This window comes from Saccharothrix ecbatanensis, assembly GCF_014205015.1.
Lineage (GTDB): Bacteria > Actinomycetota > Actinomycetes > Mycobacteriales > Pseudonocardiaceae > Actinosynnema > Actinosynnema ecbatanense.
On the sequence record NZ_JACHMO010000001.1, the window covers coordinates 1890648 to 1948318 of the forward strand.

Genomic DNA, 57671 nt, shown 5'->3' on the forward strand with positions numbered 1-57671 from the left:
GACACCTACAAGGTCGTCAACCAGCAGTCGGGCAAGTGTTTGGACGTGAACGGTGTGTCCACTGCGGACGGTGCCGCGGTCATCCAGTGGGCCTGCAACAGCGGTGTCAACCAACAGTTCACGCTGCGGAAGGTCACCTACGCCGGCAACGGCCCCGACGACTACCAGCTCGTTGCCCGGCACAGCGGCAAGTGCGTCGACGTCAGCACCATCTCCACCGCGCCGGGCGCCGTGATCCACCAGTGGACCTGCAACCCCACGGCCCAGGGAACCCCGCTCAACCAGACCTGGCGCCTGCCCGGTCGCTAGACCCGGACCGGTCGACCTGCGTGTCCGGCCCTGTCCGACCTGACCAGGCCCGCCGCCCGGCCTGGTCAGGTCGCTGAGCTCGAACCACTAGGGAGTCAACCGATGAGACGAGTGTTACGCGCCCTGCTCGCGTCAGTCCTGCCGCTCGCGCTCGGCGCAGCGTTCCTGACAACGGGCCAGGCCGCAGCCGCCGCGCTGACCAGGATCACGGACTTCGGCACGAACCCGACGAACCTGAACATGTACCTGTACGTGCCGGACAACGTGGCGCCGCAGCCCGCGTTGCTGGTGCTCGTGCACTACTGCGGAGGGTCCGCGGGGGCGATCTTCAACGGCAACGGGCGTGACTTCGCGACGGCGGCGGACCGGTACGGGTACGTGGTGGTCGTGCCGGAGGCCACCCGCGAAGGGCATTGCTTCGACGTGTCCACGCGGGCGGGGCTCACCCGTTACGGCGGCAGCGACTCCACCGGCATCATGTCGATGGTCTCCTGGACCAGGCAGCGGTACGGCGTCGACCCGTCCCGCATCGTGGTCAGCGGGTTCTCCTCCGGCGCGATGATGGCCAACGTGCTGGCGGCCGGGTACCCCGACGTCTTCTCCGCGGCGTCCGCGTTCTCAGGTGTCCCGGCCGGGTGCTTCGCGACCTCCGACGGTTCGCTGTGGAACGGCCAGTGCTCCAGCGGCAACCTCGTGAAGTCCCCGCAGGAGTGGGGCAACCTGGTCCGCTCGATGTACCCCGGCTACACCGGCGCGTACCCGCGGATGCAGGTGTGGCACGGCACCACGGACACCACCCTCGCCTACCCGAACTTCGGCGAGGAGCTCGACCAGTGGACCAACCTCCACGGACTGTCCCGGACGCCGTCGTCCACCGACTCCCCGCAATCGAGCTGGACGCGCACCCGTTACGGCAACACGAGCACGCGAGCCGCTGTCGAGGGCGTGAGCATCGCGGGCACCGGCCACACTCTGCCCCAGGCGGGGATGTTGGCGTACGCCATCTCTTTCCTCGGCCTCGACCCCGGCGGCGGGGCCAAGAGCGGCCCGCTGCGGGCGGTCGGCGCCGGGAAGTGCCTGGACGTGCCGGGCCAGTCGACCACGACCGGCACCCGGTTGCACATCTGGGACTGCTGGGGTGGTCAGAACCAGCAGTGGACGCACACGGCCACGGGCGAGCTGACGGTGTACTCGGGGAGTTCGCTGCGGTGCCTCGACGCCGAAGGCGGGGGCACGGGCGCGGGCACGGCGGCGATCATCTGGTCGTGCCACGGCGGGGCGAACCAGAAGTGGCGGCTCAACGCGGACGGCTCGATCACCGGGGTGCCGTCGGGGTTGTGCCTGGAGGTCGCCGGCAGCGCGACCACCAACGGAACCTCGGTGCGACTGTGGACCTGCAACGGGCAGAACAACCAGCGCTGGACCTTCGCGTGAGCCGCGCGTAGGTCCGAACCGGTTCGGCTCGATGCCCTGGTCGTCAGCGCGGTGAGGGTGGGGGAGCGCGACGGCCAGGGCCGACCCGTCAGGCCCGGTCGCTCGCCTTCTCCAGCACCCGCATGAACGCGCGGGACCACAGGGGGAGGTCGGGCCAGCCCCGGCAGGACACCATCGCGCCGTCCACGACGTCGGGCTCGTCCACGAACGTTGCGCCGGCCAGCTCGATGTCGAACTTCAGGGGCGGGTACGCGGCCGTGGTGCGGCCACGCAGGAGCCCCAGTGCGGCCGGGACTTGCGGGCCGTGGCAGATCGTGCCGACCGGGAGCCCGCCGGCGAAGAAGTGCCCGACGATGCGGGCCACGTCCGGGTCCGTTCGGATGTACTCCGGCGCTCGGCCGCCTGGGATCACCAGCGCGTCGTAGTCCTCTGGGTCGACCTCGCCGAACGCCAGGTCCACCGGCAGCAGGTGGCCCGGTTTCTCGGTGTAGGAGTCCCAGCCGGGCTCGAAGTCGTGGACCACGAGCTTCACCGGACGCGTCGTGGGTGCCGTCACGATCGCCTCGTGGCCGCCCTCGCGCAGTCGGAAGACCGGGTACATCGAGTCGAGTTCCTCTGCGGCGTCGGCGGTCAGGATCAGCACTCGCGCCATGGTCGCTCCTTGTCTTCTTTGCCGGTTCCGTTGCGGTCGACCAAGTCCGATCAGGGTGCCGAGCAGGTCGGCGAGAGGCCGGTGGCGCTGCCGGTGGCCTGGAAGCCGAACTCCACGGACTCGGGTGAGATGGGCAGAACCGTCCGCCGGTCCGGCTCCGCTGTGCCGCCGGCTGTGGGGCGGCGCGATCCGCGATTCCGGTGTCCTGGCAGTGTGGCACCACATTGTTCACGCTCACAAGGCCTGGCCCCTCAACAAATGGTCCGGTGAACTCTCTTCGACGTAGGTCGGCGGTCGATAGCTGCAGTCGGCGCTCAAATATTTAGCTTTGCCCGGTCCATTCGGGCATCGCTGCGTTCGAGTGGCGATCAGGTCGCTCCGCCGGGCCGCGACGCCGAACAGCGAAGGGACTTCCGGGGAGGTGGTCAGGTGGCCTGGAGCCGGAAGTGCAGCAGGTCGGTGACATCAGCAGCGGTGGGCTTGCCGTGCGGATCGGTCACTGCGGTCACGGCCAGGCCGGCGGTCGTCGCCAGCTTCCCGAACTGGTCCCGGGTGTACCAATGCATGGTCCACGGGCGCTCTACGACGGTGCTGTCCGAGCCGTGGTGCCGTTCGTAGCGTAGAAGCGTCGTCTGTGTCCGAGCGGTCTCGTCGCGTTGCTCGGCGACGACGGACACCCGAATCTCGGCGCCGTCGGGTGCGGTTGCCGTACGCACCCTACGGATCTGTTCGGCTGGAGTCGGTGTTGGGGTGAACAGGGGCACCAGGGCGGTGCCGTCCTCGGCCAAGTGAGCGCGGATGCCGCGCAGGGCGGCGAGCGCCGTGGCGTCGTCGGGGAGCAGGTTGAAGGTCGGCCCGGCGAGGAAGATCGCGCGGTAACGGCGGGGCAGGTTCAAAGCCTCCATGCGCTGGTGGAACACCGTGACACGGATGTCTTCTTCGTCCGCCCGGCGCCGGAGCCGATCCAGCATGTCCGCAGAGGAGTCGACGCCGTCGACGTCCAGGCCGCGTCGGCGCAATTCGAGCAGGGGATCGCCGTCTCCGCACCCCAGCTCCAGTGCCGGCACAGCGGCTTGCTGAACGAAGGCCGCGTAGGGCTCGGGGTCCTGGGAGAAGGACTTCAGCGGTCCGTAGAGCTCGGCGACGATGCCGGTGTAGAAGTCAGCTGGGTCCACCTTCGTCACCCTACGCAACCCTCCCGCATGTTCACTCGAAGACGGCGCACCATCCCGCCCGACCTTGGTGGAGCGGGACAGCGTCCGCCGTCGACCCGGTCAGGCCGGCACGCCGAGCCCTCGTTCACGCAGCCAGGCCAGCTGCACGGCCGGGTTGGAACCGTAGCCGCCACCGTGGTCGGCGAAGGGCCACACGGTCATGGTCCGGTCCTCGCCCGCGTAGTGGTTGAAGGCGGCGTAAACCGTGGAGGGCGGGCAGATCGGGTCCATCAAGCCGACGCTGAACAGCGCCGGCGCCGTCGCCCGCTGGGCGAAGTGGACACCGTCGAAATAGGACAACGTGGCGAAGGTCCGATCCACGTGCTGGCGGCTGTGCCAACGCAGGTACTTCGCGAGCTCCTGGTACGGCCCTTCGCCGCTGATCTCCGCCGCCCGGCGGAACTGGCACAGGAACGGCACGTCCGACAGGACCGCGGCCACGCTGTCCGGCGCCAGTCCCGCGACGGCGAGCGCGAGGCCGCCGCCCTGGCTCCCGCCGGCGACGATCACCCGCCGGGTGTCCAGACCGGGCAGGTCGGCGACGGCGTCCACCGCACGGACGCAGTCGGTCATGAGCCGCCGGTAGTAGTAGTGCTCGGGGGAATCGACGCCGCGGGTCATGAAGCCCTCGGCCCACTGCGTGCCGTGGCCCTCCGTCGAGTCGGGGGTGTCGTGGCCTTGGCCGCGGCTGTCGACGACGAGCTGCGCGTACCCGGCGGCGGACCAGAGCAGGTTGTCGGTGGGCAGTCCGCGGCCTCCGCTGTAGCCGATGTAGGTCACGACGACGGGCAGCGGGCCTTCGGCGTCGCGCGGGCGCAGCAGCCAGGCGGCCACCGGTTCGCCGTTCCAGCCGGGGAACCGGACGTCGTCGACTTCGACGGTGCGCAGCAGGTGTAGGTCGGTGACCCGCTCGACCTTGACGGCTCCGCCGCAGCCGCGTGCCGCCGCGAGCGAGCGCTCCCAGAAGGCGTCGAAATCCTGTGGTGGGTTCGAATCCGGGCGGTAGTCGGTCAGTTCGTCGTGAGGGGAGTCCGTCAGCGGCATGGGGGAGTCCTCCGGGTGGCGGTGGTGAAGCGCTTCGACGTTCGCGGGGTTCATCGTGACCGACGAACCGCCGGCGATCCAGTGGGGTCACGGGACCTTGGCGGCCGAGTTCAGTTGTCCAATGAGCTGAATGGGGCAGTGGCGGTGAATGCGCCCGTCCGATCGGTGCCCATTCAGGTGCCAGCGTGAACGCTAACAATTTTAGCTTTGTTGAGCGTTGACCACCGCCTGGTCGCCGGCTAGATTGACTTCGAAAGTGAAGGCCTCTCCGCCGAAAGTTTCGAGCCCCGCACCGGCGAGCTTCAGCCTGAACGGCACCCTGCACGCTCCACCACCGTGACGTTCCCGAGCGGGCAGTGGACGCGGGACATCGGCCACGGCGACTTGGTCCGCTCCGGTCACGACCAGCTGCGTCGGTCACCCACGCATTCGATGTCCGAACGGCAGAAAAGAGTCTCTGATGATCACGCGTAGGCTTTTCGGGCCCGCGTTGGCGGCGGTGCTCCTCACCGTGGCCGCGACCGGCATGGCGTTGAGCGGAGGGCTCGGCGAGGCCGCGCCGTCCTCGCAAGTCGGCGCGCTCGCGTCGACCGCCGGTTGCGGCAAGGCGCCGACGTTGCGCAGCGGCACGCACACGATCCAGAGCGGCGGCAAGAGCCGCAGCTTCATCCTGCGGGTGCCCGACGGTTACGACAACACCCGCGCCTATCGGTTGATCTTCGGGTTCCACTGGCGTGGCGGCACCATGAACGACGTGTCGTCGGGCGGCACCAGCGGGACGGCGTGGTCGTACTACGGGATGCAGGAGCAGTCGAACAACAGCGCGATCCTGGTGGCGCCGCAGGGCCTGGGCAACGGCTGGGCGAACTCCGGCGGCGAGGACGTCGTGTTCGTCGACGACATGCTGAAGCGGATCGAGGCCGATCTGTGCGTCGACACGGCGTTGCGGTTCGCGATGGGGTTCAGCTACGGCGGTGGCATGAGCTACGCGCTCGCATGTGCGAGGGCGACGGTGTTCCGCGCGGTGGTCGTGTACGCGGGCGCGCAGTTGAGCGGATGTGCGGGTGGCAGCCAGCCGATCGCGTACTTCGGCATGCACGGCATCACGGACAACGTGCTCAACATCTCGATGGGCCGGTCGTTGCGGGACAAGTTCGTGGCGAACAACGGGTGCTCGCCGCAGAGCCCGCGTGAGCCGTCGCAGGGCAGCATGTCCCACATCACGACGACGTACTCGTGCCGTGCGGGGTACCCCGTGCAGTGGGCCGCGTTCGACAACGGTCACATGCCCGGCCCGGTCGACGGCACCTACACCGAGAGCGGCATCCGAACCTGGACCAAGGGCGAGGCGTGGAAGTTCCTCTCCCAGTTCCAGGGCGGCCCCGGCACCACGACGACGACCACGACGAGCACCACCACCACGACCAGCACCACCACCACGACCACCACGACCAGCACCACCACCACCACCACGACCCCGAACGAGCCCGGTGACGGTTGCAAGGTGACCGACACCATCAACGCGTGGAACACCGGCCTGACGTCGGAGATCGTCATCACGAACACCGGCAGCACGCCGATCAGCGGCTGGTCGCTGGTGTTCACCCTGCCCGGCGGGCAGACGATCACCTCCGGGTGGAACGCCTCCTACTCGCCCACGTCGGGACAGGTCACCGCCAGGAACGCCTCCTACAACGGCAACATCGCCCCCGGCGGGTCGGTGAGCATCGGCTTCCAGGCCAACCACACGGGCAACACCGCCAAACCGGCCTCGTTCACGCTCAACGGCGCGGCCTGCGCCTGACCTGACGAACGAAGAAGACCACCGAAGGCCATTCGCGGCCTTCGGTGGTCTTCTTCGTCAACCCGGGTCGGTCAGGCGGTCGTGCCGGTGACCGCGGTGCCCGACTTGGTGACGTAGTACGTCACCTTCTCGCCGCTCCAGAAGTGGAACGTGAGCGTCACCCGCTCGTCGTCCTTGAGGTTGTTGAAGAACTCCGGCTTCAAGGTGGTCAGGCCGTCGGTGTAGTTCGGCGCGAACGCCCTGCCGAACTCCTTGAAGGACGTCCAGTCGTGCGGACCGGCGAAGGCGCCGTCGTCGTACTTGGCCTCCATGGTGGCGAGCTGGTCGCCGCGGAAGTCCGTCGGGATCTCGAACTTCTCCGTTGTCCCCGTGGTGTCGGACGGCACCGGCGTGTCATACGTGATGACGTGGAACCGCCACGGCACGCCCTGGGAGAAGCGGGCCGTCAGCACCGCGTTCGTGCCGTAGTCCCGCGAGCCGCTCAGCCTGGTCAGCGCCGAGGCGGTCAGGGTGAGCTGGTCGCCGTCGAGGGTGTAGTCGACGCCGCGGGTCAGGGCGGTGTTCCCGTTGTACAGCCCCGAGAACGACGTGCCGTTGAGGTTCAGCTTGATCGTCTTCGCGGTGACGGGGCTAGACTTCGCGCTGAACACCTGGTCGGTGTAGGCCGTGCCGGAGCGGACCTTCCAGCTCGACTTGATGTGCGCGAAGAGCTCGGGGTCGTTCCACTGGAACGAGGTGCGGTTGAAGTGCTGGCCGTTGTCCCAGAGCATCGTGGTGAGCTTCTTGGCACGCGCGTAATGGCCGAAGTACTCGAAGAACTTCAGCTTCTCGCCCTGCTCGATGGTGCCGGTGTGCTGGTCGAAGCCGAGCAGGCCGTACTCGCCGATGATCACCGGGATGCCCCGCGCGATGAAGCTGTCGTGCACGCGGTCGAAGTCGTCGGTGAGGTACTGCTGGACACTCGCGTCGAAGCGCGTGCCGCCCGCGACGTTCGCGCTGAACGGCCAGTAGCCGTAGTTGTGCACGGTCGCGATCAGGTTGGGGTCGTCGAAACCCTGGATCTGGTCCACCAGCGGGTCGAGGTACACCTGCTCGGACGAGGTGTGCAGGGTCGGCAGGACCAGGAGGCGCTTGGCGTTGTTGCCGCCCGATCGGCGCACGATGTCGTAGAACGACGCGTTCAGCTCGGCGTTCAGCTGAATCTCTTGCGGCTTGCCCGTGCTCCCGGTGAACTGCGGCTCGTTCAAGCCCTCGAACGTCAGCTTGGGCCCGAACTCGGTGAAGGCGCCCGCGAGCTGCGTCCAGATCCTGTTGAACTGGTTGAGCACCTGGTCGTGCTCGGTCGGCATCTTCAAGGTCCACTGCCACGAGTCGTGGTGGAGGTTGACCATCACGTACAGGTCGCGCGCCAACGCCCAGCGCACGACCTCCTTGACGCGGGCCAGGTACGCCGCGTCGATCGTGTGGTCCGGTCCCGGGCCCACGCGCGCGGTCCACGTGACGGGGAGGCGGACGCTCTTGAAGCCCTGCGCCTTCACGTTGTCCAGCAGGGCTTCCGTGATGCGCGGGTTGCCCCAGGACGTCTCGTCGTCGGGCATCCCGACCGAGTCCAGCGTGTTGCCGAGGTTCCACCCCGGCTGCATCGCCGCGGTGTGCTCCATGGCGGTGAGCTGCTTCCCGCCGTGGACGCAGGTGACGCCGTTGAGGGAGAACGACAACGGCGCCGTGTTGGCTTCCGCCCAGGTGCCGATGAAGCCGAACTTCACTGTCTTGCTCGTCGCGACCTTGGCGTTGTAGCCGGCGTCCGCGGCGGTGACCCGGCCGTCGGACTCGGTCACCTTCGCGTTCCAGGCGTTGCGGACCCGCTGACCGGACGGCCACTCCCAGCTCAGCTGCCAGCCGTCGACCGCGGCGCCGTTGTTGGTCACGGCGACGTCGGCGGTGAAGCCACCCGACCACTGGCCCGTGACCGAGTACGCCACGGTGCACCCGGCCTCGGCTGCGACGGCCTCGGTCGCCGTCACCGTGACCAGGCTCGCGGTCAGGGCCGCGACCCCGGCCGCCACGACACCGATTCGATGGCGAACCGGTTGTGTTCTTCTGCGCAATCCGAACATGGAACTCCTCACATTCTCAGATGTCACAAGCAGCGTTGGGGCCGCCGGGACCGGTCAGGACGCCGTGCCGGTCACCGAGGCGCCGGACGTGGTCACCTGGTAGGTCAGCTCGGCGCCGCTCCAGAAGTGGAACGTCAGCGTGACCGGTTCGCCCTCGCGGACGGCCTCGAAGAACGCCGGTGGCAGGACGATCGCCCCGCCGGGGTAGTCCGGGCGGACGGTCGTGTAGAACTCCTGGAACCGGGTCCAGTTCGCCGGACCGGCGGCCGAACCGTCCGCGTACTCGGCCTCCATCGTCGCGAGCTGGTCGCCCTGGAACCGCGTCGGCACGGTGAGCGAGTTCGCGGTGCCGGTCGCGTCGGACAGCACCGGCGCGTCGTTCGTGATCACGTTGATCCGCCAGGGGACGCCGCGCGAGAACCTGGCCTCGATCGTCGAGTTGACGCCGTACGCCCGGTCTCCGACGAGCTTGGTCAACGCGGTGGCGGTCAGCGTGAGCTGGTCGCCGGACACGGTGTAGTCGCGGCCTTCGCGCAGCCTGGTGTCGCCGTGCCACAGCCCCCGCAGGCTCGTGCCGTTCAGGTTGAGCGTGAGCGTCTTGGCGGTGATCGGGGTGGACTTGGGCACGAACACCAGGTCGGACGAGGCCGTGCCCGAGCGGGTGGTCCAGCTCGACTTGATCTGGGCGAGGACGTCCGGGTCGCGCCACTGGAGCGTGTGGCGTTCGAGGAACGAGCCGGCGTCCCACAGGGCCGTGACGACCTTGCTCTTGCGGGCCTCATTACCCACCGCCTCGAAGTACTTCAGCACCTCGCCGCGCTCGATGATGCCGGGACGGGTGTAGTCGTAGGCGAGCAGGGCGTACTCGCCCAGGTAGACCGGGACGCCTTTGGAGGTGAAGGTGTCGCGCATCCGGGCGAACGTGTCGGTCATGTCCTTCTGGACGGTCTCGTCGAAGCGGGTGAAGCCCGCGATGTTCACGCTGAACGGCCAGAAGCCGTAGAAGTGCACGGTGGCCATGAGGTTGGGGTCGCGCAACGATTCCATCGTGGTGGCCAGGTCGTCCATGAGCCCTTGGTCCGGCGTGCAGACCTGCGTGGGCAGCACGAGCAGGCGCGTCGCGTTCCGGCCGCCGGACTGCCGCACGACGCGGTGGAACGAGGTGTTCAGCTCGTTCAGCAGCCGCACCTTCTGCGCGTCGTCGGCGTTGGTGAACGTCGGTTCGTTGACGCTCTCGAACAGCAGCCTGCGCGAAGAGTGCCCGAACGTCGTGGCGATCTGGGTCCAGGTCGAGGTGAACCGCGCGAGCACGTTGTCGTGGTCGGCGGGCATGGTCGCGATCCACTGCCAGGAGTCGTGGTGCATGTTGAGCACGACGTAGAGGTTCTCGGCCAGCGCCCAGTCCACGACCTGCTTCACACGGCCCATGAACTTGGCGTCGATCGTGTAGGGAGCGGTGGTCGACTGGGCGTTCGACCACGTCACGGGAATGCGGACACTGCGGAAACCTTGCGCGCGAAGGGTTTCGAACAGCTCCCTGGTGGCAGGCGGGTTGCCCCAGGCCGTCTCGTCGGGGATGGCGTCGAGGCTGTTGCCCAGGTTCCACGAGGGCTGCATCGCGGCGGCGACGGCCATCGCGCCGCTCGGGACGCCGGGCTCCGCCTCGGGGGCGGCGCCGGACGCCGTGCCCGAGGCGAGGACCCCGGCGACGACCAGCGCCAACGGGAGGGCCACCACCTGTCGGAGCCTGCCGCGCCAGGACAGCGGTCTGGTTCGATCCATGTCGGTGCCTTTGCTGTCGGTGGGATCGGTTGCGGCGGCGGGCTTGGGGGACGCCGGTCAGCTGTCGAGCGGCTCGTAGTCGGACCAGTCGAAGTGGACGGCGCCCGCGGCGGCGTACAGGCCGATGACCCGGCCGGTGAAGCCGCCGGCGACTTCGGTGGAGAGGTAGCGGCCGTCGAGGGTGGCGAGGGTGGTGAACGTCCCGTCCGGCTCGCCGATGCCGAAGGACACGGTGTCGGGGCCGGTGCGCGGGTCCCGGAGGTTCTTCTCCTCCAGCACGTCGACGCCCAGGACCAGCGGTCCGGCCGGCACCGCCCGGGACGCCACGACGGTCTTCAGCGAGCCGACGCGGGCAACCACCCACACCTCGCCGACGGTCGCCTCGATCTCGTAGTGGTGCTCCTCGTCCAGCCGCACCGCGAGACCGCCCGTTCCGCGCGAGGCGTCCACGAGCGTGCGCACCCGGCAGGACGGGTGACGCTGGCGGCGGCCGACGAACACGACGTCGAGCGCGTCCAGGGACTCGCCGCGCGCGCGGAGGGTCAGCCACCCGGCACGTTCCTCCGTCGTGCAGTGCTGTTCCCGGCGGTCGCGCAGCGAGATCCACGCCGGCGGGAGCACGGGGAGGTCGAAGTCGTCCCGACGCGCCTCGGTCGGCGCCGGCCCCAGCGGCCAGGGCACGGTCGCCTCGGGCTCCAGCGGGCCGACGACCGGCCAGTCGTCCACCCAGGTCACGGGCGCGAGGAACGTCTCACGGCCCAGCACGTGCCAGCCGGGTGTCCCGCCGCCCGGCCGCACGCCGAGCAGCACCATCCACCAGGAGCCGTCCGGCCCCTGAACGAGGTCGCCGTGCCCGGTGTTCTGGATCGGGTGGTCGGCGCCCCGGTGGGTCAGGACCGGGTTCGCCGGGCACGCCTCGAACGGGCCGGACGGTGTGGGGCCGCGGGCGATCGAGACGCCGTGGCCGCGTTCGGTGCCGCCCTCGGCGATGAGCAGGTACCAGTACTCGCCGATCCGGTACAGGTGCGGCGCTTCCGGGGCCTTCGCGCCGGGCGCCCCGGACCAGATCCGCCGCGGCGCGTCGAGCACCTGCCCGGTGTGCGGGTCGATCCGGACCTGGGACACCCCGGCGACCGTGCTCCAGCACGTGCCGTCTTCGTCCCACGCGAGGTCGGGGTCGATGCCGGGCAGGTCGGGCAGCAGGACCGGGTCCGACCACGGTCCGGCGGGGTCGGTGGCCGTGACCAGGAGGTTCCCGTCGCCGCTCACGTTCGTGGTGATCAGGTAGAACCGGCCGTCGTGGTGGCGCAGGGTCGGCGCGTAGACACCGGCGGACGACGGCGAGTCGAGCGGGAGGCGGAGCTGCTCCGGCCGGTCGAGCACGTTGCCGATCTGCGTCCACCGCACCAGGTCGCGGCTGTGGAAGATCGGCACGCCGGGGAAGTACTCGAAGCTGGAGCAGACGAGGTAGTAGTCGTCGCCGACGCGGCAGACGCTCGGATCGGGGTGGAAGCCCGCGATCACCGGGTTGGCGAACGTGCTGTGATTCGGTGACATCCCATCAGGCCCTTCGTGGTTTGGAGCGCGCTCCAGCGCACCGGTGCGGCACGGCGCACGGTGTGGTCGACGGGTCGGGTGACGGTCAGGGCATTCGGAGCACGGCCCAGCCGTGAGGTGGCAACTCGGTCAGCGGACCACCGGTGAGCAAGTCGTGGGCGGCCTCGGGGAGCGGGACGGTGTCGTCACCGTGGTTGAGCAGGAAGCGCCACCCGCCGCGGGTGACGGCTTCCACGCCGGGCGGCCACTCGCGGACCACACCGGCTTCACCCAGCAGCCGGGCGATCAGCGCGGTGTAGTCCGAGGTGTCGAGGACGGTGGAGAGGTACCAGCCGTGGCCGGCACCGTAGGCGTGGCGGGTCAGCGCAGGGTGTCCGGCGAGCATCCCGTGGGTGTAGGCGGCGATCGCCTCGGCGCCGTCGAGGTGCAGGTACTCGCTCCACACCGTGCCGTGCGCGCCGTCGGACAGCGTGATCCGCTCCTCCCGCCGCAACGGCCGGGGCTCCTCGACCCGGACGCCGAGGGCTTCGCGCAGCGGTCCGGCCGGGAACCCGCCGAGGCGGGCGTGGGGGCGTTCGTCGACCACGCCGCTGAAGTGCTGGACGAGCAGCGTGCCGCCGTCGGCGACGTATCGGCGCAGGTTCGCCGCCCCCGCGTCGGACATCAGGAGCAGGGCAGGGGCCAGGACGAGTCGGTACCGGCTCAGGTCGTGCTCCGGGTGGGCGAAGTCGGTCACGACCCCCACGTCCCACAACGCCCGGTGCGCACGCCGGAGCATCAAGTGGTAGTCGAGCGCCGGCGAGGGCAGGCCATCGGCCTCCGACGCCCACCACGCCTCCGCGTCGTGCAGCACGGCGACCTCGGCGGTGACGGTCGATCCGGCGACCTCCGCGAGCCGGGTGACGGCGTCGCCGAGGGCCTCCACCTCCCGGAAGACCCGGCTGTCCGGCCCGGCGTGCGGCACCATCGCCGAGTGCCACGTCTCGGCGCCCGCCTTCGACTGGCGCCACTGGAAGAACAGCGCGCCGTCCGAGCCCCGCGCGATGTGGCTCAGCGTGTGCCGCATGATGTCGCCCGGGTCCTTCGGCAGCACTTGGCCTTCGGCGTAGACGGTGTTCGCGCCCTGCTCCATGAGCAACCACGGCCGGCCGCCGCCGAACGAACGGGCGCGGTCCGCGCCGAACGCGGTGTCCGCCGCGGCGTCGAGGCCCGGCCGGTCCGGGTAGTGGTCGACGGTCACGAAGTCCAGCTCGCGGCCGAACGCCCACAGGTCGAGGTTCTGGTAGCCGGGCAGCATCAGGTTGGTGGTCACCGGGCGGTCGCTGTGCGCGCGGATCGCGTCGCGCTGCTCCCGGTAGGCGGCGAGGGCCGTGTCGGACCAGAAGCGGCGGAAGTCCAGCGACTGCCCGGGGTTGTGGTGCCACTGCGTGGCGCGTGGCGGCAGGACGTCGTCCCACGAGGTGTAGCGCTGGCTCCAGAACGCCGTGCCCCACGCCTCGTTCAGCGCGTCCAGCGTGCCGTGCCGTTCACGCAGCCAAGTGCGGAACGCGGCGGCGGCGTGGTCGCAGAAGCAGAGCGTCATGTACTCGTTGTGCACGTGCCACAGCGCGACCGCGGGGTGCCGGCCATAACGCTCGGCCAAGGCGGAGGCGATGCGGCGGGCCGCGTCACGGTAGGCCGGCGCGGCGAGGCAGTAGGTGTCGCGGCTGCCGTGCACGAGCCGGACGCCGTCGGCGGTCACCGGCAGCGCGTCCGGGTGCGCCTTGGTGAACCACGTGGGAGGGGAGGCGGTCGGCGTGGCCAGGTCGACGGCGACGCCGCCCGCGTGCAGCCGGTCGAGGTGGGCGTCGAGCCAGGCGAAGTCGTAGCGGCCTTCCTCGGGCTCCATCAGGGCCCACGAGAACACGCCGACGGTGGCGAGGTTGACCCGCGCCCGGCGCATCAGCTCGTCGTCCTCGGCCCAGACCTCCTTGTCCCACTGCTCGGGGTTGTAGTCGCCGCCGAAGGCGAGACCGCCGAGCCGCTCGGTCAGGTCGCGCGTGGTCATGCCAGCTCCTGTCGGTGGATACTCCGGTGTTCATGCCGGGGAGGAAACCGATGCTCGACCGCATCGGCAAGGCTGATTCGCTGGGTGTTGATGTGAATCATGGTGTCGGGGTCGGTGGTGAAGCGGGCGTTCAGGTTCCGCTTTTATCCGTCTGCGGCGCAGGAAGTGGAGTTGTTGCGTACGTTCGGGTGTGTGCGGGTGGTGTACAACCGGGCGTTGGAGGTCCGCACGGCGGCGTGGTTCGGTGAGCAGCGTCGGGTGAACTATGTGCAGACGTCGGCGTTGTTGACGGAGTGGAAGAAGACCGACGGGTTGGGGTTTCTCAACGAGGTGTCGTCGGTGCCGTTGCAGCAGTCGTTGCGGCACTTGCAGTCGGCGTTTGCGGCGTTCTGGGAGAAGCGGGCGCGGTATCCCCGGTTCAAGTCCCGCAAGCGGGGCAGGGCTTCCGTCGAGTACACCCGGTCGGCGTTCCGTTGGCGCGACGGGCGGCTCACCCTGGCGAAGATGGCTGAGTCGTTGGACATCGTGTGGTCGCGGCCGTTGCCCGAGGGTGCCGAGCCGTCCACGGTGACGGTGTCGCGTGACCCGGCCGGTCGGTGGCACGTGTCGATCCTGGTTGAAACCACCATAATCCACGCCCCACCCACAGATCACGTCGTGGGTGTCGATGCGGGGATCACTTCCCTGGTCACGTTGTCGACCGGGGATAAGATCACCAACCCGAAGCGCGAACGGCGGGATCGGGAACGGCTGGCCCGCGCGCAGCGGGCGTTGGCCCGCAAGGAGAAGGGCTCCCACAACCGGGTCAAGGCGCGGCTGCGGGTGGCTCGTGTGCATGCCCGCATTGCCGACCGCCGGCGGGATTTGTTGCACAAGTTGACCACTCGACTCGTCCGGGAGAACCAACTGGTCGTGATCGAGGACCTGGCGGTCCGCAACATGCTGCGCAACAGGTCGTTGGCTCGAGCCATCTCCGACGCGTCGTGGTCGGATCTGCGGTCGATGCTGGAGTACAAGTGCGGCTGGTACGGCCGTGACCTGGTCGTGGTCGACCGGTGGCTGCCCAGCTCGAAGACGTGCTCGGACTGCGGATACCTGCTGGACACGCTGCCGTTGCGGGTGCGGGAGTGGACGTGCCCCGGTTGCGGGGCTTCGCACGATCGCGACGTGAACGCCGCGCGCAACATCCTGGCCGCCGGGCAGGCGGTCACAGCCTGTGGAGCCGGGGTAAGACCGACCCGACGCTAGTCGGCGAGGCATCCGGCGAAACCTCCCTTCCGGGGAGAAGAAACAGGAACTGCCGGGCGCGAGCCCGACGGGGAATCCCTCCCTTCAGAGAGGGAGGTTGTCAAGCCTGCTCCTCGTGCAGTGGCAGCCGTGCGTCGTCGCGCACGAACAGGGGGATGCGTTCGATCGGGGCGGCGACGGTGAGCGTCTGCCCACCCGCGTGTTCATGGCCGGTCCACGCGTCGGTCCACCGGGCTCCGGCGGGCAGGTGCACCGTCCGCTCCCGTGCCCCCGCGGCGGTGACGGGCGCGACGAGCAGGTCGGGGCCGAGCAGGAACGCGTCGTCGACCTCCCACGCGCCCTCGTCGTCGGGGAACTCCAGGAACAACGGCCGCATCGGCGGCAGACCGGTCTCGGCGGCGGCGCGCATCTGCTCCATGACGTACGGCCGCAGGCGTTCGCGCAGGCGGAGGTGGTCGACCAGGATCGGGTACACCTCGTCGCCGTAGGACCAGACCTCGTTGGGCAGGCCCGTCATGGCGGGCTCCAGGAGCTGCGAGGGGCCGCGGAAGCCGTGCAGGCGGAACAGCGGGCAGAACGTCCCGTACTGGAACCACCGCACCAGCACCTCGCGGTACGCCGGGTCGTCCGGGTCGCCGCCGTGGAAGCCGCCGATGTCCGTCGTCCACCACGGGATGCCGGACATCATCACGTTCAGACCGGCCTTGATCTGCGCGCGCAACGTGGTGAAGTCCGTGCCGATGTCGCCGGACCACAGCGCCGCGCCGTAGCGCTGCGCGCCCGCCCAGGACGACCGGTTGAGCGAGATGACCTCGGTCTCGCCCGCCGCGCGCAGGCCGTCGTGGACCATGCGGGCGTTCTCGCGCGGGTACAGGTTGGCCACCTCCAGGCCCGGACCCGCGTGGTAGCGCAGGCCGGTCTGGTGGCCGGGCCTGATCTCGGGCTCGCAGGCGTCGAGCCAGAAGACCGTGATGCCCAGCTCGTGGTAGCCGCGGCGGATCCGCTCCCAGACGTGGTCGCGGGCGGCGGGGTTGGTGCTGTCGTAGAACGCGACCTGCGCCGAGTACGCGCCCAGGCCCTTGTCCGGCCAGTCGGCGTGGGCCACCGGCCCGTAGTCGGAGCCGATGAACAGGCCCTGGTCCAGCATCGCGTGGTAGTTCTCGCTCACCGGGCTGACGGACGGCCAGACCGAGACCATGAGCTTGACGCCCATCTCGTCCAGCTCGCGCACCATCCCGGCCGGGTCGGGCCACTCCTCCGGGTCGAAGCGCCACTCGCCGAGGTGGGTCCAGTGGAAGAAGTCGCAGACGATCACCGACAGCGGCAGGCCGCGCCGCTGGTACTCGCGGGCGACCTCCAGCAGCTCGTCCTGGGTGCGGTAGCGCAACTTGCACTGCCAGAAGCCGGCCGCCCACGCGGGCAGTTCGGGCGCGTGGCCGGTCGCGTCGGCGTACCGCCGCAGCACGTCGGCAGGTGCGCCCGCGGTCACCCAGTAGTCGATCTGGCGGGCGCTGTCGGCCACCCACCGGGTGCCGGTCTCGGCCAGCTCGACGCGGCCGACGGCAGGCGAGTTCCACAGCAGGCCGTAGCCGCGGTCGGACACCAGCAGCGGGATGGTCACCTCGCCGTTGCGCTGCACGAGGTCGACGACCGCGCCCTTCTGGTCGAACATGCCGTGCGTGTGCTGGCCGAGGCCGTAGAGCCGTTCACCGGGGTAGGCGCGGAACCGCTGCTCCAGGCGGTGGTAGCCGTTGCCGTTCGGCGCCGCCGACCGCGGACCCGGCCACCAGAAGTGGGCGGGCTGCTCGGCCAGCAGCTCCGCCCCGTCCTCCGTGCGCAGGAACGTCAGCCGGCCCGCGGTCGCCGGGAGGTACGGGGTGACCGAGCCCGCGGTGTCGGCGTCGACCCGCACCGTCAGCGCGCCGTTGACCAGGGTCGCGTGGTGCTCGGCGATGCCGATCTCCGGCTTGCCGCCCGGCGGGACGTCGAGCAGCGCGCCAGGCAGGTCGTCGAGCACCGGTCCGCCGGGCGTCGCCCGTACCCGGACGGCGTCGGGCCCCCACGCCTCGATGCGCAAGGTCTCGCCGTTGGCCCGCCATTCGAGGCCGTTGCCGAGATCGCGGAAGTGCATTCGGTGCTCCTGGCGTGGTGACGGTTCGTCGCGTCCGGACCGAAGGGCCGCGGACGAGGGGAGCCGCTTGCGGGTGTCAGGGCGTGCTGGGTGCCCGGCTGAGGTGGGGGCCGGTGCTCTCCCGAACGGTCAGGACGGGCTGGAGCAGGACGAGTTCGTCGTCCGGCTCTTCGTTGCGCCCGGCGGCGGTGATCCGCTTGAGGAGCTGCTCGACGGCGACCCGGCCGAGTTCCTGGGCCGGGCCGGTGACCGCCGTCAGCGCGGGCGCGTACTGCTCGGCGAGCAGTTCGGGGCACAGCGCGATCACCGAGGCGTCCTCGGGCACCGTCCGCCCGCTGATCCGCAGCAGGCTGAGCAGCGGGCCGATCGCACCCTCGTTCTGCACCACGAACCCCGTGGTGTCCGGCCGGTCGGCGAGGATGCGGGCCAGCGTCCCGGCGGTGCTCTCGTACGTGCCCTCGCACGGCCGGTGCACGAAACGCAGACCTCGCTCCTCGGCGCGTTCCCGGAAGCCCACGAGCGTGCGCTCGGCGTACCCGGCGTGCCGCTGGTACACCCCCGAGCCGTACCCGATGAACGCGATCTCCCGGTGGCCCAGGTCGGCCAGGTGGTCCGCGCACGAAGCGCCCGCGGCCCTGAAGTCGTGGTCCACGCAGGACAGACCCCTCCGGTCGTCGGGAAGGCCGATGAGCGCGGCCTGCGTGCGCAACTCGCGCAGCACCGGGATGCGCTCGTCGTCCAACCCGACGTCCATCAGGATCACGCCGTCCGCCAGCCCGCTCACCGCGACCCGGCGCACGCCCTCCGGGCCCTCGTCGTTGGTGATCAGCAGGACGTCGTAGCCGTGCTGGCGGGCCGTCATGGTGACCGAGATGGCGATCTGCATCATGATCGGCACGTAGACGTCGGCGCGCAGCGGCACCACCAGGGCGACTATGTGGGAGCGCTTCGCGGCCAACGCCCTGGCGCCGGCGTTGGGGTGGTAGCCGAGTTCGGCCACCGAACGCTCGACGCGGCGCCGGGTCTCCTCGGAGATCGAGCGCTTGCCGCTGAGCACGTAGCTGACCGTGCTGGCGGAAACGCCCGCGTGCCTGGCCACATCGGCGAGTGTCACCATGCGTGATGCTCCTGCTTTCTCGTTCTTCGTCGGGGCCCGCTCCGGCGCCCGCGCCCAGTGTGCCCGTTCAGCCCTTGACAGCCCCGGTGAGCACGCCGACGCGGAAGTGCTTCTGCATGAACGGGTACACCAGCAGCAGCGGCACGATGGTCAGCACCACCACCGCCATCTGCAACGACAGCGGCGCGGTCTGCGCGAACTGCGAGCCGAAGCCCGAGTTCACCGACCCGGGCAGCCCGTTGCCCCGGTTGACGTAGGTCAGCAGCACGTACTGGAGCGGCCACTTCTCGCTGTCGGTCGGCATGTAGAGCATCACGTTGAAGAACGAGTTCCAGTAGCCCACGCCGTAGAACAGGGCGACGACCGCGGTCACCGCCCGGGACGTCGGCAGGACGATCGTCCACAGGATCCGCCAGTCGCCGGCGCCGTCGATCCGCGCCGCCTCGATCAGGTCGGCCGAGGTGCTCGAGTAGAACGCCCGCAGCACCAGGATGTTGAACACCGACACCGCGCCGGGCAGGATCAGCGCCCAGTACTGCCCGTAGCCGCCCAGTTCGGTGACGACCAGGAAGGTCGGGATCAGGCCGCCGCTGAGGAACATCGTGAGGATCAGCAGCACCAGGATGAAGCGGTGGGCCACCGAGCCGGACCGGGACAGGCCATAGGCGCACAGGATCGACACGACCATGGAGAGCACCGTGCCGACCGCCGTGATGCCGAGGCTGACCAGCAGCGCGTTGCGCACCGTGGCGTCGCCGAGCATCACGCGGTACGCCTCGAAGGTCACGTCGGTCGGCCACAGCACCAGGCCACCCGCGCGGTTGACCGCCGCCTGCGTGGACAGGCTGGTCACCACGATGATCCACAACGGCACCAGGACGACCGCCACGACCACGCCGAGGGCCAAGCCCTTGGCGGTCTGACCGGCTGTGGTGGGCGGCTCCTCCCAGACCGGGCGGCTGGAGCGCTTTCGCCGCCGTACGGCACCCCGACCGGTCACGGGGCGCTCGTCCTTGGCGCGTTCGATGGTGAGCGTGTCGGTCATCTCCGGTACAACCCATCTTCGCCGAAAGCGTGCGCCAGCTTGTTCGCGCCCCAGATGAGCAGCAGCGAGATGACGCTCTTGAACAACCCGGCCGCCGCGCCGTAGCTGTAGTTGTTGGTGGCGATGCCGTAGTAGAACGAGAACGTGTCGAGTACGTCGGCCGCTTCGTGGCCGACCGCCTGCCGCTGGATCAGGAACTGCTCGAACCCCACGGTGAGCGCGTTGCCCAGGCGCAGCACCAGCATGAGCATGATGACGCCCATCATCCCGGGCAGGGTGATGTGCCACAGCCGCCGCCACCGCCCGGCTCCGTCCACCGCCGACGACTCGTACAGGTCGGTGTTGATCGCGGCGAGCGCGGCGAGGAAGACGATGATCGACCAGCCGGCTTCCTTCCAGATCGCCTGCGAGGTGATCAGCAGCACGAAGGTGTCGGGGTTGGTCATGATGTCCCAGGTGCTCATGTCGTTGCTGCGCAGGAACTGGTTGAGCAGCCCCGCACCGCCGAACATCTGCTGGAAGATCGTGATCGCGAGCACCCACGAGAAGAAGTGCGGCAGGTAGGCGATGGACTGGATGAGGTTGCGCAGCCGTTCGCTGAGCACCGAGTTCAACAGCAGCGCGAGCGCGATCGGGATCGGGAAGAACAGGATCAGCTGCACGAAGCTGAGGTACAGCGTGTTCGTCAGCGAGCCCCAGAACAGCGAGTCCCCGAACAGGGCCACGAACTGGTCGAAGCCCACCCACTCGCTGTTCCACACCCCCACCAGCGGGTTGTAGTCCTGGAACGCAGTCAGCAGCCCGAACAGCGGCACGTAGTTGAACACCAGGAGCAGGACCACGGCGGGAACGGTCATCAACAACAGCGACCGGTCCCGCCGCAGCCTCGCCCGCAGGCTCAGCTTGTTCTTCCGCGCGGGTGGCTTCGTGCCAGGTTCCGTGTCAACGGAACTCATTGCCCGGTCCCGAACTTCTGGAGGACGTTCTCGTCCGTCCACTGGATCAGCTTGTCCCCGCCGCCACTGGACTTCCAGGTGTTGATGGCCTCCTTCACCTCCGAGACCTTCTTCTTGCCGTGGTAGCAGTCCTTGATGGCGTCCTCGACGGCCTGTCCCGCGTCGGCGGTGGCCATCGACCGCGGCAGGCTGATGTTCATGTTCCAGAACACCGGCTTCTTCAGGTGCTTGACGTTCGCGGCCTGCCAGGCGGTGTAGTCGTTGGTGACGATCTCCGTGCCGGGGTTGCTGATCACCGCGGGCGGCGAGGCCAGGAACGGGTAGGTCTGCGGCTGGACGTTCTTCTTGCCCTCTTCGGTGGCGGTCGGGATGCCGTCGACCATCGTGTGGTGGACGCCTTCGACACCGAAGTTGATCAGCGTGTACTCCGCCGAGCCGTACGGCGCGGCCAGGTAGTCGGCCACCGCCAGCAACTCCTCGATCTGCTCCGGCCTCAGGTTGCTGTTCAGGTAGCTGATGATGCGGGAGGAGGAACCGATCTCGATCAGCGGCTCGCCCTTGCCGTCCGCGGTGAAGAAGTCGAAGTAGGCCCGCCGGTAGTCCGGGTTGGCAGCCGTGCCGGACTGGTGGTCGGAGGCGTTCCACCCGCCGGCGCCGCCGCCGACGATCAGCGTCTTCCCGGAGTAGAAGCGCACGTTGCCGTCGGCGTTGTTGCCGGCCAGCGCGTCCGGGTGCAGGAGGCCCGCGGTCGCGGCGTTGTAGTGCCACTCCAGGGCGTCCAGCAGTTGCGGCATCTCGTACTTGTGGACCAGCTTGCCGTTGTCCACCTTCCACTTCTGGGGCACGCCCCAGGACGGGAACATGTAGGTCCACAGGTCGTCGAACGCCCACACGCCGGCCTTGGCGTCGGTCAGCTCCTTGCCCAGCTTCATCAGGTCGTCGGCGGACTTCACCTGGTCCGCGGTGATGCCCTTGGCCTCGAGGACGTCACGGCGGAAGCTCACGGCGCCGGTGAACACGAACCCGCTGGAGAACGACGGGATGCCGTAGATCTTGTCGCCCCAGGCGCCGGACTGCCACGCGCCCGTGGGGATGGCCGCGAGGTTGGGGTACTTCTTGATCTTGTCGCCGGAGAGGTAGGGCGTCAGGTCCGCGAGCTGCGACCCGGCCAGCTCGCCGACGTTGAAGTTGGCGTTCCACCAGGACGGCAGCTGGATCCAGTCGGGCAGCTTCTTGGCGGCGGTCATCGTGGGGATGATCGTGGCGTAGTTGTTGCCGTCGGCCGGCTTCATGTCGAGCGTGACGCCCAGCGCCTTGTTCATCGCCTGGTAGAACGAGTTGTCGGCGGTCGGGACCGTGCCCCACAGCGGCGTGACGGTCGTGTACTTGCCGCCCTTGCCCGGGATGCCGGACACCGTGGTGACCGGGTTCGACGGGTAGGCGAGGAAGCCGGGGTCGGTCAGCACGTCCGGGCCGCCGGCGACGGACGGGATGTCCGGCTTGATCGCGCTGCTCGGCACGTAGTTCGGCAGCGCGGACTTGAGGGCGTCGCTGTTCGCGCCGGTCTTCTGCTCGGCGCCGCCGCCGCAGGCGGACAGACCGCCCATGGCCGTGAGCCCCGCGACTGAAGCCGTGACGCTCAAGAACCTCCGGCGATTCAGCTCAATCCCCATGACAGGGACCACCCTTCTTCGTTGAAAGCGGCGTTGTCGAAGCGCTTAGATGATGCCGGAGACTAATCATGTGACGTGGCGCACGGCAAGGGGCAGTTTTCCAGGGAGATGCCAGCTTGGTCGGACCAATTGACAGCACCGCGGGGCCCGTGTCAGCGTTGAAGCGCTTCACCTGATCTAACTCGAGGGGTTGTGCCGCGTGAGTTCCTCATCCCTGTCCGCCACCGTGCGGCTGCCGTTCCACGACTCCGAGCTGGACGTGCGCAAGCGCGTCGATGATCTGCTCGACCGGCTGACGCTCGACGAGCGGCTCGCGATGCTGCACCAGCACGCACCGGCCGTGCCGCGGCTCGGCGTCGGGCCCTTCCGCACCGGCTCCGAGGCGTTGCACGGTGTCTCGTGGCTCGGCGTCGCCACGGCGTTCCCGCAGGCAGTGGGCCTGGGCGCGACCTGGGACGAGGAGCTGGTCCGCCGCGTGGCGGAGGCGACCTCGATCGAGCTGCGCGCGTTCCACCGGCACCGCCCGCCCACCGACGGCGACGCCCCGACGAGCCTTCAGGCGTGGGCGCCGGTGGTGAACCTGCTGCGCGACCCGCGCTGGGGACGCAACGAGGAGGGCTACTCCGAGGACCCCGTGCACACCGCGCGACTGGGGGAGGCGTTCTGCCGCGGCATGGCGGGCGACGACCCGCGGTTCCTGCGCACGGCACCCGTGCTCAAGCACTTCCTCGCCTACAACAACGAGGACGACCGCTGCACCACTTCGTCCGGTGTGCGTCCCCGTGTGCTGCACGAGTACGACCTGGCGGCGTTCCGGCCCGTGGTGGCGTCCGGCGCGGCGACCGGCGCCATGGCCGCATACAACCTGGTCAACGGCCGTCCGTGCCACGTCAGCCCGCTGATCGAGGACGAGCTGCGCCGCTGGGCCGAGCCGACCGGGCACGAGCTGTTCGTGGTCAGCGACGCGGAAGCGCCGTCCAACCTGGTCGACCCGGAGCACTACTTCGACGACCACGTGGAGTCCCACGCCGCCGCGCTCAAGGCGGGCATCGACAGCTTCACCGACCACGGCCTGGACAGCGCCACACCGGTCGGACGGCTGCGCGAGGCGCTGGAACGTGGCCTGATCGACGAGACCGACATCAACCGCGCGGTGCGCCGGCAGCTGGCGCTGCGGTTCCGCCTCGGTGAGTTCGACCCGGACCTCGACCCGTACGCCGCGATCGGTCCCGACGTGATCGACCACCCGGACCACCGGGTGCTCGCCGCACGTGCGGCCACGGAGTCCGTGGTGCTGCTGAAGAACGACGGGCTGCTGCCGCTCGACAAGGCCGCGGCACCCCGCCTCGCGGTCATCGGACCGCTCTCCGACGTGCTGCACGAGGACTGGTACAGCGGCACGCTGCCGTACCAGGTCACCATCGCCGCCGGTCTTGAGGCCGCGGTCGGCGAGGTGGTCCGCGTGTCGGGCGAGGACCGGATCGCGCTGCGTTCCGGCACCACCGGCCGGCTCCTCGGCGACACCGCGTTCGACGTCGCCGAATGGGGCGACGGCGTGGTGACCCTGCGGTCGGCCGACACCGGTCTCCACCTGAGCGCCAAGGACGGCTCGCTGGTCGCCGACGAGGAGCGGATCAAGAGCTGGGACGTGCACCAGACGTTCCGGCTGGAGCCCGTCGCGGACGACGGCGACATTGTGCTCCTACGCAACGTCCTGACCAGCCGTTACGCCGCGGTCGACCCCGACGGCCGCGTGGGCGTCACGGCCGAGACGCCCGAGACCGCCGAGCGCTGGTCGCGGGAGCTGCTGCGCGACGGCGCGGAGGAGGCCCGCACCGCCGCGGCCGCCGCCGACGTCGCGGTCGTCGTCCTCGGCAACCACCCGCTCATCAACGGCCGCGAAACCCAGGACCGCACCGGCACCGCGCTGCCCGAAACGCAGGCGGCACTGCTCCGCGCCGTCGCCGACGTCCAGCCGTCCACCGTCCTGGTGGTGATGAGCAGCTACCCCTACGCCCTCGACTGGGCCGACGAGCACCTGCCGGCCGTGGTGTGGACTTCCCACGGTGGGCAGGAGACAGGTCACGCCGTCGCCGCCGTGCTGCTCGGTGACGCCGAGCCGGCGGGCCGGCTGCCGCAGAGCTGGTACCGGGGCGACGACGAGCTGCCCCACCCGCTCGACTACGACATCATCAAGGCGGGGTGGACCTACCAGTACCACCGGGCCGCACCGCTGTACCCGTTCGGCCACGGTTTGTCCTACACCGACTTCGCCTACCGCGACCTGCGGTTGTCGTCGGAGGTCGTGCCGCAGGACGGATCGCTCGACATCTCGGTGACGGTGGCGAACACCGGCGCGCGGCCCGGCAGCGACGTGGTCCAGGTCTACGCACGGGCGTTGGCCGCCCGCTACGACGCGCCCCAGCTGCACCTCGTGGACTTCCGCAAGGTCCGCGTCGGCGCGGGGGACAGCGAGGCGCTGACCTTCCGGCTGCCCGTCGAACGGCTCGCCCACTGGGACGTCGCGCGCGGTGCGTTCACGGTCGATCCGGGCGACTACGAGATCGTCGTCGCCCGTTCCGCCGGGAACCACGTCCTCGTCGGCCGGCTCACCGTCACCGGCGAGAACCCCACGCCGCGTGCGGTGGTCGACCGGCGCACCAGCGCCGTCGACTTCGACGACTACTCGGACCTCGTGCTCGTCGACGCGACCAAGGCCACCGGCGACGCGGTCGCTCCGGCGGACCCGACGCGACCCGCGGCAGTGCTGTTCCGCGCTGTGAACCTGACCGGCGCCGTCGGCGTCGAGGTCGAGGTGGCGCGTGCGGACGGCTCGGGGGAAGCGCGGCTGGAGTTCCGCGTGGCCGACCGATCGGTAGCCGTGGTCGAGGTGCCGCTGACGGGCGACCGCCACACGTGGACGACCGCCACGGCCGAGTTCCCGGAGCGGTTGGCCGGAGTCCACGACCTGCGGGTGACCCTGCACGGCGACGTCCGACTCACCGCGTTCCGACTCACCTCGGCGACCGTGGTCGCCGAATAAGCCCGAAAACTGTCCGGTATCACCCCGCAGTCACCGGCCGCCACGTGGTCATGCACTTGTTTGGCGAGGTGCGGATCGAGCTGATCCGCACCTCGCCGGCCTTCGGTGTGCACCGGTCTCCAGGTGTGGAGCCGGGAAGTGGATCGGACGTCGAAAGAGAGTCGAAGGCGGTCGTAGTACCGATCGAGCCGAGCGGGCAACACAACCGCCGGTGAGGGAAGGGCCGCTGCTTCGTTCGTGCGTTGTGTCCGGGAGTGAGTGCCGGTCAGGCTGGTTCCGCCGCTGTGGGGTTCGCAAGAGACCCGGTTCGTGCCTTGCAGAATGCGCTTTACCGGTCGGCGACGAGTTGTGGCAGGGCAGGCGGTGGGTGGTCGAGACGGACATCGCCGAGTGTTCCTCGACGATTCCGCATGAGAAGTTGATGCAAGTGATCGAGGGACGCATCAGAACCCGCACCGTGCCTCTGACCGAAGGGGACGGGGCTGGACTTTTTGGGCTTTCACAACCGGCTGGTGCGCGGGCGGACTCGCCCGGTCGGCGCATCTGATCTTCCTCGCTCGCCGGCCCGCGCGCAAGGCGGTCCAGCGTCCACTGGACCGGATCCGGTCCATTTCGGCCCGGTCCCGGCTGCTGGTGCCGGTCGAGCAGATCGTGGATGGACTGAACGTGTTCTTCCGCAGCTGCGCGGTGGTGAGATGTCTGGCAGGATCGGCGACCGGGACCTGTCCAACTACGGCGATCCCCGTCTGCTCGATAGGCGCCTCGGGCCCTGTGCGAGTGCGGAGTTTCCGCAGTTGCACAGTCGGGCGGCGTAACTGGTCGCTGGAGCGCGACACGCCACGACTACCTGAGCATTTCGGTCTCCAGCGCACTCGCGACATGTTTCAGGCGTCGTTCTCGGGCCGCGAAATCTCACGCCTTGCGCCGCTCTGCCTCGCATGCAAACATGATTGTGCCCGTGTACGGTATTGAAAAATAGGCATCGTGCTTGTGGGGAATTGCCGACAGCGAAGTCGATCCCTGCGGTGGCGCGTAGCTTGTTGTCACTCTCTGGAATCGCCATCGCGGCGCCTGTGGGGCTTGCCCGCGACCGGGACTTTTCTTCTGGGGTATGGGAAATGGCGCCCCTCGGTGGCGGATGCTTCAAGCGGAGGAGTTCGGTGACATTCCAATCTGCCGCACGGCCCGTGCAGGCTTCCGCGTTCTGGGCGGACGGATTCCGCAGCGTGCCTTCAGCGCTCGAGCGCTGGTCTAGGGAGCGGTCCTCTCACCAGAGTTTCACGTTTCTCCGCAACGGCGAGCATCCCTCCGCGAGTTTCACCTGGCGTTCGCTGGATGAAGCGGTTGAGACCAGGATCGGAACGCTCGCACGCACTGAGTTGGCCGGTCGTCGGGCCCTGTTGATGTACCAGCCCGGACTGGAGTTCGTCGCGACGTTCGTCGCTTGCCTGCGAGCGGGCGTCGTCGCGGTGCCCGTTCCAGTGCCCCGCCGGCCCTCGGCAGTCGAACGGGTCCGGGGGATCGCGGAGGACGCCGGCACCGACGTCGTCCTGACCGACACCTCCACACTCGCGACTCTCTCGGACACCGGACTCTCCGGGCTGCGCCTAGTACGTTCGGACGTCCTGGGCGAACCCGGCGGTCCACGAGCGGAACCGGAACCTCACGAACCCGCGTTGCTGCAGTACACATCGGGTTCCACGTCCAGTCCCAAGGGCGTGATCGTGACGCACGCGAACCTCTGGCACCAGGCTCGTGAGCTGGACGAACTCTGGCCGACCCGACCCGGCGAACCCACGGTCTCGTGGTTGCCGATGTTCCACGACATGGGGCTGATCTTCGGGCTGGTGCTGCCGATCTTCCGCAGCTCGCCGACCACCCTGTTCGGGCCGGAGGAGTTCGTCCGGCGCCCCGTCCGGTGGTTGCGAGCCATCTCCGACACGCGGGCCGTCACCTCGATCGTCCCCAACTTCGCCTACGAGCGATGCCTGGAGAAGGTGAGTGCCGAGGAGCGCTCAGGACTTGACCTCTCGTCGTGGCGGTACGCCATCAACGGGGCCGAACCGGTCAGCGCCGAGACCATGCACCGGTTCATGGACACCTTCTCCGAGTGCGGTCTGAGTGCGCGGTCCGTCGTTGCCGGCTATGGGCTGGCCGAGACCACGCTGAAAGTCGCGGGAACGGCGCAGGGCCCTTCCTCGGCGCTGAAGCTGTCCGCCGAGCAGCTGCGCGGCGGGCGGGCCGTCCTGGCGCGGGCCGGCGAGCCCGCCGTGACCAAGGTCGAATGCGGCACGTCGTCTCCGGGCACCGAGATCCGGATCGTCGACCCCGTGACCACGATGCGCGTGCCGGACAGGGCCGTGGGTGAGATCTGGGTCAGCGGCCCGTCCGTGTGCGGCGGCTACTGGAACCGTCCGGAGGAGACGGAGCAGACGTTCCGGGCGCGGATCGCCGGCGATCCGGACGGCCTGACCTATCTGCGGACCGGCGACCTGGGATTCGTCGCCGATGGTGATCTCTACGTCACCGGCCGCCACAAGGATCTCGTGATCCTCCGGGGCGAGAACCACTACCCCCAGGACATCGAGGCCACGGTGGCCGCAGTAGTGCCGGGAAAGGGCCGCCCGACCGTCTGCGCGTTCGCGGTCGCCGGCGAAGTCGAGGAACGCCTCGTCGTCGCGCTCGAACTCGACCCGTCGACGCCCGCCGACGACGTGGACCGCGAGGCCGTGGCGACCGCGATCTGGCAGGAGCACGGTGTGGTCCCGGCCGCCCTCGTGTTCGTCCGGCGAGGAAAGCTGCTGAAGACCACGAGCGGGAAGCTCCGGCGCTCAGCCATCGCCCAGTCCTATCTCGACGGGATGCTCACCTCGCTTTCCAGCTCCGACGAGGTGCCCGAACCGAGTGTCGTGGCCGCGCAGCGCGAACTCGACGATCTCCTCGACTGGATCGACGACTGGGCGCTGCGCCGGGTCGACACGATGCTGATGGACGAGCGCCGCAGCATTCCGCCGCACGTCGTGCTGGACTTGGCACGCCGCGGTGTGCTCGGAATGCAGGTTCCACGTGCGGAGGGCGGGCTGGGCCTCGACGACTCGGGGGTCCTGCGGATCCTCGAACGGCTGGCCGGGGTGGACCTCTGCCTGGCGACGTACGTCTGCGACAACAACATCCTCGGGGTCCGGCCGATCCTGCGGTTCGCCGACGAGTCGGTGCGCGGGCGGCTCGCTCCTGACTTGGCACGCGGCCGGGCACTCACGGCGTTCGCGCTCACCGAGCCCGGAGCCGGCTCGTTCGTCCCGTCGATCTCCTCCACCGCGACGCGAACCGAGGACGGCTCATGGCGGCTCGACGGCGTCAAGTCCTGGAGCGGGAACGCGGCCGGCTCCGACGTCATCGTGACGTTCGCCCACGCCTACGACGAGCGCGGGCGCAGCCTGGGAATGACGGCGTTCCTCATCGACACCGACGACAACGCGGTCCGCATCGGGGAGGAGGAGCTGACCATGGGCATGCGCTCCATGGTTCACAACACCGTTGTGCTCGACGGGGCCCTGGTCGGCGACGAACGGGTGCTGGGGAAGGTCGGCCGCGGGTTCGACGTCGCCAACGACGCCATGGCGCGGGCCCGTTTGATGATCGGCGGCCTTTGCCTCGGCGCGATGAAGCGCTGCCTCGGTGTGGCCGTCGGCTACGCCCGGCGCCGCCCGATCAGCACCGGCCTGATGGTCGACAACCCGGTCGTCCGCGAGACTCTCTCCGACGCAGCCGCGGCGGTCCGAGCCGTCGAGGCCGTCGTCCACGGCGCGGCCTCGCTGTTCGACGCCCGCCGCCCGGTGAGCGAACTGGTCCCGCTCGTGCTCAAGGTGGTCTGCCCCGAGCTGCTCTGGAAGGTCGTCGACGACACCGTCCAGACCCTCGGCGGTCGCGGCTATATAGAGACCAACGACGTGCCTCGGTTTCTGCGCGATGCTCGGGTCCTGCGCATCTTCGAGGGGCCGACCGAGAGCTTGCGCATGCACCTGGGGTCGTTGGTCCTCCACCGGCGGCCCGAACTGCGGACCCTGATCGAGGACGAACTCGGCGACCGGGACGCCGCTCGCGTCCTCACCTCGATGATCGACGACGTGCTGGCCGCTTTCGAGCAGTGGTCGTTCGCCGACACCGTGGAGGGCACGCGCCTGCTCCAGGACCGGCTCGGTGCCGTGGTCGCCGCAGGCGTGGTGGACGTCCTGGTCCGGCGAGCGGTGGATCCGGACGACGGGAGCGGAGCGCGGGCCTGGGCGGCCCGACGGCTGCGACAGGCGCACCGGGTCGCGACCGAGCGCCCGGCGATGCTGGAAGCCGCCCGGCTGCTGGAGATGACGGAAGCGGAGGTGACCCGCGCGCACAAGCTCGCCTCACGCAAGCCCGGTGTCCGGCTCGAAGTCGATGCCCTCGTCGCGGGTCGCGACACCGCGGGCCGTCCGCGAACCCCGCCTCCGGCGGCCACGACGCCGATTCCGGCCGGGACGGCGAACACGGGACCTGCCGGACCCGCAGGGGCGGACGTCGCGCTGTGGCGACGCCGGCTGACCGGCTGGGTGGCCGAGCGCGCGGGCGTGGGTGTGGACCAGGTCGAGGACGCGGCCTCGTTGCAGCGCTACGGCATCGACTCGGTCGCGATCACCGAGTTGGTCGCCGATCTCTACGACGTCGACGGCCTCGACGTGCCCACCGCGCTCGTGTGGGAGAACCCGACGATCGAGTCGCTCGTGCGGGAGATCGCGGTCCTCGCCGCGCAGGCGCCGAGCGGCCAGGACCGAGAACTCTTCGAGGCAGCGCAGAGCCGAACGACGGAGGCCATGTGACACACGTGAGGACGGGAGTCGGAGACCTCACCGTCGGACAAGAGGCCCTGTGGTACCTGCACAAGGCCGAGCCCGGGAGCTCGGCCTACAACGTGGTGTTCGCGGTGCGCGTTCTCAGTGATCTCGATGTCACCGTGCTGCGCCGTGCTGTGACCGCGCTGGTCGAGCGCCACGACGTTCTGCGTTCGCGCTTCACGGAGCCGAGCGGGCGTACCCGTCGGGTGGTGGACCCGCCTGAGCGGGTCGAGCTCCAGGTGGAGGACCACAGCGCGATCAGTGACACCGCGCTGCGCGACCGGGTCCACGCCGTGGCCGCCGAACCGTTCGACCTCGGGTCCGGCACGTTCCGAGTCGTGCTCTTCCGGGTCGAGGGCCGGGCGTCGGTCCTGCTCCAGGTGACCCACCACATCATCACCGACTTCGTGTCGCAGGGCGTGGTGATGGACGATCTCCTCGCCCTCTACGAAGCGGTGCTCGACGGTCGCGAGCCCGAGGTGCGGAGGCTGCACGCGACCTACGACGACTTCGTCCGCGCCGAGGCGGACATGCTCGCCTCGGCGCGTGGTGAGGTTTTGGACCAGTTCTGGCGTGCCGAGCTCGCGCAGGCGCCGACCGACGTCCTCCTGCCCACCGAAGGCGAGCCGGAGTCCGGATCGCGGGCGACAGGGGCGACGGTGCGCGTACCTCTCAGGCTTGCGCTGCTCGACCGCCTCGACGCGTTCGGGCGCGAGATCGAGATCAGCCCTTTCAGCTGCCTGCTGGCTGCGTTCGAGGCTGTCCTCGCACGCTACACGGGGCAGGACGACTTTCTTGTCGCGTGCCCGACCATGCCCGACATGCGCCGCCAGCGCGGCGTCGCCGGCTACTACGTCAACCCGGTTCTGGTCCGGTCGGACCTGCGGGGCGCCGACAGCTTCACGGCACTGGCCCAGGCGGTCCACGACCGGCTTCGACGTGCCGTGCTCCATCGTGATCAACCGTTCGCGTTGGTGGTGCGCGCGCTCGCCCCGCTTCGGCGAGCCGGGCGGGCGTCGGTCGGGCAGGTCGCGTTCAGCGTGCAAGCCGCTCACCGGTCGGGCGAACTCCTGAACATGCACGCGAGCGGCGAGGCCGGCGGCCGGTGCGTGGTGCACGGTGTGGAGGTCGCGGCGTTCGACGTGCCGCAGCAGGAGGGGCAGTTCGACTTGTCGATGGAGGTCGTGCGTACCAGTGACGACGCTACGGCCGTCCTGAAGTACGACACGGCGCTGTTCGACGAGGGCATGATCGCCCGGCTGGGCGTCCACTTCCGCCGGCTGCTCGAAGAGGCGATCGCGCACCCGCAGCGGAACGTGGACGACATCGAACTGCTCGACGAGGCTGAGGTGGACGCTCTGCTCGAGCTGGGCAGTGGCGAGCCGGCGGACGTTCTCGCGTCGTCGTTGCTCGACGCTCTGCGGATTCGCGCCGCCGAGCGGCCCGAGGCGATCGCCATCCGTGCCGCCGGGATCACAGTGACCTACGCACGCCTCGTGCGGCTCGTGAACGGGGTCGCCGTCCACCTCACGTCCCGTGGCGTGCACCACGGCGACGTCGTCGCGGTGGGCATCGGCCGCTGCGCGCTGCTGCCGGTCGTTGCGCTCGGCGTGATGGCGGCCGGGGCGACGTACCTGCCCATCGATCCGCTCCTGCCTGCCGAGCGCATCGACTTCATGCTCCACGACGCGTCGGCCACCGCTCTGGTGCGCGGTGGTGAGGGCGCTGGGCTCGCTGTGCCCGATGCGGTCCTGGCGGTCGATCTCGCCTCGATTGACGCAATGGAGGAGGCCGACGAGCCGCCGGCGGCCGCAGCCACGACGGACGACCGCGTACCCGCATACCTCATCTACACCTCCGGGTCCACGGGCCTGCCCAAAGGGGTCGCGGTCGGGCGTGGTGGCCTGGCCAACCTGGCGGACTGGCAGTGCCGGACTCTCGCCGTCGACGCGAGCGCGGTTGTGCTGCAGTACGCCTCGCCGGGGTTCGACGCCAGTGTCTGGGAAATGGCCATGGCGTTCGGTTCTGGTGCGACACTGCACGTCCCGGACCGGGCTGCCGTCGCAGGCAGCGCTCTGGCAGCGGAGATCGTCGCTTCCGGCGCGACCCACGTGACCCTCCCTCCATCGGTGCTCGCGACCCTCGCGCCCGACCAGGTTCCCGGCCTGCGGCAGGTGATCGCGGCCGGCGAGTCCTGCCCAGGACCGCTGGCGCAGACTTGGGCGGCCCGCACCTCGTTCCACAACGCCTACGGCCCCACCGAGACGACGGTGTGCGCGACCGCCCACCGATGCGACCCGGACGAGGGCGTCTGGCCCCCGATCGGGCGGCCGTTGCAGAACCTGTCGGTCCGCGTGGTCTCCGAAGGGCTGCGTCTCGCTCCCCGCGGCGTGGTCGGCGAACTTGCCGTCGGCGGACCCGCCGTGGCCTTCGGATACCTGAACCGTCCCGGACTCACCGCCTCCCGGTTCGTCGAGGACCCGTGGCGGGCAGGGGGACGGCTGTACCTCACCGGCGACCGCGTCCGATGGCGCGCCGACGGCGGTCTCGAGTTCCACGGACGGCACGACGACCAGGTCAAGATCAGGGGGCAGCGCGTCGAACTCGGGGAGATCGATGCCGTTCTCGCCGCGCACCCCGCCGTCGGCCACGCGGTGACCGGCACTACCGGCGCCGGCATCGGCATCCGGCTGGTCGCCCACGTCACCGGTGCCGGACTCGATCCCGGCGAACTGAAGGCGTGGGCGGCGAACCGGCTGCCGGCCCACATGGTGCCCGCGACGATCGAGGTCGTCGACGCGTTCCCGCTGACCAGCAGCGGCAAGGTCGATCGCCGCGCACTCGCCGCAGCCGACCTCGGGCCGACCGCCCTCGATCCGCCTGCCACCGAGGTCGAGGAGCGCCTGGTCGCGCTGCTCGCGGAGGAGCTCGGGCTCGACCGGGTCGGCGTGCACGACGACTTCTTCCTGCTCGGGGGTCACTCGCTGCTCGCAGCGCGGCTGGCCTTCCGGATCCGCGAGGAGTTCGGCACCGAGGTTCCGCTCGCCGACGTCCTCGCCCGTCCCACCGCGGCCGGCCTCGCCCGCTCGCTCGACTCTCCAGCGGCTCGGACGCCCGGCCCGTGGCCCCGCGCCCACCCTGCGCCCCTCAACGAAGGGGAGCCCTTTCCCCTCACCGACGTGCAGCAGGCTTACCTGCTCGGACGCCGGAAGGACTTCACTCTCGGCGGCGTCTCCGCACACGGCTACTTCGAGATCGAGGGACCCGATCTCGACCCCGATCGCCTCAACGCAGCCTGGAACGCGGTGGTCCGGAAGCACTCGATGCTCCGCTGCGTCATCGTCGGCGACCAGCAGCGGATCCTGACGGAGGTGGACGATTACCGCATCGAGGTCCACGACCTCCGCGACGGCTCGTCTGCGGCGGTCGAGGCTCGTCTGGCCGCTCTGCGCGCCGAGATGTCCCACCAGGTGCTGCCTGCGGACCTGTGGCCGTTGTTCGACATCCGGCTGACCAGGGTGCCGGGCGGTCGCAGCCGGCTGCATCTGAGCGTGGACGGTCTCGTCGCCGACGGGACCGGTATGCGAAAGATCCTCACCGAGTGGCACGACGCCTACCAGGGCCGCGACCTGGCTCCGGCCGAGGAGGTGACGTTCCGCGACTACGTGCTGGCCGAGCGGGCGCTGGAGGCCACCGAGCTGTACGAACGGTCGCACTCGTACTGGCAGGAGCGTCTCGACACGCTGCCCGCCGGTCCCGTACTGCCCTCGCACCCGGCCTCCGGCGATGACGGGGCGCGTGGCCGTTCGCCGCATTTCGACCGGCTCCACCACCACCTGCCCTCGGCGACCTGGCAGGCACTGCTGGAGGCCGCACGCCGCTCGGGGCTGACCCCCTCGACCGTCGCCCTGACCGCGTACGCCACCACGCTCGCGGCTTGGTCGAGTTCGCGGCGCTTCACACTCACCCTGACGATGTTCAACCGGCTGCCGCTGCATCCTCGGGTCGACCACATCGTCGGCGACTTCACCACGGTGACGCTCATCGAGGTCGACCTGCGCGCATCCCGCTCCTTCCTGGAGGCCGCGCACGAGGTGCAGCGTCAACTCTGGTCGGACCTGGACCACCGCTACTACAGCGGCATTCGTGTCAAGCGAGACCTCGCCCGCCGCGCAGACGCCGTCTCTCACGGCGGCGACATGCCGGTCGTGTTCACCAGCGCGCTGGACGACGCGGGAGGCGGATGGGGCTTCGAGGGTTTCGGCGAGCTGGTCAACGCGACGAACCAGACCCCGCAGGTGTCGCTCGATCACGTGGTCGTCGAGCGCGATGGCGGCCTCGACGTGGTGTGGAACGTCGTGCGCGCCGAGTTCCCGGACGGGGTGCCCGACGCCATGTTCGTGGACTACCGGGCGACGCTCGAACGGTTGGCGCACGACGGATCGGCCTGGGCGGAGGTCCGGCGCGACCATCGCCCGCCCGAGCAGATCCTGGAGCACCGCGAGGCGAACGAGACGGCAGCGCCGCAGCGGCTGCCCCTGCTCCACGAACCGTTCTTCGACATGGCCGCCCGGCAGCCCGACGCCATCGCGGTGCGGACCCCTCACCGCGGCGTCACCTACCGCGAGCTCGAGCGTGACGTGCTGCGGATCGCCACCCGGCTGGCCGAGTTGGAGCTGCCCCCGTCGTCGCTCGTGGCGGTCAGCCTGCCCAAGGGCGTGGCCCAGGTCACGGCGGTGCTCGGGGTGCTGCGTGCGGGGCTCGCCTACGTTCCGGTCAGCCCGTCGCTGCCCCGTCAGCGCCAGGAGACCCTGATCCAGCAGGCCCGCCCCGGCGCTGTGCTGTGCCTGGCCGGACACGGGGCCGTGGCCGGACCACCAGCCGGATCGGTACCGGTCATCGAAGTCGACCGTGTTCCCGACCAGACCGCGAAGCCCCCCGAGATCGCGACCGCGGAAGGGGATTTGGCTTACGTCATCTACACCTCGGGTTCCACCGGGGCGCCGAAAGGCGTCATGATCGATCACGGTGGCGCGATGAACACGATCATCGACATCAACCGGCGCTACCGGATCACGGGTGCCGACTCGGTGCTCGGCGTCTCCAGCCTCAGCTTCGACCTGTCGGTGTACGACGTCTTCGGCGTCCTTGCCGTCGGCGGGACGCTCGTCCTCCCGGATCCCCGCCACGAGACGGATCCCGCCCACTGGCGGCAGCTGATCAGTGAGCAGAAGGTGACCTTGTGGAACTCCGTCCCGGCGCTGATGCGACTGCTGTTGCAGTGGGACGAGTTCGAGGAGGTCGGGGCGCTCACATCACTGACCACGGTCATGCTCAGCGGTGACTGGATCCCGGTCGACCTGCCCGGCCTGATCCGCGCGCGCTGCCCGGGGGCCGAGGTCATCAGCATGGGCGGGGCCACCGAGGCGTCGATCTGGTCGGTCTTCCACCGCGTGGGCGCACAGCTGCCCGACTGGTCGAGCGTCCCCTACGGCCGGCCTCTCGCCGGCCAGGAGATGTACGTCCTCGACGAGTCGATGACTCCGCGGCCTACGTGGGTGCCAGGGGATCTCTACATCGGAGGGCGCGGCGTCGCGCTCGGCTATCTGCACGACGCGGAGCTCACCGACGCCAAGTTCGTGCGGCATCCGAGCTGGGGCACGCGGCTGTACCGCACGGGTGACAGGGCTCGTTGGCGACCGGGCGGGCTCCTGGAGTTCCTCGGCCGCGACGACCACCAGGTCAAGATCAACGGCAACCGCATCGAGCTGGGGGAGATCGAGGCGGCAATCGCCGTGCACCCGGCGGTCGAGGCCGCGGTGGTGTCCGCGACATCGGCCGGGCGTGACCGTGTCCTCGTGGCTCACGTTGTGCCCGTGCGTGAGGAAGGGCCGCAGGCCGACCTGTCGACGGTTCCGCCGTTCGACACCAACGGGCTGCGCCAGCATCTCCGGCAGACCCTGCCGGCCCCGATGATCCCGTCGACGATCGTGGCGATCTCCCGGCTGCCGCTGACCACGAACGGCAAGATCGACCGGGGCCGGCTGACCCGGGACGCCGCCGCAGCTGTCGTCCAGGGCAAGGAACCGCTCCCGAGCACCGAGCCGACGCTGGACGGCCCCCTGGAGCGGGAGCTGGCGGAGATCTGGTCGACGGTCCTGGAGTGCGCTGTGGACAGCAGCCTCGCGCACTTCTTCGCCCTCGGGGGCGACTCGCTCCTGGCGGTACGCATCCTCACGCTCGTCAACGAGAGCCACGGCACGTCCATCACATTGAGCGACCTGTTCGACGCGCCCACCATCGGCCAGTTCGCATCCCAGATCCAGGCCTCTCGGCAGGACACGCGGTCGCAACAGGCTCCGACGGCGTGGGTCGAGGAGGAACTGTGAACATCCCCGAGCTGCTCGCCCGGCTCGACGAGCGGGGAATCCAGATCGACCGGCGCGAGGACCGGCTGCTGGTCCGATCACTGCACGGCGCCATCGACGACGAGGTGCGGCAGCTGCTGCGCGACCACAAGGCCGCGCTGCTCGCCGAAATCGACCGGGCCGGCGCCGACGCACCCGCGTCCTCCGGCCAGCAACAGCTTTGGCTCATCGATCAGGTCGAGGGCGGCGGGTGCGCCTACAACGCGACCGCCGTCCTACGGGTACCCGGCCCGGTCGACGATGCGGCGCTCGACGCGGCGTTCACCGGTCTGGTGTACCGAAACGAGGTCTTCCGGACCGGTCTCGTCGTGCGGAACGGCGAACTGCGCCAGCACGTGCGCCCGCCTGCTCCGGTGACGGTGGATCACGTCGACCTCGGCGACCCGCCGGCGGACACGGCCGACGCCCGGATCCGCGAGATCGCCGACGCCTCCGCCGTGAGCCGGTTCGACCTGGCCAACGATGTGCTCGTGCGCGCGACGCGGCTCCGGATGGGCGACGGCGACAGCGTGCTCGTCATCACTATGCACCACGTCGCGGGCGACGGGCTGTCGATGGGTCTGCTCCACGGCGAGCTCGCCGAGCTCTACGCCGCCGCCGCGTCGGGCCGGGAGCCGGTACTGCCCCTGCAGCTGGGGCAGTACCGCGACTACGCCCATCACCAGCGGCAGTCGGCGGGCGAGCGCCGCAAGCGGCCCGGCGAAGATGAGCAGGCCGACCGGTTCTGGGCTCGCTACCTCGACGGGGCGCCCTCGACCGTGCTGCCGCTGGACCGGCCTCGTCCCGCGAGGCGCACCTTCGCCGGCGACTGCGTGCGGTTCCGGCTCGACGCCGGTCTGGTCGCCCGGTTGCGCGAGATGGCCGCAGGCCACGAGACGACGCTGTTCGTGGTGCTGCTCGCCGTGCTCGGCTCCGTGCTCGGCCGGCACGGCGGTCAGGAGGATGTCGTGGTCGCGACCCCCGTCGTCGATCGTCCCGAGCGGCGGTTCGAGGGAATGATCGGCTACTTCCTCAACACCGTCGTCATCCGTTGCGACCTCTCGGGCGGCGGTGGATTCGGGACGCTCGTCGATCGGGTCCGCGACAGCACGCTTGACGCCCTCGGGTACGCGGACACGCCGTTCGAACAGGTGGTCCGCGCTGTCGGTGTCCAGCGCAGCGGCACGAGCAACCCGGTCTACCAGGTCATGTTCGCACTGCAGACTGGCCGGCGCAGCCGCCCGCGCCTGGCGGGGAACGAGGTCGAGGAGATTCCCTACGACCCGCCGACGGCCAAGCACGACCTCACGATCATGCTCGACGAGGACGAGGCCGGACTGCTCGGGCGACTGGAGTACAGCACCGCGGTCCTCGACCGAGAGAGCGCGTGCCTGCTCGCCGAGCACCTGGTGGCCCTGGCCGCCGCCGTCGCGGCCGATCCGAGCCGGCCGGTGGCAGCGATCCCACTCGCCACCGACGCGGAACGGGCGTGGATCGCCGAGCGCGAGGGCGCACTGCGCCTCCGCATTGTCGACGGTGAGGGGTCCCGCGTCCCGCCAGGGGTGATCGGCCGGCTCGTCCTGGACGACGAGGTCTCCCCTGAGCGGCAGCTCGCCCGCCGGGCCCGGTGGCGGCCCCGCGGCGGTATCGAGGTGCTCGACGACGCCCCTGCACAGCCAGGCCAGGTCGGATTCGAGGCCGCAGGCCCGTCGGCCCACGGGCTGGCGACGCCGTCCGCGTCGGCGCTGGTGGCTGCGGTCTGGGCCGAAGTCCTCGGCCGGCACCCGGCGTCCGACGACGACTTCTTCGCACTCGGCGGCACGTCGATGGCCCTGATGGAGGTCCATTGGCAGCTGCGCAGCCGAGCTGGCGTCGAGGTGCCGATCGCCGAACTGCTGGACGACCCCAGGGTCGGCAGCATGGCCAGGCTCGTGGCGCAACACCAGGAACGGGCCGAGCACGAGGGACCGGCAACCCGATGGAGGCGCGCGGAGCTGCCGCTGCGTGGACCGGGCCACCTGTGGAACGTCGCCGCGATCTCCACCACCCGGATGTGGGCGGCAGGTGTTCGTGAGATACCTGGTAGCGCAGGGGAGACGCGGTCGGTCGTGCTGCGCTGGGACGGCGACGGCTGGCACGAGATGCCCCATCCCGAACTCGAGAAGGTGTTCGGTGTCGCGGTCGCCCCATCCGGCGCCGTGTGGCTCTCGGGCCGGCGGGGACTACTGCGCTTCGACGGCGCGCGGTTCCACCGGGTAGCGGGGGGCGCACCGCGCTACGACTGCGCGTCGGTCACGAGGATCGGCGACGAGCTCTGGACCGTCGTGCGCCCCGACGACACTCCAGGGGCGCCGACCTACGTCGCGGCCGGCGGCGAGGACGGCGGGTGGCGGCGACTGCCCCTCCCCCTCCCGCAGCGGGCGACGACTCGCTTCGGGTGCCTCGACGGAACCTCCGGTCGCGACGTCTGGGCGGCGGTCGTCGTCGACGTCGACGACCGCCGGGAATCGTGGCTCACGCACTGGAACGGCGAGGGCTGGCACGAGGTCGTCCCGCCGCCGCTCGGGCGTGCCGGGGTCGAGATCATGCGGGTCGTCGCCCGCGGCTCGGAGGACGTCTGGGTGCTGGGCGCGCGGCTCACCGATGAGGGGCGCGCCAGCGTCATGGTGCGCTGGGACGGGCGGGTGTGGACCGAGGCCACCCTTCCGGTCGGTCACCGCGGGCGCATCACGAGCCTCCTGGCAGCGGGCGACGGCACGCTGTGGGCGGTCGGCGGCGGTCAAGGCGACGCGGGTGTCATGTTGCGCAGCGACGACGGCGGCCGGCACTGGGAAAGCGATGCCGCCCCGTCCTCGGTCCTGCTCGGCGACATCGTCCTTCTCCCAGACGCCGATGGGTTCCTCGTGGGGGGCGCCGCCGACGACGGGATGGCTCTGTTCCGGTGGGAGCGCATTCGATGACGGCGACTGTGGACACACCGTCCGGGAAACTCGGCCTCACTTCGGCGCAAAGCGCGGCGCTCAAGGCCGACACCGCGGACGGCTCCGACCGCGTCGCGCTGGTCGCGGCACATACCGGCGAGCTGGATCTCAAGGCGCTGACGCAAGCCCTCATGGAGCTGCGGAGACGACACGATGTTCTGCGCACGACCATCCGCCACGGCGACGACGGGCCCGTGGGAGTGATCGGCACTCGGACCGTCGTGCCGGTGGAACTGGCCGCCGAGCCTCTGCCCGCGGACGGGTACCCACCCAGGGGTTTCGACCTGTGCGGCGGACCGCTCGTCCGCGTCGTGCTCTTCTCCGGCACCGGCGGCCGGACGTTGCTGGAGTTCCAGGCCCACCCGGTCGTGCTGGACGAGGAGGCCATCCGCGCCGCGGTCCATGAGCTGGGCCTGCTCTACCAGTACTTCGGGGGCGACGGCCCAATTCCGCCAATGGCTCGGATCGACTACCAGGAGCATGTGGCCGCACTGCGCTCTACTGTCGGCCGTGTGCCCCACCGGCTGCCGGTGGTGTCCCACGAGATCGGCTCCGACACCGCAGATCGCCTGCGCCTCATCGCGTCGTCGCGTGGGCTGCCGGTGGCCCTGCTCGTGCTTGCCGCCTGGATCTCCGCGGACACGGCGGCATTCGAAGCGGCCGCCGCGCGAGTCGCGGTATCCCTGGGGGATCCATCCGGAAGGCCGCCCCTGGGACCGGCCTGCGACCGTGTCCTGCTCCGGGCGGACCCTGGTTCGGCTGGCGACATCGCTGCCCTCGCGGAGCAGTTGCGCACAGCGATGGCCGATGTCGAGCCGGATGACGGCGGCACCCCGGTCACCTTCACATTCCACGACGACCGCGCCGGCGCGGACGCCGGCCCGTTCGACGTCGTCGAGATGGGCAGCGTGCTCGCACCCTCCGAGATCTCACTCGCGGGCCACGGCACGTCGGCGGCGGGTTGGCTCCTGCGTCTCACGCACCGTGCGGACATCGCGGGCGCCCGGGCCGTCCTCGCGCGCACGGCTGCGCTGCTGGAGAACATGGGCGCCGCGCTGATTGACGAGGAGGTGCTTTGAGGGCCGCCGAAGCGCTCTTTCCTGGATCCTCCACGACGAAGGAAGGCAGTTCCATCAGCGACCGAACGTTCATGTACGGCAAGCCGTCCTCTTCCTCGGACCTGCTGATGTTCTGCCTGCCGTACGCGGGCAGGGGCGCCAGCATCTACCGGCAGTGGTGGGAGAGCCCTGGCCGGGGGATCGAGTTCGTACCGGTCCAGTTGCCGGGGCGGGAGAACCGCGTCCGGGAGAGCCACATCCACGACCTGCGCGAGCTGGTGGAGTCTCTCGCCGCCGACATCGCGCCGCACACGGGGCGGCCTTACGCGCTGTTCGGCTACTGCATGGGCGCGACCATCGCGTTCGAGCTGGCGCACCGGTTGCCCGAGCTCACCGGACGTCGGCCCCGGCACCTGGTCGTCGCCGGGTGTACCCCGCCGCACCTGCAGCGGGCGGTGTCGTCGATGCCGCGGCGCACCGACGACGAGATGCTGACCGAGCTGCGCCGGCTGGGAGGCGTACCGCAGGCGATGCTGGACGACGAGCGGCTTCTCGCGTTCGCCCTGCCCGTGTTCCGGGCCGACTGGAGTGCCCTCGACGGGTACGGCTACCGGCCCGCCCCGGCGCTGGAGGTCCCGATCACGGTCCTCGGCTCCACGGACGATCCCGATGTCGAACCGGACAAGCTGCGGCAATGGGAGCGTCACACCAACGCCGAGACCAGGGTCTACGTGTTGCCGGGCGACCACTTCTTCGTGGAGCGATTTCGTGAGGAAGTCCGAGATCTGCTGGTCAGTGAGCTGGCCGTGAAACCGGCGGACGCGGAGGAACCGCCTGTGGCCCCTGAGACGGCACCGGAGCTGGTTCCTGGACCCGGTGGCATCGCCACGGCTCTCGAGGTGAGCGGGCGGCGCGCCCTCGGTGACGTCGACACGAACGCGTGGCGAGCAGCACTGCACGACCTCGACGCCGCCGCCCTCACGGCGATGACACGCGCCGTCACCAACGAGCGGCTTCAGGTGGCTCCACGCCATCGGTGGCTGATCGACCGCTGGATCGCCGCTCTGCTGGCTGAGGGCTGCGTCGTGCGACGGGATGGCGCGCTCGTCGCGACGAACGAGGCACGGCCGGAGTCGGCTGACGAGGATCGGGTGTCCGGTGCCTGCGCAACGCTCGGCTACGGCGCCGAACTGCGCGACTTCTTCCTTCGGTGCAACAGGAATCTGTCCCTGCTGCTTCGCGACAGGCTTACCGTGCAGGAGCTGTGGTTCCAGGGCGGCGGCTTCGCGGTTGCCGAGTCGACCTACCGGGACAACCCCATGGCCCGTTACCTGAACGCGGCTCTGGCCGAGGCTGTCGTGCATCGCGTGCGGAACGGGGCGGGAACCGCACCGGTGCGCGTCCTGGAGCTCGGGGCCGGCATCGGCGCCACGACGAGTGCCCTCCTGCCGATGCTGGCCGCCACGGGTGTCGAACTGCGTTACGTGTTCAGCGACATCTCACCGGCGTTCCTCAAGGCGGCTCGCGAGCGGTTCGCCGACTACCCGTTCGTCGCGTACGAACTGATCGACATCAACGACGAGAGCGGGCTGTCCATGCCGCCCGCCGATGTCGTGCTGTCGGCGAATGTGCTTCACAACGCCCACGACGTGGAGGCGACGCTGGCCCGACTGCGGCGGATGACCGCGGATGACGGGATGTTCGCGTTCGTCGAATCCAGCCGGGAGCACTACCAGTTGATGGCCTCGATGCTCTTCATGCTGTCGGGTCTGGACGGGCATCCCCGGCCTGGCTCGGCCGACTTCCGGGCCGCGGAGAACCGCGTCTGTCTCACCCGCACGGAGTGGCACGAGCAGCTGCGCCGGGCAGGTTTCGCGTTGGAAGCCACCGTGCCGGACGGGGAGCTGGACCCGGCCGCGGTTCTCGAGCAGTACCTCTACGTGACCACACCTGCGGGGTCGGCGTGACTGGAACACAGCATCAGCCCGGGGATCCTGAAGCGGCTGACCGGCGGCCGACGCCTCAAGAACAAGACGCCGGGTCGGCGTCCACGGCGTCGCAGGACGCGCAGCCCGCCGGGAATGCGCCCCCGCTGCGGCGCAACCGGGACTTCAGGCTGTTGTGGATCGGGCAGGTGTTCTCCGCGACAGGGTCGAGCATGACCGGGATCGTGTACCCGCTGCTTGCCTTGGCCGTCACCCACTCGGCGACGATGGTGGGGGTCGTCAGCTTCGCGGGCATGTTCGCCGCCGCGCTGACACGACTGCCGGCGGGCGTCCTGGCGGACCGGTATCCCCTCAAGCCACTGATGGTCGTGCCCGACCTGGTGCGTGCGGCCACCACGCTGTGGATCGTGATCGTGATACTCACCGACAGCCTCACGCTGCCGCAGCTGCTCGTCGCCTCCGTCGTCGGCGCTGTCTGCGGTGCGATCTTCGATTCGGCGCAGACCGTCGCGATCCGCCACGTCGTCCCGCCGGAACAGCTGCCGCAAGCACTGGCGCAGGACTCGGCCCGTGGCCACGTCGCCGGCCTCGCGGGGCAGCCGTCGGGCGGATACCTGTACGGCGTTGGCGCCGTCCTGCCCGTCCTGGCGGACGCCGTCTCCTATGTCGCTTGCGCAGGCCTGACCATGCTGGTGCGCAACAAAATGAGGCCCAGCCGGGCACCGGGCCGGTTGCGCACGCTGTGGCGCGACATCCCCGTCGGGCTGCGGTACGTGGCGTCGTCGCCGTTCTTGCGCGTCACCCTGGCATGCGCCACCGGTTTCCAAGTCGTCTTCGCCGGCCTCACCATCGCCATCATCGCCTCGCAGGGTGCCCGCGAGGGCGCCGCGTTCCATCTCGGCACGGCGCTCAGCATGGCCGCGCTCGGCGGGATCCTCGGGGCGTGGGCCGCCCCGTCACTGAGCAGGCGCCTGTCTCCTGCCACGCTGTTGTACTCGTTCGGCTGGGCATGTTGCGCCGCGCTCGCGACGCTCGGACAGGTCCAGAACATCTACGTGATCGGCGTGCTGCTGGCCGTGATGTTCTTCCTCGCCACGCCGGCGAACGCGACGCTCTTCGCGGTGCAGATCGACACCACTCCGCCGGAGTTGCAGGGCCGGGTCGTCAGCGCGGCGCTGCTCGCGGCCGGGATCGCCGCGCCCATCGGGCCGCCGCTCGCCGGGCTACTGCTCGACAGCACCGGACAAGCGCCGACGTTCTTGCTCTTCGCCGCCCTGGTCGCCGTGCTCACGATCGTCATGCACCTGAGCCCCACGATCCGGACCATGCGCATGCCGGGCGGTCCGAAGCCAGGCGGACGCCAAGCCGCCGAATCGCCACAGCCGGACCCGCCGAGCTGACTTTCACGAATGTCCGGAGAAAACGTGCAACCGCACATCTGACCTGCGAGTCAACGTCCGGAGTCTGCCCACGATGTCTACTCAGTCCGAAGTTCCGCGGTTCCCGTTCCCGCCGTCTCCGGTGCCCTACGAGCCGGGGCCGGAAATACGAGAACTCACGGCGAAGTGCCCGGTCAACAAGGTTCTCCTGCCCGACGATTCCACGGCCTGGCTGGTCACCGGTTTCCACGAGACGCGGGAAGTGATGATCGATCCGCGCTACTCCCGCGCGCTCGTCTTCGCCCCTGGCCGCCACGTGTACGGCACGGAGCCGACGCTCGCCGACAGCCTGATCGGCATGGACCCGCCAGAGCACAGTCGACTGCGCAAGCTGGTGTCCGGCGCGTTCACCCAGAAACGCATCCGAGTGCTCCGCGCGCAAGTCGCCGAGATCGTCGACGACCTGATCGACGGGATGCTCGCCGGGCCCCGGCCGGTGGACCTCGTCCACTCGTTCTCGCTGATGGTTCCGGCAAGCGTGACATGCGCGCTGCTCGGAGTGTCCGCAGTGGATGTCAGCCGCTTCCACGCGTTGTCGAACGAGATATTCGGCGACTGGAGCCGCTCGCCGGACGACATCGCCAGGGCGTACACGGCCATGGCCGTCTTCATGGCGCAGTTGATCGCCCAGAAACGGCGGGCTCCCGAGGACGATCTGATCAGCATGCTGGTCGACCCCGATTCGGCCGACCGGCTCTCGGACGTCGAACTCATCAAGTTCTGCGTCGGGCTGCTCGCCGCCGGCCACGAGACCACCAGCAACTCGATCAGCATGTCGTTCCTGGCACTCTGCCGGCATCCCGACGAGCTCGCCCGGCTGCGCGCCGATCCCGACCTCATCCCAGGGGCCGTGGAGGAACTGCTGCGGTACGTGATCATCAGTGGTAGCGGGTTCGTCCCACTGGCGCGGATCACCCGGGAAGAGGTGTGCCTCGGCGGAGTCACGATTCCAGCCGGGGAGATCGTCCTGCCGACGTTCGACGTCGCCAACCGGGATCGCACGGTGTTCGACGATCCTGACCGGCTCGATGTCGGACGAGCACCGAAGGTTCACCTGGGCTTCGGTGCGGGCGCCCATCACTGCCTCGGCGCCCAACTTGCCCGGCTGCAACTGCAGGAGGCGTTCCGCGGGTTGCTGACACGGCTGCCCGGCCTCCGGGTGACCGTGCCGATGTCCGCGCTTGAAATCCGTTCGGGGCACCGCATCGCCAACGTGCGTGAGCTCCCTGTCACCTGGGACGACGTGTGACGAGCCACCAGGAGAGCGTTGTGAACAACGTTCGGGAAACTCTGTCCGGGCTTTGGCTGGACGCGCTCACAAGTTCGACCGAAGGGCGAGTCGAAGGCCACGAGAGGTTCTTCGAGCGCGGCGGTGACTCGTTCCGCGCGATCAAGCTGTTCATGGAAATAGAAGAGAAACTTGCGGTGAAACTCGATCCCACCGAGTTCATGGGCGCTCTTGCGGAAGATGACTTCAACGGTCTTGTCAGGCTTGTCGGTGCGCCGGACTGCGGAGGTTGAAGTCAGGGTGCCATGGCGGGCTCGTAGCCCAGGGGTAGGCCGGTCTCCGTGAACCTCGGCGGCCGCCCGAAGTCCGGCTGCGCCCCTGTACCTGCCGGCGGACATCAGTAGTGGGTGCTCGAGTGCGGAATCTCCGCACTCGAACACACGCGTTGACTCCGTCGCCGAATAGTTCGATCCTTGGTGGACGCTGCAAGAGAAGTGCTGCCGCCGCCTTCCTTTTCCGCACAGGTGATCTGGAGACAACAGATGCGAGTCGGCATGGCTGACGAACTGCTCGCACGCAATTCCTGGTCGAGCATGGATCATCTGAACGCGATCTACTGGTCGTTGTCGTCCGTGCTGCTTTACAACAGGCCGGGCGCGGTGCTCGAAGTCGGCTGCAACGCCGGGCACACCAGTGTGTGGCTCCAGCGGGTCATCCAGGACTTCGCGCCCGAGCGCGAGCTGCACCTGTTCGACTCCTTCGCGGGTCTGCCGACTCCTGGACAGCACGACGTGCTGCTGGGCGACGGCGACCTGGTCGTCACGGAGGAGCAGGTGAAGGAGAACTTCGCCGACTGGGATCTGCCGACCCCGGCCATCCACGCGGGCTGGTTCGTTGACACACTGCCGAGCTACTGTCCGCGTCAGGTCGCTTTCGCCTACCTCGACGGGGACTACTACGAATCGATCCTCACGAGTCTGGAGTACGTGTATCCGCGACTGGTGCCCGGCGGCGTGATCCTGATCGACGACTACTGCGACGCAGAGCAGAATCCGCGCGCCTGGGACGGTTTCCCGGGCGTCAAGATGGCCTGCGACGACTACTTCCGTGGCCGTCCGAACCCCGTTGAGGTGCTGGCCGGCAGCGCCAGGCTCGCGGTGGGGGCGATTCGCAAGCCGCTTGACGGCGCGGGTGTCTGACCGGCTGGTGTGTTCGCGGACTTCTTCGTCCGGCACGTGACCGGATCGCCGGATGAGCTGTCCGCTTCGACTGAAGAGAGTCCACAGTGGAGCGTCTCGATCTGTTCGCATTGGAAATCAACGCCACCTGGCACTGCAATCTCGCGTGCGTTGCGTGCTCACATGCCAGTCCGGTCGCCACGCCCGCCTTCGCCGACCCGGAGGTGGTCCGGCGGGACCTGGCCAACCTGGCGCAGGCGGTGACCGTCCAGGAGTTGCGGGTCGTGGGCGGCGAGCCGCTGCTGCACCCCCGGATCAACGAGATATTCCAGGCGGTGCGCGATTCCGGGATCGGTGGGCGGCTCTGCCTGACCACCAACGGGACTCGGCTGCACCGGATCGACCTGAAGTGGTTGGACGTGGTCGACCTGGTCTACATCTCCCGGTACCCCGGAGTGAACATCCGGCAGCACGCGCTCGACGAGCTGCGCACCCACGCTGAGCGGAACGGCACCGAGGTGGTGATCAAGGACTACCGCACGTTCCGGCAGGTGCGCTCCGCGCTGCCTCTCGACGCGGAGCAGACCCAGATGGTGTTCGACACCTGTCAGGTAGCGCACAAGTGGTCGTGCCACACCGTGCACGAGGGGAACGTGTACCTGTGCCCGGTGATACCCAACGGGGACGATGCGATGACCGAACGATGCGGAATCGAGCCGTTGGACGGTCTGCGGAACCGACTTCAGCTGTTCTTGGAACGCGAGACCCCGTTGAAGGCCTGTAGCGGTTGCCTCGGCACGGTCGGCAACGAGATTCCACACGGGCAGGCGAATGCCAAGACGTGGCATGAGCTCACCGGTGCCGGCTCCATCGATGTGAAGCGGCTGGAACTCGTGCGCCGCAACGACTGGATCGACCACGGCTGCTCGGCCAACACCACACTGGTTCAGCGGCCGGACGAGCACGACACTCGCGAAGGCGGTATCGCATGACCGAAGTCAGCGTGATGATGACTTTGTTCGGCGAAGGACGCGACGGCGACACGGTGAGGACCGTCGTCGACTCCTGGCTCGATCAGGACATCTCGTGCGAAGTCGTCATCGCAACGGACGGGGACACGCGTCTTGGCCCGGAGTTCGCCGGGCGGGATGACGATCGGGTCAGGGTGGTGGCTTCATCCACCGAGACACCGTCGCGAGGTGTGCTGGGCAACGTCGCGGCCGAAGCCGCCCAGGGCGACTGGCTGTACATCAGCGACATGGACGTCGTCCCGCTGAGCCGCAGCTATCTGCGCGACGCCAAGGCCGCCGCGGAGGCGGTGGGTGGGTTCCTGGCCCAGCCGAGGATGCTCCGCCTGGTCGGCATGCCCCCAGCCGGGCCACCGTGGCGGTGGGCGTTGCCGGACAGTTCGAACACCGGGTGTTTCGTGCGAAGGGGTGAGCTGGGCGAGCTCGTGAACCTGCCGGGCGAAACGGTGTTCGTGTGGTCGGACTTCGACGGACAGCTCTGGGTCGATCCACCCGCGCAGCTCGCTGCGAGCCGTGCCGACGAGTTCTCCCGCCGACCGGCGCTCCACTGGGGGGCCGTCCTCGTCGACCGGCAGAGGTTCGCGAGTGTCGGCGGTTACTGCGAACAGTACGTCGGCTGGGGATGTGAGGACGAAGACCTGCTGCACAAGCTGACCGCCACAGCACCCGCGGTGAAGGCGTGGGCGCAGCGCGGGAACCTGCTTTGCCTGCACTTCGAGCACGGGCCGGCACGTGACACGCCCGAGTACGAGACCAACCGCGTCCGACTGGAAGAGCGGCGGAACTCCGGTGCCGAGGCGATGATCGCCGACGACCTTCGTCGGACCAACGCGTCCGAGCTCCGATAGATGGCGCACATCGGGCACCACCTCCCGCTCAGCTCACCGGCGAGCGGTGGCCGGCACCTCGCCGAGGTGCCGGCCGGGCTGAACGGGCAGCGCGTATTCGGTGCTCGGCCCCGGTTCTCAGCCGGACTCGGCGTTCCTGCTGTCCAGTTCATCGGCGAAGCCGGTCCAGACCGCCGCGTACTCGCGGGCGATCCGGGCGAGCCGATTGGTGATGTGTGGCGGAAGACCGTCGATGATCTGGCGGTACTGGCTCACAGTGATCGCCCGAAGCGCGAGCCAGCGCAACATGCCCTGTCCCCGCTCCGAGTAGCGGATGGACGGATCGCGCCGCAGACCGTCGACCATGGACTGGAGGTCCAGTCCAGGACTGCGCATCTCGGGAAGTGCCGTCACCGTCTGGGAGTGGTCGTGCGAGGAGCGCACGTCACCCGTCGCCGGGTGCTCGTCCCGCCCGTCCGTGCTCATCTTCATGCGGACGTCGCGAGCCGTGCTCACCGAGATGCCGGCTCGTGCCGCGACTTCGCGCAGCGACAACTGGGGCTGGTTGGCGAACAGCTGACCGGCGGTCCTGCGTCCCTCCGCAGTGGACAGGGGTCGTACGCGACCGTCGCGGCCCAGGCGGTGCCGGGAAGGGGGAGCGCCGGTGCGTTTGCGGATGCCGGAAACCGTGCGAGCGGACAAGCCGGCAATGGCGGCGACGGCTCGATCAGACAACTCCGGGTACGCGGCGATGATCTGGATCGTGGCCGCCTGCCGGTCGGCGCCTGTCAGTGGCAACCCGTGCGCGGTGTTGGTCTGGACCGCGAGCAGGAACGCTTCCGCGTCGCTGCCGTGGAAAAACTTCACTTCGATCTCGTCGGCGCCGTTCAGGCGGGCGGCGGTCAGCCGGTGCATGCCGTCGATGACACGCATGGTCTCGCGATGAACGAGGATGGGGGGCAGTGGTGACGCGACACCGGCCAGTAGCCTGATGTGGTTCTCGTCAGTGCCGCCCAGTCGTGGCGAGATACCCGCTTCGATCTCGCTGATCCGCAATCTCGTGGGTGTTTCGTCCACTCTGTTCTGTACAGGTCCAGTCGAGGTGGGCAGTGGCACCGGCTCACGCAAGGCCCCGGAAGATTGTGACATCTATATTCCCCCGAACTGTCAATCCGTTAGGCATTCGCTATCGCAACGAATGTACGTGCGACGCCTTCGCGTGCACCATCGGCTGAACGGGTGATCGGGCAGGTACTGACCGTGTTCGAATCTGTCGAAGATTCTCTGTTGAAATCGTCGAAACTGTCGAATCCGTGCAAACTCGCGTCGGGGTCTGGCCCGTGGCGGCGCCGGCTGCGGGCCGGACCCCACTGCCGCAGTGTTTTCAATCGCTCGACGCCCCCTATTCTCCTGGAGTCGGTGTGTCCGCAGAAATCTCTGATTCCGTTCTCCGGCCGGTGCTGTCCTCGACGCTCCGAGTAACAGGCGCCACCGCACGCAGTGGGCTGGCGACGTGGGGGCAACTGCACCTGTTGCGCCATCTGAGAAATGCGGGCGACTCGGCGAATGTTCTGACCTTCACCGTGCAGGTCCCGTTGCCGGAACACTGCGACGTACGCGGGCTGCAGAGCGTGATGTGCGAGGTCTTGCGACGCTATGAGTCGCTCCGCACGACATATGTCACGAAGGGCGGGCCCGTGCGGCAGGTCGTGGCGGGCGAGGGCGAACTCGCGTTCGACCTGTACGAGACACACGCTGGTCACGTCACGACACTCGCGGGGGAGTTGGCCGAGCGCCTCAAAGAGCTCCCGTTCGACATCGAGTCCGAGTGGCCCGTTCGGTGCGCCGCAGTGCTCACCGGAGGGAACCCCGCCGTCCTCGTGCTGGCCTTCAACCACATGGCGCTCGACCATGGCGGCGCACTGATCGTCACGGCCGAGATGTCCCGGCAGCTCTCCGGAGGAGAGCCGGGCGCGCTTCCCCGGTGGCAACCGGTCGACCAGGCCGATTTCGAACAGTCGCCGGCGGGGGTGGCAATCTGCACACGCGCCCTCGACCACGTTCGACGGATCCTCCAGCCGGCTGTCGCGACCACCTTGGACGTCCCTCCGGGCGACTTCGGTCCCATGCGGGCCCTCGTACTGCGGATGCGGTCACCCGCGGCCATTCGCGCGGCCGAGACGTGTGCCCGACGTCTGCGCGTGTCGAGTTCCAGCGTCATCCTGGCGGCGGCGGCGGTGGCGCTCGGGGTCTGTCTCGACAGGACTCGGGTCGTGTTCCAACTCGTGGCCAGCAACCGCGTTGTCGAACCGCAGCGTTCTCTCGTGGCGAGTGTTGCCCTGGACACCGCCTGCCTCGTCGATTTCACGGAAATGTCGTTCGACCAGGTCGTGCGGAATGCCTTCAACGCGACGGTCACCGCCTACATAATGGGCCAGTGTGACCCCCTCGCCAAGGACGCGCTGTTGCGAGAACAAGAGGTGATGATCGGACGTCGGATCGGCCTGGACGTCAAGTTCAACGACAGCCGGACAGATCGCAGCGTCGCACCTGAGCCGTCAGCAGAAGTCTTGCAGCAGCTCATGCGGCGGACGGAGGTCGTCGAGGAGGCCTACGAGTTCTCCGGAGGCGGCGTGTACATGAACGTCTGGGGCACGGGAGCGGCCAGCGAGATCGTACTGGCCGGTGACATCAGTGAGCTGCCGCGAAAGGTGCAGCACGAGATTCTGTCCGGCATGGAGCGACTCGTCGTCGCCTCGGCCGTCCAGGACATTCCGGCACGCGAGTTGAACCACGTGGCCGGGGTCGTGCCCTTGGTGCGGGGACCGAATTGGGTGCGTTGCCCCGGCGGATACGTCGATCTGGATGCCACTCGTGAGGTCTGGAGGCGTGTCGCTCGAACCGATGTCGCCGACGTCTACGCAGAGCCTGCCGATCTCGGGTACCACCGCCTGGTCGGTTACGCGCTGGCGGTCGACGATCGGTCGCTCGGTGACATCCGCCGGGAGTTCGTGTCCTTTCTGGACGCGCGGTATGAGATCAAAGCCCCGGACTGGTACGTCCGGTGCGTGAATCCTCCGCACTCCATGAAGGACCGAGCCGGCTGGGAAGGGCTTCAGGTCGTCGATGAGGGCAACGGTCATGACGATGGTGAGGACTCCAAACAGCCACCGGTCCCGGCTTCAAGCCTGGCTGCGACCCATGCGAAAGATTCGGGCTAATACTTGACAACAATCCGAGTGATCGATAACGTTATTTTTGAATCGCCTCGATAAAACGCGAACCGTGATATCGAGCTTTCCGGTCGCGCCAACTTACCGGAGACACCCGAATTTCGTGTTGTCTTCCCAGGTGCGGACGGCCACCCCATGCGACCTACCGGGGGAATCCGTGGACCCAGATCCAGCGGTCGATGCCCTTGTCCGCCGGTTGACCTTCGACGAAAAGCTGACACTCCTGCACCAGCACGCGCCGGCCGTGCCGCGTCTGGGGCTGGCGGACTTCCGCACCGGCACCGAAATCCTGCACGGTGTGTCCTGGCTGGGGCCTGCGACGGTGTTCCCGCAGGCGGTCGGACTCGGTGCCACCTGGAACCCGGATTTGCTCGAAGCGATCGGCGCGGTGGTGGGCACCGAAGTGCACCAGTTGCACCACCTGGACCCGACGGTGAGCCGCAACGTGTGGGGTCCGGTGGTCAATCTGCTGCGTGACCCGCGCTGGGGACGGAACGAGGAGGGCTACTCCGAAGACCCGACGCTCACGGCGATGCTCGCGATCGGGTACTGCCGGGGGTTACGCGGCGGTGGTCCTGCGGATCGGTGCGCCGCCCTGGTGACGGCACCGACGCTGAAACACTTCCTGGCGTACAACCACGAAACCGACAAGGGACGGGCGTGGGCGGAGATACGGCCGCGCGTGCTCCACGAATACGACCTGCGCCCGTTCGAACGAGTCATCAGGGCCGGGGTCGTTTCCGGGGTCATGCTGTCGTACAACCGCGTCAACGGGCGCCCGTGTCATGTCACGCCGCTGCTTCCACTGCTTAGGTCCTGGCAGCCGGACCTGGTCGTGGTGTCGGACGCCCACGGCACGAAGGGCATGGTCGAGGACCACGGCTACTTCGAGGACCTCCCGCACGCCTACGCGGCGGCACTGCGCGCCGGACTGGACAGCTTCACCAATGACTCGGCCGACCCGATCGGCACGGTCGAGGCGCTGCGTGCTGCGGCGGCGAAGGGTCTGCTGTCCGAGGAGGACGTGGACGCGCCGGTCCGGCGCCTACTGAGGATGCGGGCCCGGCTGGGCGAACTCGGGCAGGACGACGCCGAGCCCGTGGAGCCGCAGGACACGGCCGAGTTGGCGCTGACGGCGGCCAGGCAATCGGTGGTGCTGCTCAAGAACGACGCCGACCTGCTGCCCCTCGACGAGGCGGGTGTCCGCCGGCTCACCGTGGTCGGCCCGCACGCCGACAAGGTTCTCATCGACTGGGTCTCCGGCAGCCTGCCCTACCACCACAGCGTGCTCGACGTTCTCCGCGACCGGCTAGGCGCTGATCGGATCGATCACGTCGAGGGCGTTGACCGGGTCGTTCTCGAGGTGGACGGCGGCGGCTTCGTCAGTGCCGAGCCGGACGCCGAGGGTAAGCCGCTCCGCATCGCATCGGTGGGCTCGGACGAGGAGCGGTGGTTCGACGTGTTCGACTGGGGCGGGGACATCGTCACCTTCCGCGCCGTCACGAACCGACGGTTCGCGTCTCGAGAAGACGACGGTTCTCTCACCAACAGCGCCCTCATCCCGTACGGGTGGGCTGTGCCCGAGGCCTTCACGCTCGTCCCGGACGAGGACGGCTGGTCATATCTGCGGCATGTCTATTCGGACACCTACGTGGGCGTCTGCGACGGATTCCTCACGGCACGCGTCGCCGACCCGGACAAGGCCACTCGACTGCGGTTGCACACCGTCTCCCGCGCCACGGACCTGGTGGCGGACCGGGCGGCCGGTGCGGACGCGGTGCTCGTCGTGGTGGGCACCCACCCCCTGATCAACGGACGCGAGAACGAGGACACGAGCGACATGGCTCTCCCTCGGGCTCAGGAGGCGGTGGTGAGGGCCGCACTGGCCGCGAACCCGAAGACGGCCCTCGTCATGGTCAGCGGTCGTCCCATCGCCGCGCCGTGGCTGGCTGAGCAGGTGCCGGCACTGCTCTGGTCCGCGCACGGCGGCCAGGAGCAGGGCCAGGCCATCGTCGACACAGTCCTTGGGACCAGCCCGCCTGCCGGACGTCTGCCGCAGACCTGGTACCGGGACCCGGACCAGCTGGGCGATCTGCACGACTACGACATCATCGGCAGCTCCAAGACCTACCTCTACTTCCCCGGCGACCCCCTGTACCCGTTCGGGCACGGCCTCACCTATGCCCGCTTCCGGTACGGCGAGCCGCGGCTGGACAACGACGTGCTGTCGGGCGACGACGCGTGCCAGGTCACCGTGACCATCACCAACACGGGGCCGGTCGCCAGCGACGAGGTGGTGCAGCTGTACGTACGGGCGCCCGGCGAGCGGATCCGGCGCCCGATCCGGGAACTGCGGGGCTTCCGGCGCATCCACCTGCCGGTGGACGAGTCCGCCGAGGTGTCGTTCCGGCTCGATGCCGACGATCTCGCGCACTGGGACGTCGGTTCCGGACGGTTCGTGACCGGGCCGGGCCGGTACGAGCTCCAGATCGGCCGGTCGTCGGCGGACATCGTCGGGACGGTCGCGCTGACCGTGACCGCCCCGCCGGTGGCGCCGCGGGACGTGAGCGGCCGCCTGGCCCGCGCCGTCGACTTCGACGACAGCCACGACATCCGCATCGTCGACGAGGCGCCGCTGGGCGGTGACGCGGTGGCGGCGCGAGGCGACGGTGGCTGGTTGTGCTTCCGGGACGTGGAGCTGCCGGACGTCGACCACGCGGTCGCGCAGGTGGCCACGACCGGCGATGTGCCCGCCACCGTCGAGCTGCGCTTGGACGATCCGGCGACCGGACACCTGGTGGCGTGGCTGACTGTGCCGGTCGTGGACCGGGCGTGGCGCTGGTGCACCGTGCAGGCCCCGGCGAACGGCAACGGCCGTCACGACCTCTACGTGGTGCTGTCCGAGCACGCCCGGCTGGCCAGCTTCGGACTCGTCCACGGACCTCACCCAGTGGAGATGTGACCATGAACGTGCTCGGTATTTCGGCGCTCTACCACGACGCCGCCGCCGCGGTGTGCGTCGACGGCAGGCTGGAGGCGGCGGCCCAGGAGGAACGGTTCTCCCGCCGCAAACAGGATCGCACCGTGCCCTGGCGAGCTGCGCGCGCCTGCCTGGACATGACCGGTCTGACCATCGCGGACATCGACTGGGTCGCGTTCTACGAGGACCCCGCCATGAAGCTCGACCGGCAGCTGTCGATGGCCGCGGCCGAGACGCGACAGGAAGCGGTCACCGAGCTGCTCGGCCGAACCGACCCGCACCGCACCTACCGGGCGCTTCGCGAGGGGATCGGTTACGACGGACCGGTGCGTTTCCTGCCGCACCACCTGTCCCATGCCGCAAGTGCGTTCTACTTCTCCGGCTTCCAGGAGTCGGCGATTCTCGTGCTCGACGCCGTGGGTGAGTGGTCCACGTCCTCGTACGGCTTCGGATCCACGCAGTCGGGGATCAGGCTCATCGAGGCCGATCGGTATCCGCATTCGCTCGGGCTGTTCTACAGCACCGTGACCTCCTACCTCGGGTTCGAGGTCAACGAGGGCGAATACAAGACCATGGGTCTGGCGCCGCTGGGGCAACCGACCCTCGTCGACCGGTTGCGCCGGCTCATCGAATGGAACGACGTCGGCGACATCCACCTCGACCTGCGCTACTTCGACTTCATGGGACTGCGTCGCATGTGGTCCGACAGGCTTCCCGAGCTGCTGGGGCGGCCTGCACGGGGTGCCGGTGAACCCCTGGCCGACTGGCACGCCGACCTCGCCCGCAGCGCGCAGGTGGTGCTTGAGGAGATAGTGCTGCGCAAGGCTGACGCTGTCAGGAAGTACAGCGGTGCCAAGAACATCTGCCTTGCCGGCGGCGTGGCGTTGAACTGCGTCGCCACCGGCAAGTTGCGCGCCACGGGCATGTTCGACGACATCTTCGTACCGCCGGCGGCCGGTGACGCGGGCGGGGCTGCCGGCGCGGCTGCTCAGGTCTCCTTCGACCTCGGTGCGCCACCGCCGGTGGAGCGACTCACGCACTCCTATCTCGGGCCGGAGTTCTCCACCGCGCGCGACATCATTCCTGTGATGCGCGCCGCCAACCTGCCGTACGCCGACTACCGCGACCGTTTCGACGATCTGCTCGACGATGTGGTCGCGCGGTTGATGGCCGGTCAGGTCATCGGCTGGTTCCAGGGGCGAATGGAGTTCGGGCCGCGCGCGCTGGGCGCGCGGTCGATCCTCGCAGATCCCCGAGTGCCGGACATGCGTGACCGCATCAACAAGCTGGTGAAGATGCGCGAGCCGTTCCGCCCGTTCGCCCCGAGTGTTCTGGATCGGCTGGCGTCGAAGTACTTCACTTGCGACGTACCGCTGCCGTTCATGCTCGAAACCACCCGGGTGCGTACCGACGACCTGCCGGCGGTCACGCACGTCGACGGGTCGGCGCGGGTGCAGACCGTCCATTCAGGAACGAACCCCCGTTACGCCCGGCTGCTGGAGAGGTTCTGGGAGCGGACGGCGTGTGGCGTGCTGCTGAACACCTCGTTCAACCAGGGTGGCGAGCCCATCGTGTGCACACCGACAGACGCGCTGGCGTGTTTCGCGCGTTCGGGGCTCGACGCTCTGATCATGCAGGATGTGCTCGTCGACACGGACGACGTTCCGCCGTCGTGGCGCCAGGCCGTGGCCGCGCGCGGCTTCAGCTCCGCACAGAGCGATGAGCCCGGTGTCCAGCGCGAGTTGGCCGTCTACGAGCTCGCCTGATGTCAACGGAGGAGGCGGAGCAGATGCGCATTGGCATTTGGGAGCACAACCCGAACGGCGACCGGTACGAACGCGTCGACGGCGAATGGCCGAACTGGTCGGACAGCGCGGGCTTCACCCGAGTCCCGGACCGACGCCGGGTGTTGCTGCTAGGGGAATCCGTGGCCCGTGGGCTGCTCTACGAGCCGCTGGTCACGCCCGCGCTGATGATCGAGCAGGCTCTGGACGCCACCGCTCCTGGCCGGGCCGAGGTGGTGGATCTCGCCCGCAGCGGTGCCCGGTTCCAGGACCTGCTCGACATCGCCGAATCGGCCCGCGACCTGGCTCCGGACGCGGTCGTCGTGTTCGCCGGGAACAACTGGAAGTACGAACTGACCGAGTGGGCGTCGAAAAGCCGGCAAGCGGACGAGGCCCGTGCGTTGGAGCGGGGCGGAGTCGCTGAGCTGCTGCGCGAACGGGAGTCCAGGCTGGCCAATGCCGTCACGGACTTCGTGAACGGCATCTGCGACCTGTTCGCCAGTCAGGCACCTGTGCTGTTCGTGCTTCCCGAATCGAACCTGCTGGACTGGCACACCGTGCCGCTCGCGCCGGTCCTCGGGAACGGCAAGGATTCTGAGTGGCATCGTGTGATGCGCCGGACGAGGCAGCAAATGCGCGACGGCGACGAGGCCGCGGTGCTGGCCGGGTGCGAGCAGCTGCACCGTCTCGACGGTGGCGTGTCCGAGGAGCCGTACCGCTACCGCGCCCGCATACACCTGGACCGTGGTGAAACGGACGAGGCGCTGGCCAACTACCGGCACGCCCGCGACGTTCGCCTGTGGTGTGATGGCATTGATCCGTCGTGGTTACCGTCGATCGGGGTGAACGCCGCGCGGACGGCCGCTGTCAGCCGCGGCGGCGCGGTCGTGGATCTCACGGCTACCCTGCCCGCGCAGTGTGCGAGCGGCATTCCAGACAGGACGGTCTTTGCCGACTTCTGTCATCTCAACGGCCAGGGCCTGGTGTTCGCGGCGACCGAGATCGCGTGCGCCCTCGGGCCCGTACTCGGGTTGAAGGTCACGCCAGAGCTGTGCGCGCGGACGTTGCGCGGGCCGGCCCCGGAGGTCGAGGCCGGCGCGGCGTTCTCCGCGGCGTTCGTGAACGCGGATTTCGCGCAATCGAGTGAGGTGATCTCCTTCTACGCCCGGCTGGCCGCTCGCGCGGCACCACAGATAGTGGGAGCCATGGAGGCGTACTGTGCCGCGCCCGCCGCGGCCACGCCTTGGTGGATGCGGACAATCGACATACCGAAGTTCGCGAACGCGGAGCGCTGCCTGCGTGGTATCGGCCGCGTAGGCAGGTACCTGTACGACGACACGCTTGTCAGGTCCTTCACCGCTGAGATCAACGCGGCGCGCGGTCGGCCCGATGACGATCCGCCCGTTCGGTCGCACGCTGCGCTCGTACCGGGTACGCGTACCAACCTCCTCGATCCGACCCTGGCTCCGGCTTGGCGTCCACTGGACTGGGAAGGGCTGCTCGACACCCTGCCTGGCCGGCCCACCGGCTATCGGCACTACTTC

Annotated in this window: 34 protein-coding genes (2 of these 34 cut by a window edge); 20 read left to right on the forward strand and 14 right to left on the reverse strand. The window is 69.2% G+C overall.

Annotated features, from left to right (window positions below; genetic code table 11):
* Positions 1-309, forward strand: partial view of an RICIN domain-containing protein gene (locus F4560_RS08280; protein ID WP_312868821.1) — the 3' end only. It extends 1533 nt beyond the left edge of the window; the window shows 309 of its 1842 coding nt (coding positions 1534-1842); its start codon lies beyond the left edge, outside the window; its stop codon occupies positions 307-309.
* Positions 310-411: 102 nt separating this feature from the next.
* Positions 412-1743: an extracellular catalytic domain type 1 short-chain-length polyhydroxyalkanoate depolymerase gene (locus F4560_RS08285; RefSeq protein ID WP_184918304.1), complete on the forward strand. Its 1332-nt coding sequence runs from the start codon at positions 412-414 to the stop codon at positions 1741-1743.
* 88 nt (positions 1744-1831) lie between these two features.
* Here F4560_RS08285 and F4560_RS08290 read toward each other — a convergent pair whose 3' ends face one another.
* The 3 genes from F4560_RS08290 to F4560_RS08300 form a co-directional block, all read right to left on the reverse strand.
* Positions 1832-2395 carry a DJ-1/PfpI family protein gene (locus tag F4560_RS08290; protein ID WP_184918306.1) on the reverse strand — a complete coding sequence of 188 codons (564 nt, stop codon included), beginning with the start codon at positions 2393-2395 and terminating at the stop codon, positions 1832-1834.
* A gap of 425 nt (positions 2396-2820) precedes the next feature.
* Entirely contained in the window at positions 2821-3579 is a 759-nt protein-coding gene (locus F4560_RS08295) for a class I SAM-dependent methyltransferase (protein WP_221483400.1), read from the reverse strand.
* Positions 3580-3669: 90 nt separating this feature from the next.
* On the reverse strand, positions 3670-4653 hold the full coding sequence (locus tag F4560_RS08300; RefSeq protein ID WP_184918308.1) for an acetylxylan esterase: 984 nt from the start codon (positions 4651-4653) through the stop codon (positions 3670-3672).
* A 460-nt stretch (positions 4654-5113) separates the two neighbouring features.
* Between F4560_RS08300 and F4560_RS08305 the strand changes: the two genes are divergently transcribed.
* Positions 5114-6457, forward strand: a complete 1344-nt coding sequence (locus tag F4560_RS08305; RefSeq protein WP_184918310.1) for a CE1 family esterase — start codon at positions 5114-5116, stop codon at positions 6455-6457.
* Between the two features lie 71 nt (positions 6458-6528).
* Here the strand turns inward: F4560_RS08305 and F4560_RS08310 are convergent, their stop codons facing one another.
* From F4560_RS08310 to F4560_RS08325, 4 genes are all read right to left on the reverse strand, one after another.
* On the reverse strand, positions 6529-8523 hold the full coding sequence (locus tag F4560_RS08310; RefSeq protein ID WP_312868823.1) for a cellulase family glycosylhydrolase: 1995 nt from the start codon (positions 8521-8523) through the stop codon (positions 6529-6531).
* 105 nt (positions 8524-8628) lie between these two features.
* Complete coding sequence (locus F4560_RS08315) at positions 8629-10356, reverse strand: cellulase family glycosylhydrolase (protein ID WP_184918314.1); 1728 nt, start codon at positions 10354-10356, stop codon at positions 8629-8631.
* A 57-nt stretch (positions 10357-10413) separates the two neighbouring features.
* A complete protein-coding gene (locus F4560_RS08320) occupies positions 10414-11913 on the reverse strand; it encodes a glycoside hydrolase family 43 protein (RefSeq protein ID WP_184918316.1) in 1500 nt (499 codons plus the stop codon).
* Positions 11914-11998: 85 nt separating this feature from the next.
* Positions 11999-13960: a beta-galactosidase gene (locus F4560_RS08325; protein ID WP_184918318.1), complete on the reverse strand. Its 1962-nt coding sequence runs from the start codon at positions 13958-13960 to the stop codon at positions 11999-12001.
* Between the two features lie 99 nt (positions 13961-14059).
* Between F4560_RS08325 and F4560_RS08330 the strand changes: the two genes are divergently transcribed.
* Positions 14060-15208 carry an RNA-guided endonuclease InsQ/TnpB family protein gene (locus F4560_RS08330; protein WP_246477758.1) on the forward strand — a complete coding sequence of 383 codons (1149 nt, stop codon included), beginning with the start codon at positions 14060-14062 and terminating at the stop codon, positions 15206-15208.
* 100 nt (positions 15209-15308) lie between these two features.
* Here F4560_RS08330 and F4560_RS08335 read toward each other — a convergent pair whose 3' ends face one another.
* The 5 genes from F4560_RS08335 to F4560_RS08355 all read right to left on the reverse strand — a co-directional run bounded on the left by F4560_RS08335 (position 15309) and on the right by F4560_RS08355 (position 22130).
* Positions 15309-17339 (reverse strand): glycoside hydrolase family 31 protein, encoded by a 2031-nt coding sequence (locus F4560_RS08335; RefSeq protein WP_184918320.1) that lies wholly within the window; start codon positions 17337-17339, stop codon positions 15309-15311.
* A gap of 76 nt (positions 17340-17415) precedes the next feature.
* On the reverse strand, positions 17416-18456 hold the full coding sequence (locus tag F4560_RS08340; RefSeq protein WP_184918322.1) for a LacI family DNA-binding transcriptional regulator: 1041 nt from the start codon (positions 18454-18456) through the stop codon (positions 17416-17418).
* Positions 18457-18523: 67 nt separating this feature from the next.
* On the reverse strand, positions 18524-19501 hold the full coding sequence (locus F4560_RS08345; RefSeq protein WP_184918324.1) for a carbohydrate ABC transporter permease: 978 nt from the start codon (positions 19499-19501) through the stop codon (positions 18524-18526).
* Positions 19498-20457: an ABC transporter permease gene (locus F4560_RS08350; protein WP_184918326.1), complete on the reverse strand. Its 960-nt coding sequence runs from the start codon at positions 20455-20457 to the stop codon at positions 19498-19500. Before F4560_RS08350 ends, F4560_RS08345 begins: the two co-directional genes overlap by 4 nt.
* Positions 20454-22130, reverse strand: a complete 1677-nt coding sequence (locus tag F4560_RS08355; RefSeq protein WP_184918328.1) for a type 2 periplasmic-binding domain-containing protein — start codon at positions 22128-22130, stop codon at positions 20454-20456. Before F4560_RS08355 ends, F4560_RS08350 begins: the two co-directional genes overlap by 4 nt.
* Before the next feature lie 199 nt (positions 22131-22329).
* Here F4560_RS08355 and F4560_RS08360 point away from each other — a divergent pair, with 199 nt between their 5' ends.
* From F4560_RS08360 to F4560_RS08385, 6 genes are all read left to right on the forward strand, one after another.
* On the forward strand, positions 22330-25173 hold the full coding sequence (locus F4560_RS08360) for a glycoside hydrolase family 3 protein (protein WP_221483401.1): 2844 nt from the start codon (positions 22330-22332) through the stop codon (positions 25171-25173).
* Positions 25174-26291: 1118 nt separating this feature from the next.
* Positions 26292-30023: an AMP-binding protein gene (locus F4560_RS08365; protein WP_246478222.1), complete on the forward strand. Its 3732-nt coding sequence runs from the start codon at positions 26292-26294 to the stop codon at positions 30021-30023.
* 5 nt (positions 30024-30028) lie between these two features.
* Positions 30029-36427 (forward strand): non-ribosomal peptide synthetase, encoded by a 6399-nt coding sequence (locus tag F4560_RS46025; RefSeq protein WP_184918332.1) that lies wholly within the window; start codon positions 30029-30031, stop codon positions 36425-36427.
* Positions 36424-39405 carry a condensation domain-containing protein gene (locus F4560_RS08375; RefSeq protein WP_184918335.1) on the forward strand — a complete coding sequence of 994 codons (2982 nt, stop codon included), beginning with the start codon at positions 36424-36426 and terminating at the stop codon, positions 39403-39405. The genes F4560_RS46025 and F4560_RS08375 overlap by 4 nt, the downstream gene beginning before the upstream one ends.
* Positions 39402-40505 (forward strand): condensation domain-containing protein, encoded by a 1104-nt coding sequence (locus F4560_RS08380; protein WP_184918337.1) that lies wholly within the window; start codon positions 39402-39404, stop codon positions 40503-40505. Before F4560_RS08375 ends, F4560_RS08380 begins: the two co-directional genes overlap by 4 nt.
* A complete protein-coding gene (locus F4560_RS08385) occupies positions 40502-42451 on the forward strand; it encodes a thioesterase domain-containing protein (protein ID WP_184918339.1) in 1950 nt (649 codons plus the stop codon). The genes F4560_RS08380 and F4560_RS08385 overlap by 4 nt, the downstream gene beginning before the upstream one ends.
* A gap of 55 nt (positions 42452-42506) precedes the next feature.
* Here F4560_RS08385 and F4560_RS46030 read toward each other — a convergent pair whose 3' ends face one another.
* Positions 42507-42725 carry a hypothetical protein gene (locus F4560_RS46030; RefSeq protein WP_221485436.1) on the reverse strand — a complete coding sequence of 73 codons (219 nt, stop codon included), beginning with the start codon at positions 42723-42725 and terminating at the stop codon, positions 42507-42509.
* Between F4560_RS46030 and F4560_RS08390 the strand changes: the two genes are divergently transcribed.
* From F4560_RS08390 to F4560_RS08415, 6 genes are all read left to right on the forward strand, one after another.
* Positions 42619-43830 (forward strand): MFS transporter, encoded by a 1212-nt coding sequence (locus F4560_RS08390; RefSeq protein WP_312868829.1) that lies wholly within the window; start codon positions 42619-42621, stop codon positions 43828-43830. The two genes, F4560_RS46030 and F4560_RS08390, sit on opposite strands and share 107 nt — an antisense overlap.
* A gap of 121 nt (positions 43831-43951) precedes the next feature.
* Positions 43952-45118 carry a cytochrome P450 gene (locus F4560_RS08395; protein WP_184918343.1) on the forward strand — a complete coding sequence of 389 codons (1167 nt, stop codon included), beginning with the start codon at positions 43952-43954 and terminating at the stop codon, positions 45116-45118.
* 20 nt (positions 45119-45138) lie between these two features.
* Complete coding sequence (locus F4560_RS08400) at positions 45139-45390, forward strand: phosphopantetheine-binding protein (protein WP_184918345.1); 252 nt, start codon at positions 45139-45141, stop codon at positions 45388-45390.
* Between the two features lie 261 nt (positions 45391-45651).
* On the forward strand, positions 45652-46296 hold the full coding sequence (locus F4560_RS08405; protein ID WP_184918347.1) for a TylF/MycF/NovP-related O-methyltransferase: 645 nt from the start codon (positions 45652-45654) through the stop codon (positions 46294-46296).
* A gap of 86 nt (positions 46297-46382) precedes the next feature.
* Positions 46383-47267: a radical SAM protein gene (locus F4560_RS08410; protein WP_184918349.1), complete on the forward strand. Its 885-nt coding sequence runs from the start codon at positions 46383-46385 to the stop codon at positions 47265-47267.
* Positions 47264-48151, forward strand: a complete 888-nt coding sequence (locus F4560_RS08415; RefSeq protein WP_184918351.1) for a galactosyltransferase-related protein — start codon at positions 47264-47266, stop codon at positions 48149-48151. The genes F4560_RS08410 and F4560_RS08415 overlap by 4 nt, the downstream gene beginning before the upstream one ends.
* A 117-nt stretch (positions 48152-48268) precedes the next feature.
* Here the strand turns inward: F4560_RS08415 and F4560_RS08420 are convergent, their stop codons facing one another.
* A complete protein-coding gene (locus F4560_RS08420; protein ID WP_221483403.1) occupies positions 48269-49063 on the reverse strand; it encodes a ParB/RepB/Spo0J family partition protein in 795 nt (264 codons plus the stop codon).
* A 488-nt stretch (positions 49064-49551) separates the two neighbouring features.
* Here F4560_RS08420 and F4560_RS08425 point away from each other — a divergent pair, with 488 nt between their 5' ends.
* From F4560_RS08425 to F4560_RS08440, 4 genes are all read left to right on the forward strand, one after another.
* Positions 49552-51351 carry a hypothetical protein gene (locus F4560_RS08425; RefSeq protein WP_184918355.1) on the forward strand — a complete coding sequence of 600 codons (1800 nt, stop codon included), beginning with the start codon at positions 49552-49554 and terminating at the stop codon, positions 51349-51351.
* Positions 51352-51559: 208 nt separating this feature from the next.
* Positions 51560-54325, forward strand: coding sequence for a glycoside hydrolase family 3 protein (locus F4560_RS08430; protein ID WP_184918357.1), 2766 nt, complete (start codon positions 51560-51562; stop codon positions 54323-54325).
* A gap of 2 nt (positions 54326-54327) precedes the next feature.
* Complete coding sequence (locus F4560_RS08435; protein WP_184928986.1) at positions 54328-56109, forward strand: carbamoyltransferase family protein; 1782 nt, start codon at positions 54328-54330, stop codon at positions 56107-56109.
* A protein-coding gene (locus F4560_RS08440; protein ID WP_184918359.1) for an SGNH/GDSL hydrolase family protein crosses the window boundary here: on the forward strand, positions 56109-57671 show its 5' portion. The gene runs 354 nt beyond the window's last position; 1563 of the gene's 1917 nt are visible here — the first part of the coding sequence; its start codon is at positions 56109-56111; its stop codon lies beyond the right edge, outside the window. Before F4560_RS08435 ends, F4560_RS08440 begins: the two co-directional genes overlap by 1 nt.

Excerpts from the sequence above, each read along its gene's own strand:
- F4560_RS08345 (WP_184918324.1), bottom strand. The coding sequence starts at position 19,501 with ATGACCGACACGCTCACCATCGAACGCGCCAAGGACGAGCGCCCCGTG.
- F4560_RS08365 (WP_246478222.1), top strand. The coding sequence starts at position 26,292 with ATGGCGCCCCTCGGTGGCGGATGCTTCAAGCGGAGGAGTTCGGTGACA.
- F4560_RS08290 (WP_184918306.1), bottom strand. The coding sequence starts at position 2,395 with ATGGCGCGAGTGCTGATCCTGACCGCCGACGCCGCAGAGGAACTCGAC.
- F4560_RS08420 (WP_221483403.1), bottom strand. The coding sequence starts at position 49,063 with ATGCGTGTCATCGACGGCATGCACCGGCTGACCGCCGCCCGCCTGAAC.
- F4560_RS08340 (WP_184918322.1), bottom strand. The coding sequence starts at position 18,456 with ATGGTGACACTCGCCGATGTGGCCAGGCACGCGGGCGTTTCCGCCAGC.
- F4560_RS08300 (WP_184918308.1), bottom strand. The coding sequence starts at position 4,653 with ATGCCGCTGACGGACTCCCCTCACGACGAACTGACCGACTACCGCCCG.
- F4560_RS08350 (WP_184918326.1), bottom strand. The coding sequence starts at position 20,457 with ATGAGTTCCGTTGACACGGAACCTGGCACGAAGCCACCCGCGCGGAAG.
- F4560_RS08320 (WP_184918316.1), bottom strand. The coding sequence starts at position 11,913 with ATGTCACCGAATCACAGCACGTTCGCCAACCCGGTGATCGCGGGCTTC.
- F4560_RS08305 (WP_184918310.1), top strand. The coding sequence starts at position 5,114 with ATGATCACGCGTAGGCTTTTCGGGCCCGCGTTGGCGGCGGTGCTCCTC.
- F4560_RS08435 (WP_184928986.1), top strand. The coding sequence starts at position 54,328 with ATGAACGTGCTCGGTATTTCGGCGCTCTACCACGACGCCGCCGCCGCG.
- F4560_RS08330 (WP_246477758.1), top strand. The coding sequence starts at position 14,060 with ATGGTGTCGGGGTCGGTGGTGAAGCGGGCGTTCAGGTTCCGCTTTTAT.
- F4560_RS08335 (WP_184918320.1), bottom strand. The coding sequence starts at position 17,339 with ATGCACTTCCGCGATCTCGGCAACGGCCTCGAATGGCGGGCCAACGGC.
- F4560_RS08355 (WP_184918328.1), bottom strand. The coding sequence starts at position 22,130 with ATGGGGATTGAGCTGAATCGCCGGAGGTTCTTGAGCGTCACGGCTTCA.
- F4560_RS08325 (WP_184918318.1), bottom strand. The coding sequence starts at position 13,960 with ATGACCACGCGCGACCTGACCGAGCGGCTCGGCGGTCTCGCCTTCGGC.
- F4560_RS08315 (WP_184918314.1), bottom strand. The coding sequence starts at position 10,356 with ATGGATCGAACCAGACCGCTGTCCTGGCGCGGCAGGCTCCGACAGGTG.
- F4560_RS08415 (WP_184918351.1), top strand. The coding sequence starts at position 47,264 with ATGACCGAAGTCAGCGTGATGATGACTTTGTTCGGCGAAGGACGCGAC.
- F4560_RS46030 (WP_221485436.1), bottom strand. The coding sequence starts at position 42,725 with ATGCCCGCGAAGCTGACGACCCCCACCATCGTCGCCGAGTGGGTGACG.
- F4560_RS08380 (WP_184918337.1), top strand. The coding sequence starts at position 39,402 with ATGACGGCGACTGTGGACACACCGTCCGGGAAACTCGGCCTCACTTCG.
- F4560_RS08405 (WP_184918347.1), top strand. The coding sequence starts at position 45,652 with ATGGCTGACGAACTGCTCGCACGCAATTCCTGGTCGAGCATGGATCAT.
- F4560_RS08285 (WP_184918304.1), top strand. The coding sequence starts at position 412 with ATGAGACGAGTGTTACGCGCCCTGCTCGCGTCAGTCCTGCCGCTCGCG.